The organism is Novosphingobium beihaiense, from assembly GCF_022832375.1.
GTDB lineage: Bacteria > Pseudomonadota > Alphaproteobacteria > Sphingomonadales > Sphingomonadaceae > Novosphingobium > Novosphingobium beihaiensis.
The window spans coordinates 55,004-107,028 of record NZ_JALHLG010000014.1 but is presented as its reverse complement, the minus strand read 5'-3'; the positions used below and the strand labels follow the sequence as shown (position 1 = coordinate 107,028).

At 64.0% G+C, this 52,025-nt stretch carries 67 protein-coding genes (1 of these 67 cut by a window edge); 35 read left to right on the top strand and 32 right to left on the bottom strand.

The annotated features are described in order from the left end of the window. The first annotated feature begins 142 nt into the window (after window positions 1–142). Both MTR66_RS12045 and MTR66_RS12040 read left to right on the top strand, forming a co-directional pair. Window positions 143–568 carry a group II truncated hemoglobin gene (locus tag MTR66_RS12045; RefSeq protein ID WP_243921310.1) on the top strand — a complete coding sequence of 142 codons (426 nt, stop codon included), beginning with the start codon at window positions 143–145 and terminating at the stop codon, window positions 566–568. A gap of 61 nt (window positions 569–629) precedes the next feature. Continuing rightward, entirely contained in the window at window positions 630–1,274 is a 645-nt protein-coding gene (locus MTR66_RS12040) for a YoaK family protein (protein WP_243921308.1), read from the top strand. On the opposite strand, the gene MTR66_RS12035 is transcribed toward MTR66_RS12040, so the two are convergent. From MTR66_RS12035 to MTR66_RS12015, 5 genes are all read right to left on the bottom strand, one after another. Beyond that, the gene (locus tag MTR66_RS12035) at window positions 1,258–1,539 is read right to left on the bottom strand and encodes a DUF167 domain-containing protein (RefSeq protein WP_243921305.1); all 282 of its coding nucleotides are present in this window, start codon (window positions 1,537–1,539) and stop codon (window positions 1,258–1,260) included. The two genes, MTR66_RS12040 and MTR66_RS12035, sit on opposite strands and share 17 nt — an antisense overlap. After that, window positions 1,539–2,114 (bottom strand): gamma carbonic anhydrase family protein, encoded by a 576-nt coding sequence (locus tag MTR66_RS12030; protein ID WP_243921303.1) that lies wholly within the window; start codon window positions 2,112–2,114, stop codon window positions 1,539–1,541. Before MTR66_RS12030 ends, MTR66_RS12035 begins: the two co-directional genes overlap by 1 nt. 88 nt (window positions 2,115–2,202) lie before the next feature. Then, a complete protein-coding gene (locus MTR66_RS12025; protein WP_243921300.1) occupies window positions 2,203–2,802 on the bottom strand; it encodes a GNAT family N-acetyltransferase in 600 nt (199 codons plus the stop codon). Then, window positions 2,795–3,790: a porphobilinogen synthase gene (hemB, locus tag MTR66_RS12020; protein ID WP_243921299.1), complete on the bottom strand. Its 996-nt coding sequence runs from the start codon at window positions 3,788–3,790 to the stop codon at window positions 2,795–2,797. Before hemB ends, MTR66_RS12025 begins: the two co-directional genes overlap by 8 nt. Before the next feature lie 82 nt (window positions 3,791–3,872). Then, window positions 3,873–5,546, bottom strand: coding sequence for a M23 family metallopeptidase (locus MTR66_RS12015; protein ID WP_243921297.1), 1,674 nt, complete (start codon window positions 5,544–5,546; stop codon window positions 3,873–3,875). Window positions 5,547–5,742: 196 nt separating this feature from the next. Here MTR66_RS12015 and MTR66_RS12010 point away from each other — a divergent pair, with 196 nt between their 5' ends. The 5 genes from MTR66_RS12010 (at window position 5,743) to MTR66_RS11990 (ending at window position 10,298) form a co-directional block, all read left to right on the top strand. Beyond that, entirely contained in the window at window positions 5,743–8,316 is a 2,574-nt protein-coding gene (locus tag MTR66_RS12010) for a helicase-related protein (RefSeq protein ID WP_243921408.1), read from the top strand. Then, window positions 8,316–8,609, top strand: a complete 294-nt coding sequence (locus tag MTR66_RS12005) for an RNA-binding S4 domain-containing protein (protein ID WP_243921295.1) — start codon at window positions 8,316–8,318, stop codon at window positions 8,607–8,609. The genes MTR66_RS12010 and MTR66_RS12005 overlap by 1 nt, the downstream gene beginning before the upstream one ends. Window positions 8,610–8,627: 18 nt before the next feature. Beyond that, window positions 8,628–8,966: a ferredoxin FdxA gene (gene fdxA / locus MTR66_RS12000; protein ID WP_243921293.1), complete on the top strand. Its 339-nt coding sequence runs from the start codon at window positions 8,628–8,630 to the stop codon at window positions 8,964–8,966. 366 nt (window positions 8,967–9,332) lie between these two features. Then, window positions 9,333–9,866, top strand: coding sequence for a CarD family transcriptional regulator (locus tag MTR66_RS11995; RefSeq protein WP_067735311.1), 534 nt, complete (start codon window positions 9,333–9,335; stop codon window positions 9,864–9,866). A 111-nt stretch (window positions 9,867–9,977) separates the two neighbouring features. After that, entirely contained in the window at window positions 9,978–10,298 is a 321-nt protein-coding gene (locus MTR66_RS11990) for a hypothetical protein (RefSeq protein WP_243921290.1), read from the top strand. Between the two features lie 50 nt (window positions 10,299–10,348). Here MTR66_RS11990 and MTR66_RS11985 read toward each other — a convergent pair whose 3' ends face one another. Next, window positions 10,349–11,296, bottom strand: a complete 948-nt coding sequence (locus MTR66_RS11985; RefSeq protein WP_243921288.1) for an L-threonylcarbamoyladenylate synthase — start codon at window positions 11,294–11,296, stop codon at window positions 10,349–10,351. Window positions 11,297–11,348: 52 nt separating this feature from the next. Between MTR66_RS11985 and MTR66_RS11980 the strand changes: the two genes are divergently transcribed. Continuing rightward, window positions 11,349–12,185 (top strand): DUF815 domain-containing protein, encoded by an 837-nt coding sequence (locus tag MTR66_RS11980; RefSeq protein ID WP_243921286.1) that lies wholly within the window; start codon window positions 11,349–11,351, stop codon window positions 12,183–12,185. Between the two features lie 22 nt (window positions 12,186–12,207). On the opposite strand, the gene MTR66_RS11975 is transcribed toward MTR66_RS11980, so the two are convergent. Beyond that, window positions 12,208–13,692 carry a PQQ-dependent sugar dehydrogenase gene (locus tag MTR66_RS11975; RefSeq protein ID WP_243921284.1) on the bottom strand — a complete coding sequence of 495 codons (1,485 nt, stop codon included), beginning with the start codon at window positions 13,690–13,692 and terminating at the stop codon, window positions 12,208–12,210. Between the two features lie 61 nt (window positions 13,693–13,753). Here MTR66_RS11975 and MTR66_RS11970 point away from each other — a divergent pair, with 61 nt between their 5' ends. Next, the gene (locus tag MTR66_RS11970) at window positions 13,754–14,236 is read left to right on the top strand and encodes a GAF domain-containing protein (RefSeq protein ID WP_243921282.1); all 483 of its coding nucleotides are present in this window, start codon (window positions 13,754–13,756) and stop codon (window positions 14,234–14,236) included. Between the two features lie 131 nt (window positions 14,237–14,367). Then, the gene (locus MTR66_RS11965; protein ID WP_243921280.1) at window positions 14,368–15,054 is read left to right on the top strand and encodes a glycine zipper 2TM domain-containing protein; all 687 of its coding nucleotides are present in this window, start codon (window positions 14,368–14,370) and stop codon (window positions 15,052–15,054) included. Window positions 15,055–15,104: 50 nt separating this feature from the next. Here the strand turns inward: MTR66_RS11965 and MTR66_RS11960 are convergent, their stop codons facing one another. The 5 genes from MTR66_RS11960 to hemE form a co-directional block, all read right to left on the bottom strand. Then, window positions 15,105–15,803, bottom strand: coding sequence for a YjbE family putative metal transport protein (locus MTR66_RS11960; RefSeq protein ID WP_243921278.1), 699 nt, complete (start codon window positions 15,801–15,803; stop codon window positions 15,105–15,107). 30 nt (window positions 15,804–15,833) lie between these two features. Further along, window positions 15,834–17,090 (bottom strand): transcription termination factor Rho, encoded by a 1,257-nt coding sequence (rho, locus tag MTR66_RS11955; RefSeq protein ID WP_243921276.1) that lies wholly within the window; start codon window positions 17,088–17,090, stop codon window positions 15,834–15,836. A gap of 180 nt (window positions 17,091–17,270) precedes the next feature. Next, window positions 17,271–17,606, bottom strand: coding sequence for a hypothetical protein (locus tag MTR66_RS11950; RefSeq protein ID WP_243921274.1), 336 nt, complete (start codon window positions 17,604–17,606; stop codon window positions 17,271–17,273). Window positions 17,607–17,666: 60 nt separating this feature from the next. Continuing rightward, window positions 17,667–18,110: a CopD family protein gene (locus MTR66_RS11945; protein WP_243921272.1), complete on the bottom strand. Its 444-nt coding sequence runs from the start codon at window positions 18,108–18,110 to the stop codon at window positions 17,667–17,669. 81 nt (window positions 18,111–18,191) lie between these two features. Beyond that, window positions 18,192–19,217 (bottom strand): uroporphyrinogen decarboxylase, encoded by a 1,026-nt coding sequence (gene hemE / locus MTR66_RS11940; RefSeq protein ID WP_243921270.1) that lies wholly within the window; start codon window positions 19,215–19,217, stop codon window positions 18,192–18,194. A gap of 328 nt (window positions 19,218–19,545) precedes the next feature. Between hemE and MTR66_RS11935 the strand changes: the two genes are divergently transcribed. The 10 genes from MTR66_RS11935 (at window position 19,546) to MTR66_RS11890 (ending at window position 26,027) form a co-directional block, all read left to right on the top strand. Further along, complete coding sequence (locus tag MTR66_RS11935) at window positions 19,546–20,391, top strand: pyruvate, water dikinase regulatory protein (RefSeq protein WP_243921269.1); 846 nt, start codon at window positions 19,546–19,548, stop codon at window positions 20,389–20,391. Between the two features lie 25 nt (window positions 20,392–20,416). Next, window positions 20,417–20,995, top strand: a complete 579-nt coding sequence (locus MTR66_RS11930; RefSeq protein ID WP_243921266.1) for a Maf family protein — start codon at window positions 20,417–20,419, stop codon at window positions 20,993–20,995. Beyond that, on the top strand, window positions 20,992–21,849 hold the full coding sequence (locus MTR66_RS11925) for a shikimate dehydrogenase family protein (protein ID WP_243921264.1): 858 nt from the start codon (window positions 20,992–20,994) through the stop codon (window positions 21,847–21,849). Before MTR66_RS11930 ends, MTR66_RS11925 begins: the two co-directional genes overlap by 4 nt. Beyond that, window positions 21,846–22,442: a dephospho-CoA kinase gene (gene coaE / locus MTR66_RS11920; protein ID WP_243921262.1), complete on the top strand. Its 597-nt coding sequence runs from the start codon at window positions 21,846–21,848 to the stop codon at window positions 22,440–22,442. The genes MTR66_RS11925 and coaE overlap by 4 nt, the downstream gene beginning before the upstream one ends. 50 nt (window positions 22,443–22,492) lie before the next feature. Continuing rightward, entirely contained in the window at window positions 22,493–23,182 is a 690-nt protein-coding gene (gene dnaQ / locus MTR66_RS11915; RefSeq protein ID WP_243921260.1) for a DNA polymerase III subunit epsilon, read from the top strand. Window positions 23,183–23,204: 22 nt separating this feature from the next. Next, entirely contained in the window at window positions 23,205–23,789 is a 585-nt protein-coding gene (gene hpf / locus MTR66_RS11910) for a ribosome hibernation-promoting factor, HPF/YfiA family (RefSeq protein ID WP_243921258.1), read from the top strand. A 116-nt stretch (window positions 23,790–23,905) separates the two neighbouring features. Further along, window positions 23,906–24,367, top strand: a complete 462-nt coding sequence (locus tag MTR66_RS11905) for a PTS sugar transporter subunit IIA (protein ID WP_243921256.1) — start codon at window positions 23,906–23,908, stop codon at window positions 24,365–24,367. Further along, the gene (locus MTR66_RS11900; RefSeq protein ID WP_243921254.1) at window positions 24,357–24,851 is read left to right on the top strand and encodes a PaaI family thioesterase; all 495 of its coding nucleotides are present in this window, start codon (window positions 24,357–24,359) and stop codon (window positions 24,849–24,851) included. Before MTR66_RS11905 ends, MTR66_RS11900 begins: the two co-directional genes overlap by 11 nt. 3 nt (window positions 24,852–24,854) lie before the next feature. Beyond that, window positions 24,855–25,193 (top strand): DUF1491 family protein, encoded by a 339-nt coding sequence (locus tag MTR66_RS11895; protein ID WP_243921252.1) that lies wholly within the window; start codon window positions 24,855–24,857, stop codon window positions 25,191–25,193. A 186-nt stretch (window positions 25,194–25,379) separates the two neighbouring features. Beyond that, window positions 25,380–26,027, top strand: a complete 648-nt coding sequence (locus MTR66_RS11890) for a cell wall hydrolase (protein WP_243921250.1) — start codon at window positions 25,380–25,382, stop codon at window positions 26,025–26,027. A 67-nt stretch (window positions 26,028–26,094) separates the two neighbouring features. On the opposite strand, the gene xth is transcribed toward MTR66_RS11890, so the two are convergent. The 3 genes from xth to MTR66_RS11875 all read right to left on the bottom strand — a co-directional run bounded on the left by xth (window position 26,095) and on the right by MTR66_RS11875 (window position 27,699). Next, window positions 26,095–26,871: an exodeoxyribonuclease III gene (gene xth, locus MTR66_RS11885; RefSeq protein WP_243921248.1), complete on the bottom strand. Its 777-nt coding sequence runs from the start codon at window positions 26,869–26,871 to the stop codon at window positions 26,095–26,097. Continuing rightward, a complete protein-coding gene (locus MTR66_RS11880) occupies window positions 26,868–27,200 on the bottom strand; it encodes a HesB/IscA family protein (RefSeq protein WP_243921246.1) in 333 nt (110 codons plus the stop codon). Before MTR66_RS11880 ends, xth begins: the two co-directional genes overlap by 4 nt. Window positions 27,201–27,273: 73 nt before the next feature. Then, complete coding sequence (locus MTR66_RS11875) at window positions 27,274–27,699, bottom strand: CBS domain-containing protein (protein ID WP_243921244.1); 426 nt, start codon at window positions 27,697–27,699, stop codon at window positions 27,274–27,276. Window positions 27,700–27,847: 148 nt separating this feature from the next. On the opposite strand from MTR66_RS11875, the gene MTR66_RS11870 reads away from it, so the two are divergent. Next, window positions 27,848–28,144, top strand: a complete 297-nt coding sequence (locus tag MTR66_RS11870) for a hypothetical protein (protein WP_243921243.1) — start codon at window positions 27,848–27,850, stop codon at window positions 28,142–28,144. 17 nt (window positions 28,145–28,161) lie between these two features. On the opposite strand, the gene MTR66_RS11865 is transcribed toward MTR66_RS11870, so the two are convergent. The 5 genes from MTR66_RS11865 to MTR66_RS11845 are packed head-to-tail and all read right to left on the bottom strand — an operon-like array spanning window position 28,162 to window position 31,617. Further along, window positions 28,162–28,551, bottom strand: a complete 390-nt coding sequence (locus MTR66_RS11865) for a (2Fe-2S) ferredoxin domain-containing protein (RefSeq protein ID WP_243921241.1) — start codon at window positions 28,549–28,551, stop codon at window positions 28,162–28,164. Next, window positions 28,548–28,979: an acyl-CoA thioesterase gene (locus tag MTR66_RS11860; RefSeq protein WP_243921239.1), complete on the bottom strand. Its 432-nt coding sequence runs from the start codon at window positions 28,977–28,979 to the stop codon at window positions 28,548–28,550. Before MTR66_RS11860 ends, MTR66_RS11865 begins: the two co-directional genes overlap by 4 nt. A gap of 54 nt (window positions 28,980–29,033) precedes the next feature. Continuing rightward, complete coding sequence (locus tag MTR66_RS11855; protein ID WP_243921236.1) at window positions 29,034–29,489, bottom strand: DUF2497 domain-containing protein; 456 nt, start codon at window positions 29,487–29,489, stop codon at window positions 29,034–29,036. A 53-nt stretch (window positions 29,490–29,542) separates the two neighbouring features. Beyond that, window positions 29,543–31,009 carry a TolC family outer membrane protein gene (locus MTR66_RS11850; protein WP_243921234.1) on the bottom strand — a complete coding sequence of 489 codons (1,467 nt, stop codon included), beginning with the start codon at window positions 31,007–31,009 and terminating at the stop codon, window positions 29,543–29,545. A gap of 2 nt (window positions 31,010–31,011) precedes the next feature. Next, window positions 31,012–31,617 (bottom strand): protein-L-isoaspartate O-methyltransferase family protein, encoded by a 606-nt coding sequence (locus MTR66_RS11845; protein WP_243921406.1) that lies wholly within the window; start codon window positions 31,615–31,617, stop codon window positions 31,012–31,014. Window positions 31,618–31,840: 223 nt separating this feature from the next. On the opposite strand from MTR66_RS11845, the gene MTR66_RS11840 reads away from it, so the two are divergent. From MTR66_RS11840 to MTR66_RS11830, 3 genes are all read left to right on the top strand, one after another. Next, on the top strand, window positions 31,841–33,361 hold the full coding sequence (locus MTR66_RS11840) for a fumarate hydratase (RefSeq protein WP_243921232.1): 1,521 nt from the start codon (window positions 31,841–31,843) through the stop codon (window positions 33,359–33,361). Between the two features lie 221 nt (window positions 33,362–33,582). Next, window positions 33,583–34,890: a sensor histidine kinase gene (locus MTR66_RS11835; protein WP_243921230.1), complete on the top strand. Its 1,308-nt coding sequence runs from the start codon at window positions 33,583–33,585 to the stop codon at window positions 34,888–34,890. 1 nt (window position 34,891) lies between these two features. Beyond that, window positions 34,892–35,653 (top strand): LytR/AlgR family response regulator transcription factor, encoded by a 762-nt coding sequence (locus tag MTR66_RS11830; RefSeq protein WP_243921404.1) that lies wholly within the window; start codon window positions 34,892–34,894, stop codon window positions 35,651–35,653. A 99-nt stretch (window positions 35,654–35,752) separates the two neighbouring features. On the opposite strand, the gene MTR66_RS11825 is transcribed toward MTR66_RS11830, so the two are convergent. Next, window positions 35,753–36,076: a UrcA family protein gene (locus MTR66_RS11825; RefSeq protein WP_243921228.1), complete on the bottom strand. Its 324-nt coding sequence runs from the start codon at window positions 36,074–36,076 to the stop codon at window positions 35,753–35,755. 271 nt (window positions 36,077–36,347) lie between these two features. Between MTR66_RS11825 and MTR66_RS11820 the strand changes: the two genes are divergently transcribed. Genes MTR66_RS11820 through MTR66_RS11810 form a run of 3 tightly spaced genes read left to right on the top strand, consistent with a single transcriptional unit; the run spans window position 36,348 to window position 38,413 of the window. Further along, window positions 36,348–36,617 carry a hypothetical protein gene (locus tag MTR66_RS11820; RefSeq protein WP_243921226.1) on the top strand — a complete coding sequence of 90 codons (270 nt, stop codon included), beginning with the start codon at window positions 36,348–36,350 and terminating at the stop codon, window positions 36,615–36,617. Window positions 36,618–36,657: 40 nt separating this feature from the next. Then, a complete protein-coding gene (locus MTR66_RS11815) occupies window positions 36,658–37,536 on the top strand; it encodes an acylglycerol kinase family protein (protein WP_243921224.1) in 879 nt (292 codons plus the stop codon). Continuing rightward, complete coding sequence (locus MTR66_RS11810; protein ID WP_243921223.1) at window positions 37,526–38,413, top strand: metallophosphoesterase family protein; 888 nt, start codon at window positions 37,526–37,528, stop codon at window positions 38,411–38,413. The genes MTR66_RS11815 and MTR66_RS11810 overlap by 11 nt, the downstream gene beginning before the upstream one ends. A 122-nt stretch (window positions 38,414–38,535) precedes the next feature. Here the strand turns inward: MTR66_RS11810 and MTR66_RS11805 are convergent, their stop codons facing one another. The 3 genes from MTR66_RS11805 to MTR66_RS11795 are packed head-to-tail and all read right to left on the bottom strand — an operon-like array spanning window position 38,536 to window position 40,229. Then, the gene (locus tag MTR66_RS11805; protein ID WP_243921221.1) at window positions 38,536–39,273 is read right to left on the bottom strand and encodes a GIN domain-containing protein; all 738 of its coding nucleotides are present in this window, start codon (window positions 39,271–39,273) and stop codon (window positions 38,536–38,538) included. 25 nt (window positions 39,274–39,298) lie between these two features. Continuing rightward, window positions 39,299–39,865, bottom strand: a complete 567-nt coding sequence (locus MTR66_RS11800; RefSeq protein WP_243921219.1) for a DUF1700 domain-containing protein — start codon at window positions 39,863–39,865, stop codon at window positions 39,299–39,301. Continuing rightward, window positions 39,855–40,229: a PadR family transcriptional regulator gene (locus tag MTR66_RS11795; protein ID WP_243921217.1), complete on the bottom strand. Its 375-nt coding sequence runs from the start codon at window positions 40,227–40,229 to the stop codon at window positions 39,855–39,857. Before MTR66_RS11795 ends, MTR66_RS11800 begins: the two co-directional genes overlap by 11 nt. A gap of 321 nt (window positions 40,230–40,550) precedes the next feature. Here MTR66_RS11795 and MTR66_RS11790 point away from each other — a divergent pair, with 321 nt between their 5' ends. Beyond that, a complete protein-coding gene (locus MTR66_RS11790) occupies window positions 40,551–41,243 on the top strand; it encodes a hypothetical protein (RefSeq protein ID WP_243921215.1) in 693 nt (230 codons plus the stop codon). A gap of 81 nt (window positions 41,244–41,324) precedes the next feature. On the opposite strand, the gene MTR66_RS11785 is transcribed toward MTR66_RS11790, so the two are convergent. The 5 genes from MTR66_RS11785 to MTR66_RS11765 form a co-directional block, all read right to left on the bottom strand. Beyond that, window positions 41,325–41,795: a 2TM domain-containing protein gene (locus tag MTR66_RS11785; RefSeq protein ID WP_243921213.1), complete on the bottom strand. Its 471-nt coding sequence runs from the start codon at window positions 41,793–41,795 to the stop codon at window positions 41,325–41,327. Between the two features lie 682 nt (window positions 41,796–42,477). Continuing rightward, complete coding sequence (gene rpsI, locus MTR66_RS11780) at window positions 42,478–43,008, bottom strand: 30S ribosomal protein S9 (protein WP_243921211.1); 531 nt, start codon at window positions 43,006–43,008, stop codon at window positions 42,478–42,480. Further along, complete coding sequence (gene rplM, locus MTR66_RS11775) at window positions 43,008–43,487, bottom strand: 50S ribosomal protein L13 (protein WP_243921209.1); 480 nt, start codon at window positions 43,485–43,487, stop codon at window positions 43,008–43,010. The genes rpsI and rplM overlap by 1 nt, the downstream gene beginning before the upstream one ends. Window positions 43,488–43,646: 159 nt before the next feature. Then, complete coding sequence (gene cutA, locus MTR66_RS11770) at window positions 43,647–43,988, bottom strand: divalent-cation tolerance protein CutA (protein ID WP_243921207.1); 342 nt, start codon at window positions 43,986–43,988, stop codon at window positions 43,647–43,649. A gap of 43 nt (window positions 43,989–44,031) precedes the next feature. Then, window positions 44,032–45,126 carry a COX15/CtaA family protein gene (locus MTR66_RS11765; protein WP_243921205.1) on the bottom strand — a complete coding sequence of 365 codons (1,095 nt, stop codon included), beginning with the start codon at window positions 45,124–45,126 and terminating at the stop codon, window positions 44,032–44,034. A gap of 137 nt (window positions 45,127–45,263) precedes the next feature. Between MTR66_RS11765 and MTR66_RS11760 the strand changes: the two genes are divergently transcribed. From MTR66_RS11760 to MTR66_RS11740, 5 genes are all read left to right on the top strand, one after another. After that, on the top strand, window positions 45,264–45,635 hold the full coding sequence (locus tag MTR66_RS11760; RefSeq protein WP_243921203.1) for a MerC domain-containing protein: 372 nt from the start codon (window positions 45,264–45,266) through the stop codon (window positions 45,633–45,635). A gap of 16 nt (window positions 45,636–45,651) precedes the next feature. Then, complete coding sequence (gene thiS, locus MTR66_RS11755) at window positions 45,652–45,900, top strand: sulfur carrier protein ThiS (protein ID WP_243921201.1); 249 nt, start codon at window positions 45,652–45,654, stop codon at window positions 45,898–45,900. A gap of 3 nt (window positions 45,901–45,903) precedes the next feature. Then, entirely contained in the window at window positions 45,904–46,293 is a 390-nt protein-coding gene (locus MTR66_RS11750) for a hypothetical protein (RefSeq protein ID WP_243921199.1), read from the top strand. A gap of 5 nt (window positions 46,294–46,298) precedes the next feature. Beyond that, entirely contained in the window at window positions 46,299–47,081 is a 783-nt protein-coding gene (locus MTR66_RS11745) for a bifunctional sulfur carrier protein/thiazole synthase protein (RefSeq protein ID WP_243921197.1), read from the top strand. 340 nt (window positions 47,082–47,421) lie between these two features. Beyond that, entirely contained in the window at window positions 47,422–47,949 is a 528-nt protein-coding gene (locus MTR66_RS11740; RefSeq protein WP_243921195.1) for a hypothetical protein, read from the top strand. A 134-nt stretch (window positions 47,950–48,083) separates the two neighbouring features. On the opposite strand, the gene MTR66_RS11735 is transcribed toward MTR66_RS11740, so the two are convergent. Genes MTR66_RS11735 through MTR66_RS11725 form a run of 3 tightly spaced genes read right to left on the bottom strand, consistent with a single transcriptional unit; the run spans window position 48,084 to window position 51,379 of the window. Next, complete coding sequence (locus MTR66_RS11735) at window positions 48,084–49,052, bottom strand: quinone oxidoreductase family protein (RefSeq protein ID WP_243921193.1); 969 nt, start codon at window positions 49,050–49,052, stop codon at window positions 48,084–48,086. 37 nt (window positions 49,053–49,089) lie between these two features. After that, window positions 49,090–50,676 (bottom strand): FMN-binding glutamate synthase family protein, encoded by a 1,587-nt coding sequence (locus tag MTR66_RS11730; RefSeq protein WP_243921191.1) that lies wholly within the window; start codon window positions 50,674–50,676, stop codon window positions 49,090–49,092. A 4-nt stretch (window positions 50,677–50,680) separates the two neighbouring features. Continuing rightward, window positions 50,681–51,379 (bottom strand): dienelactone hydrolase family protein, encoded by a 699-nt coding sequence (locus MTR66_RS11725; protein WP_243921189.1) that lies wholly within the window; start codon window positions 51,377–51,379, stop codon window positions 50,681–50,683. Between the two features lie 104 nt (window positions 51,380–51,483). Between MTR66_RS11725 and MTR66_RS11720 the strand changes: the two genes are divergently transcribed. Both MTR66_RS11720 and mnmE read left to right on the top strand, forming a co-directional pair. Continuing rightward, complete coding sequence (locus MTR66_RS11720) at window positions 51,484–51,762, top strand: DUF6489 family protein (protein ID WP_243921187.1); 279 nt, start codon at window positions 51,484–51,486, stop codon at window positions 51,760–51,762. A gap of 52 nt (window positions 51,763–51,814) precedes the next feature. After that, a protein-coding gene (gene mnmE / locus MTR66_RS11715) for a tRNA uridine-5-carboxymethylaminomethyl(34) synthesis GTPase MnmE (protein WP_243921185.1) crosses the window boundary here: on the top strand, window positions 51,815–52,025 show its start. It continues 1,067 nt past the right edge of the window; 211 of the gene's 1,278 nt are visible here — the first part of the coding sequence; its start codon is at window positions 51,815–51,817; its stop codon lies beyond the right edge, outside the window.

The following is a 52,025-nucleotide window of genomic DNA, read 5'->3' as shown; positions in this document are numbered from 1 at the left end:
CTTTTTTGTATGCGCGGAAACCCCGGTCCCTGCACTCCAACGAAAGGCCCCCGGTCTGGTGATTGACCGCGATCAAGGTTCCACGTGAAACGTTCCGGCTACAGCTTCAACATACGCCCCCTGTTTCCGGAGAGAGCCTGCCGTGACTGTCGAAACCGAAACCAAGCCTGCAGCAGCCAATCCCGGCGCTAATCCCAACGCCCCGTTCTACCGGCTTGGCGGCGCGCCGGTGTTTGAAGCGATCTGCAACCGCTTCTACGATCTGATGGAACAGGACCCGGCCTACACCGAGCTGCGCGCCATGCACGCGCCCGATCTCGCGCCGATGCGGGAATCGCTGCCGAAATTCCTGGCAGGCTGGGCCGGCGGCCCGCGCGACTGGTTCGAAGCCAATCCGGGCCGCTGCATGATGAGCATTCACAAGCCCTTTACGATGAGCCGGGAAACCGCCGGGCAATGGGCCGAAGCCATGCAGCGCGCGATTGCCGATGTCGCGCCCGAACCGGCCGACATGGCCAAGGCCATGGGCGAGGTTCTGGGCGACATGGCGCGCGGAATGGGGCGCTAAAACTTAGCCAGAGACCGAAAACCTGTTCCCAGAGAATCGAAAAGTGCTCTAAAGCAACGCGGTGCACAGTCTCGACCGGCCCCGCAAATTTCTCGCCGCCGCGCTTTCGGCCCTCGCAGGATATATCGACGCCGTCGGATATCTTTCGGCTGACCGGTATTTCGTCTCGTTCATGTCCGGGAACACCACGCGGTTTGGCACCGATCTGGTGACCGAGGGAAACACAGCGATCATTCCCGCCCTGCTGATTTCCGGCTTCGTGCTGGGCGTGGCCCTGGGCAATGTCGTTGCCCACCGGGCAGGCGCCTGGCGCAAACCGGCCGTGCTGACGCTGGTTACCTCACTGCTGGTGCTGGGAGCGATCTGTGCCCTGATGCAGTACGTCGCGGCCATGATGGCCTGTCTGGTGCTGGCGATGGGCGCGCTCAACAACACGCTGCGCAAGGGCGAGACACCCGTGGCGCTGACATACCTCACCGGCGCTCTGGTACGTATCGGCCAGGGGCTGGGGGGCATGATCACCCGGCAGCGGCAGGACCCGGCATGGCCGTTCATCGTCCTGTGGTTCTCGCTGGCAGCCGGAGCAGCGACGGGTGCGGCGTCTTTTCTGTCGCTCGGACCGCTAAGCCTGTGCATCGGCGCGGGCTTCTCGGCCATGCTGACTTTCGCCGGATACCGGATCGCCCGCGCTAACCTGCAACCTTGAACTGCTTCTCGCGCGAAGTTGCGCCGCGCAACAGCTCCAGCCGGGATGGCGCCAGCCCGAGGGCTGCCGCCAGCATGCCCCGCACGGCATCGTTGGCCTTGCCGTCCTGCGGCTTGGCCCGGACTTTGGCGAGAAGTTTGCCTTCGGCGATTTCCAGCGCCTCGACCCGCGCGCCGGGGGTGACACGCACCGCCAGCCGGCCCTCGCCATCGATCAGCGCCTGCACCGCCTCGCTGGCGGGAAGATCGGCCTTGGGTCTCGCCATCAGTCTTTGAGGCCCAGCGCCTCGGCGTGCATGCGGCCGTTGATCACATAGCCCTTCACGCCCGCCTGATTACCCGCAACGGCTGCCTCGTCGAGATCGCGCAGATACTTGGCCGGACGGCCCATCCAAAGCTGCCGCGCGCCGATCCGCTTGCCGGTGAGCATCGCACCTGCCGCCAGCATCCCGTCGCTTTCAATATGGCTGCCATCCATGACGATCGCCCCGAGCCCGACGAAAGCCCGGTTCTCCAGCGTGCAGCCATGCACCATCGCCATGTGCCCGATCAGCACATCGTCGCCAATGATCGTCGGGAACCCATCGGGATTGCCCGGCTTGGGACTGTCGCAATGGACGACGGTGCCATCCTGGATATTGGTGCGCGCGCCGATCACCACGCGGTGAACGTCCGCGCGGATCACGCAGTTGTACCATACGCTGGCATCGGGCCCGATCTCGACATTGCCGATAATCCGGCAGCCCGGCGCGATGAAAGCGCTCGAATGGATCTTGGGGGCCTTGCCATTGATAGCGGCCAGAGTGATATCCTGGCGCGTGATATCGGTGCGTTCGGTCATGCGTGTCTCCGGATCGGGTTGCACTCTCCATGCGCCAAAGACCAGCCCTCAGGCAAGTCGCCCCAGCCAAAACACAGCCTTGCCGAACTCAGGCACTATCTGCTGAACACTTGGTCAGCCAAATGTCGCAGCCCATCGCATAGACAATGGTATCGCACAGTGGCGGATCGAAGCGGCTGTCCACGTAGTCCAGATCCTCGCGCCGGGTCATGCCCAGCCGCTGCATAAGGCCCCAGCTTGCGGTGTTTTCGATCACCGTGATGGCATAGATCACCGGCGCGCCGAAGCGGCCGAAACCGGCATCGAGAGAAGCCAAGGCCGCTTCCTTGGCATAGCCCTGCCCCCAGGCATCCTCGCGCAGGCGCCAGCCGATCTCGAATTCGCCGGGAAAAGAAGCATCGGGCGCGTCGATCTTCTTGAGACCGCAAAACCCCAGCATCTCACCCGCGAGATTGCCCCCATCGGCTTTCCGCTCAACGATCCAGAAGGTGTGGCCATATCCGGCCTGGAATCCCATCACCCGGCTTTCGAGCGCCCCGACCTTGTCCGCATCCATGACACCGCCCAGCCAGCGCATGACGGACGGCGTATTCGTCACTTGCGCAAAGCGATCGATATCGCCCGGCGCCCATTCGCGCAGCACCAGCCGGTCTGTTTCCAGGCGGAATGGCTCAGCCGGATCAGCCATGAAGCAGCCGCGCGGCGTGCGCGGCATGGTAGGTCAGCACGCCCGAACAGCCCGCGCGCTTGAAGGCCAGCAGCGTTTCCAGCACCAGCGCGTCGCGGTCCCCCGTGCCGGCCGCCACTGCCGCCTCGATCATCGCGTATTCGCCGGAGACCTGATAGGCGAAGACCGGAACCTCGAAGGTCTCCTTCACCCGGCGCACGATATCGAGATAGGGCAGGCCCGGCTTCACCATCACGCTGTCCGCGCCTTCGTCCAGATCCATCTCGACCTCGCGCAGCGCTTCCTCGGTATTGGCCGGGTCCATCTGGTAGGTCTTCTTGTCGCTCTTCAGCAGCCCGCGCGAACCCACGGCGTCGCGGAACGGGCCGTAGAAGGCAGAGGCATACTTCGCCGCGTAGCTCATGATCTGGACATTGGTGTGCCCTTCGTCCTCCAGCGCGTCGCGGATCGCGCCGATGCGGCCGTCCATCATGTCCGACGGGGCGATGATATCCGCCCCCGCCGCCGCCTGGTTGAGCGACTGGCCAACCAGCACTTCCACCGTCTCGTCATTGAGAACGTAGCCGTCTTCGCCCAGCAGCCCGTCCTGCCCGTGGCTGGTATAGGGATCAAGCGCGACATCGGTGAGCAGGCCGATGGAATCGCCCAGCGCATCGCGGATCGCACGCAGCGCACGGCACATCAGGTTATCGGGATTGAGCGCTTCCTTGCCATCGTCGCTGCGGCGTTCGCGCTCGGTATTGGGAAACAGCGCCAGGCAGGGAATCCCAAGGTCCGCGGCTTCCCGCGCCCGCTCGACCATCAGATCGACCGACCAGCGCGACACGCCCGGCAGCGAATCGATGGGCTCCTCAATCCCTTCCCCTTCGGTAATGAAGAGCGGCCAGATCAGATCGGCCGGGGTGAGGATCGTTTCGCGGTGCATGGCACGGCTCCAGGCCGTGGCGCGCGCGCGGCGCAGGCGGGTGTGGGGAAAGGTTCCGGTCATGGCCGGGGATTGCCGGAAAAATCCCGCCGGTTCAATTGCAAGTAACGCCAGCCGGGTTGCGCCGGTCCTTCGAAACGGACTCTCAGCCGATCTGCTTCGGCTCCAGCCGGTCGATCTCGCGCCCGGCTTCGGCAGGCTCGCTTTCGGGCTGCGCCATCGGCGCCAGCGCTGCGCCCGGCTCCACCGTCAGCAGCGAGCGCAGTTCGGCCTTGAAGGCATCGCGTTCCTTGCCGGTAATCTGCGGCTTGGCCATGATGCTGAGCCCGGCCGGATTGATGGTGTGGCCATTGCGGTAGGCTTCGAAATGCAGGTGCGGACCGGTGGAAAGGCCGGTCGAACCGACATAGCCAATCACTTGCCCGGCCCGGACATGGGCGCCATTGGCCACGGCGATGCGGCTCATATGGGCATAGCCCGTGCCGAGCCCTCCGGCATGGCGCAGGCGCACATAATTGCCATGGCCGCCGTGCCGCCCGGCATAGGTGACGGTCCCGTCCGCCACGGCATAGATCGGCGATCCGTAAGCCGCTCCGAAATCGATCCCCGCGTGCATGCGCACATAACCCAGAATGGGATGGCGGCGCTTGCCGTACCGCGAGGTGATGTGGCCCGCCACTGGCTGGCCGATCGGCACGCTGCGGGGCTTACCGAGGGAAGAGGCGGCGAACATCTGCCCGTCCTTGCCCCAGCGCAGAAGCTGCAGGCGGGGTTTGCCGCCGCGCTCGATCCCGGCATAGAGCAGATCGCCCACTTCGTGCTCGCCCTTGGCCGAGCGCTTGTAGGCCACGATCATGTCATATTCGTCCGAAGCACTGATGCCGTCTTCGAGATTGATGTACTTGTCCACAGCCCGCAGATAGGACTGGATCGCGGCAACAGGCGCTCCGGCATTGCGCGCGGACCGGTAGAGGCTGGAGCCCACGGTTCCGCGAATACGCAGCGGCGTCGCATCGACCGCGATCGGATGGCGCACCAGCGCCAGCCCGCCGCCAGCGCCGCGCTCGACCGACAGATCGAGATCGAAACGTGCCCGGAAATCGAGCGAATCGAGCGCCCGGGGCGCATTCGGCACAGGGCGCCTGCCCAGCGTAATATCGAACTGCGTGCCCGAGGCGAGATCGCTGACGGGAACGGCATTGTCCACGAGTTCGGAAATGCGCGAAATGTCTTCGCCGCCCACGCCTGCGCGCCGGAGCATGCGGGCGAAGCTGTCCCCCTGCCCCAGTGTCGAGACCAGCTGAATGCTCGGGCGTTCGGGCACTTTGGCAAGCGGACGGACCAGCGGGCTGGCCCCCATGTGGCGGCCGCTATCGGCGCCAAGCGCCAGCGGCGCGATCGATTGGCTGCGGAATTCGTCGCGCTCGCGGCTGTGGACAGGCATCGCCGTGGCTGCCTCGACCGCGGAAAAGTCGGGCCACATGGCAATTGCTGCCGCGCTCAGCCCCAGCAGCGTGGCCAGTCCGCGCAGCCATTTGCGGCTGCCGATGTCACTGCCGAGATCCGGGGCAAGATCAACATGGGCACACCATGCCTCGAACCGGCGGAAACCGGCGGCCAGACGTCCTCCGGCTTTCGAATTCCGGTCCGGAGAGGCATCCGCGGCATCGTTGGCGGGCTGGAACGAGTCCGCGGCGGCCGCAGCATGTCCGGCAACGACCTGCGCATGCGACAGCGCTGCGGCGTGACCCGCGCCTTTGCCGCTATGTTCGCAATTATCGTCCAGCGCCTTGAACAAAACGCCCCCGTTTCCCGTCATACTTCGGACATTGCAACTCATGGAGCCCCGGAAAAGCATCTCCCGGAACCGAGATCCGTGACATCGATGCAGGACCTTTAGCAGACCCTGTGTCCTCTCAAGGTTAATCACCTCCTAAGACTGTGGATTTCCGCCGCCATTTTCGGTGAACCGGCCCTTGCGAGCGGCGGGCGGCAATGCCACATTCGGCCCCGTGATGGTTCCCGCCCTGCACGTCTCATCGCGGCATGACGCTCCCGGCAGGGTCAAGGCTGTGCTCGGGCCGACCAATACCGGCAAGACGCACCTCGCCATAGAACGGCTCTGCGCGCATTCGAGCGGCATGATCGGCTTTCCCCTGCGGCTGCTGGCGCGCGAGGTCTATGACCGTGTCTGCCACATCAAGGGCGAAGGCAGCGTCGCGCTGATCACCGGCGAAGAGCGCATCGAACCCAAGAACGCGCGCTATCTTCTATGCACGGCCGAGGCCATGCCGGTGATGGACCGCTCGATGGCCTTCGTTGCCATCGACGAGGCCCAGCTTGCCGCCGACCGCGAACGCGGGCACGTCTTCACCGACCGGCTCCTGCATGCCCGCGGGCGCGAGGAGACGATGATCCTCGGCTCCTCCACGCTGGAACCGATGGTAAAAGCACTGGTGCCCGAGGCCGAGATCGTCACGCGGCCGCGCTTTTCCACGCTGACTCATGCCGGAGCCAAGAAGCTCAGCCGCATTCCCCCGCGCAGCGCCATCGTCGCGTTCTCCTCCGAACAGGTCTATGCCATTGCCGAAATGCTGCGGCGCTTCCGCGGCGGCGCGGCGGTAGTGATGGGGGCATTGAGCCCGCAGACGCGCAATGCCCAGGTCGCGCTCTACCAGTCGGGCGAGGTGGACTACCTGGTGGCTACCGATGCGATCGGCATGGGGCTCAATCTCGATGTCGAACATGTCGCTTTCGCGGGCCTTTCCAAGTTCGACGGGCAGCGCCACCGGCGGCTGACGACATCGGAAATGGCGCAGATCGCCGGACGCGCAGGCCGTCACCAGAAAGATGGAACATTCGGCACGCTCACCGGCTCCGGCGGGCACGATTCCGAATTCGAGGCGGAAGAAGTCTACGCAATCGAAGAACACCGCTTCCCGCCACTCACCAAGCTGTTCTGGCGCGAACCGGAGCCGCGTTTCGACAACCTCGAAACCCTCATTGCCAATCTCGAAACCCCGCCGTTCCGCCCCGAACTGGTCCCGGCACCCCAGGCCATCGATCTTGCCGTGCTCAAGCGCCTTTCCGAGGAACAGGCCGTCGCCGAGACCGTGCGCGGCGCCGGGCAGGTCGAACGGTTCTGGGACGTCTGCCGCCTTCCCGATTTCCGCCATCAGGGCGTGGAGACCCATTCGCGCTTTGTCGCCCGACTCTGGCAGGATCTGCGCACAGGCGAGCTGGGCGCGGATTTCGTGGCCGCGCAGATCGCCCAGCTTGACCGCACCGGGGGCGATATCGACACGCTGCAGGGCCGGATTGCCGCGATCCGTTCCTGGGCCTATATCGCCCAGCGCCCGGACTGGGTGCTCGCGCGGGACGAAATGGCGGCGCGGGCCCGCGCCGTGGAGGCCCGGCTTTCCGATGCGCTTCACGGCAAACTGACCGAACGTTTCATCAATCGCAGGACCGCCGTACTCATGAAGAAACTGGGACCCGATTCAGGCCTGCTCTCCGTCCGGCTTGAGGACGAGGAAGTCCTGGTCGAGGGCGAGCACATCGGCAGCCTGCGCGGGTTTGCCTTCAAGGTCGATCCCGGCGCCCGGCTGTCGGACCGCAAGCTGCTGCTGGCCGCCGCCGAAAAGCACCTTGCCGCGCTGCTGCAGACCCGTGCCGGCACGCTGGCCGATGCCATTCACGCAGGCTCCGCCGAAATCACCATGGAAGACGGCGTGCTGACCTGGGATGGCGAGCGCATTGCCATGCTGGAAGGCGGCCGTTCGCTGCTGGCGCCGCAACTGGTGCCCGACCGCACGCTCGATGCCATTCCCGGCCCTTCGCGCAAGGCCCTTGTCGCGGCGCTGGAAGCCTGGCTGGAGAAGGCCCTTGCCCCGCTCGATCCCTTGCGCAAGCTCGATGAAGCCAGCCGCGCCGAGGATGCCGGGCCAGACTTGCGCGCACTGCTGATCACGCTGGTGGAGCGCGGCGGCATGACCGCGCGCGAGCAATCGGGCGTCGACCGGCTCGACAAACAGCGCCGCACCATGCTCGCCCGGCTCGGCGTGCGGGTGGGTGCGCTCGACTTGTTCGTGCCCGCCATGCTGCGCCCGGGACCAATCGCACTGTGGCGCCAGCTTGCCAAAGTTGCGGGCAAACAAGCGCCCGGCGGGCTGCCGGAAACCGGCATGCCGCCTGCCCTCCCCGCAACCCGGCACGGCCGCGTTCCCGGTTATCGCAACCTCGGCAAGCAACTCGTGCGCCTCGACATGGCGGAAAAGCTCTTGCGCGAAGCGCACGAGGCCCGCGGCGCCAGTGGCGAGGGCAGCCGCAAGGAAACCAGGGCGCGCGATTTCAAACTCGATCCCGCACGCGCGGTTTCGATGGGGCTGACCACCGCCAGCTATGCACGGCTTCTGCGTCTGGCCGGGTTCCAGCCCGTCATGCCGCGCCCGCTGGCCGAAGATGCGCATGGCCCGCCCGCACCGATCCGCTGGCGCTGGCGTCCGCCCCGGCGCGACACCCGGCCGGAACGCAGCACCCCTGTACCCGAAAACAGCGCCTTCGCGGCACTGGCCGGTATGGTCCGCTGATGCGGGTCGACAAGCTGCTATGGTACCTGCGGCTGGCCAAGACCCGCGCCGCCGCACAGGCGATAGCGGAAGAGGGGCATATGCGCCTCAACGGGCGGCGCATCGACCGCGCCCACCAACGGATTTCCATGGGAGACGTGCTGACAGTGCCGTCCGGCGCCGGGATACGGGTAATCGAAATCCTGGAATTGCCCGTGCGGCGCGGCCCGGCCCCGGAAGCACAAGCCTGCTACAGAGTGCTTGACGGCAACCCCGTTGATCCCATAGCAGCGGCAATCCGTAACGATGCCTGAGAGAAGGAACTCACAGCAATGACCTATGTCGTCACCGACGCCTGCATCCGGTGCAAATTCACCGACTGTGTAGAGGTCTGCCCCGTTGACTGCTTCTACGAGGGTGAAAACATGCTCGTGATCAATCCGAACGAATGCATCGACTGCGGCGTGTGCGAGCCCGAATGCCCGGCCGAAGCGATTCTGCCCGATACCGAAAGCGGTCTTGAGCAGTGGCTGGAACTCAATGCCAAGTACTCGGCCGAATGGCCCAACCTCACCTCGAAGAAGGACGCGCCGGAAGACGCCGACGATATGAAGGACGAGGAAGGCAAGTTCGAAAAGTACTTCTCGGCCGAGCCCGGCGAAGGCGACTGACCAGGCCAAGCGAAAGGCTGGAAACCGGAAATTATCACGCGTTTTGCGTTAGTTTCCCGCATTACCGGCCTGGCCTGCCAACATTGTGAAATACCGGAGTGTCCCATTCCGGTATGCCTTGAGGCGGGCAAAACGGAAACGTTTTCTCGCCTCTGGTAATTTTGTCACATCGGTGCTATATAATAGGCCAACTGCCCGAGCGCTCTGCTCGCTTGGCAGGCGTTTTCATTGCGAGGCAGGGTTCGAAAGCAAGCGGTTGGGAGAGTGATCTGACCGGGCGGCGGAGGTTTCATGCCTCCGGGTCGCACGCCCCCGGAACACCCTTCCGCAGATATTGCTCCGCCCCTGCAGCTGAAAGGACGATTCATGGCAACCAAGGCCGATGCCTTCGATGTTGGAGATTATGTCGTTTACCCCAAGCACGGTGTAGGCCGTGTGATCGAGTTGCAGAAGCAGGAAATTGCCGGGATGCAGCTCGAACTGTACGTTCTGCGTTTCGAGAAAGAGCGTATGACGCTCCGTGTTCCGATGAACAAGGTTGAATCGATCGGTATGCGCAAGCTGTCTTCGGACAAGACCCTGCGCGAAGCGCTCGATACCCTCAAGGGCAAGCCCAAGGTGAAGCGCACCATGTGGTCGCGCCGCGCCCAGGAATACGAAGCCAAGATCAATTCGGGCGATCTCGTTTCGATCGCCGAAGTGACCCGGGACTTGTTCCGCGCCGACGATCAGCCGGAACAGAGCTATTCCGAACGGCAAATCTTCGAAGCGGCTTCTTCGCGTCTGGCCCGCGAACTCGCGGCCATGGAAAAGACCGACGAGCCCGCCGCGCTCCAGAAGATCCTCGCGATCCTCAACGAGTACGCGCCCAAGTACTACGAAACCGCCGAAACTGCCTGAACGGGCACATTCGATGGTGCAGGAGGCCGCTTCCGCAAGGAGGCGGCCTTCTTGTTTATGGCCAACACTTCCTTCATCGTACCTCAATACGGTTATGAGAGTGTCTGCGTCATGAAATCACCATCCCTCCTCTCCGCCCTCGCTCTCTCCGCGCTGCCGCTGCTTTCCGGCTGCATCGGCACGGCCACCAAGCTCGCCACCGCGCCGGTCCGCATGACAGGCAAGGCCGTAGACATGGCGACAACCAGCCAGTCCGAAGCCGACGAAAAGCGCGGCCGCCAGATGCGCGAGCGCGATGAGGCACTGGCCAAGGCCCAGCGCCGCTATAACAAGCACATGCGCCAGTGCGATGATGGTGACGACCGCGCCTGCCTCAAGGCGCGCGATGACAGTGCCGATATTCAGCACTTGCGCGGCGACGGAGCTTATTGATCAAAGCCCCGGTTCGAAAGCCGCCAGACAGGCGCTTTCGAACCGGACTCTCAGGCCGCCGCGCGTTTCAGCCGGTCGTTGATCGCTTCGCCGACACCTTCGGATGGTACCGGGGCAACGGCGATGCGCGATTTCGGGGACTCCGCCCCCTGATGCAGCAAGGCATAAAGACGGGCGGCCGCTTCGATCAGATCGCCCGATGCTGATAGTGTGACATCGCCGGGCACCTCCGCGAAACCGATGTGGAATTCGTTCGCCTGCGCCGTGGCGGCGTTCAGCCGCACCGGCTTTCCCGGCGCATAGTGGCTGACAAGCTGGCCCGGCGCCTCGATCGCCTGTGACGTCACGGCGTCGCTCGGCGTGCCAAGAACGGCGCAAATCGCAGATTCGGGTATCGGGCCGGGCCGCAGAACCTGCCAGCGCCCGCCTTCGCGCAAGGCGATGATCGTCGATTCCAATCCCGCCTCGCACGAGCCGCCATCAACCACGGCATCGATCCGCCCGCCCAGAGAAGAGATCACATGCGCAGCCCCGGTCGGGCTGACGCCCCCGCTGCGGTTGGCCGAAGGGGCCGCAAGCGGCAGTCCGGCTTCGGCAATGATCGCGCGCATCACTGGATGGGCCGGACAGCGCAGTGCAATTGTCGGCAACCCGGCCGTCACCGCGGCTGCCACCGGCGCGCCGGAGCGCAGCGGCAGGACCATGGTAAGCGCGCCGGGCCAGAACGCATCGGCCATCTGCAAAGCCCGCTCATCGAACAGCGCCAGCTCCCGTGCGGCCGCCACATCCGCGATATGCACGATCAGCGGATTGAAGCTGGGCCGGCCCTTGGCGCCATAGATCGCCGCCACCGATTCATCCCGGTCGGCGCGGGCAGCCAGACCATAGACCGTCTCGGTCGGCACCGCGACAAGCCCGCCTTCGCGCAGCAGGCGCGCGGCCTCGGCGATTCCTGCCGCATCGGCGGTCAAAACGGCGGGTCGGCTGGCGTGATCCATGCCCCGCCGCTATAGCCGCGCGCGACGAATGCCAAGGAAAAGCACGCAAACGATGTCTTCCCAGCCTGATCACAGCATGCTCCTCACCCGCATCGCCGATGCGCTCGACCGGCTTGCACCGCCGCCCGCGCCTGCGTGCGACTGGCTGGCGCATCCGGCCTATGTCTGGACCGGCAGCGCGGCGCGGGCCGTCGAACGGCTCGATGCCCCGGCGCTCGATCTGCTGCGCGGGATCGATACCCAGAAGGCGCGCGTGGTCAGCAATGTCGAGCGCCTTGCCGCAGGCCATGCCGCGCATGACATGCTCCTGTGGGGATCGCGCGGCATGGGCAAGTCCGCCGTCCTGCGCGCAGCGATCCGCGCGGCGCAGCAGGCACATCCCGGCGGCATTGCGCTTGTTCAGGTCGCGCAGGAAGCGCTTTCAGGAGTGACGGCGCTGTTCGCGACACTCGGCGGAATAAACCGCCGCTTCCTTGTCTTTATCGACGATCTCGGCTTCGAGGAAGACGACGGCTCTGGCCCGCGCCTGCTGCGCTCCTGGCTGGAAGGCGGCGTCGAGGCGCGGCCCGCCAATGTGCGTCTGGCCGTGACATCCAACCGCCGGGCGATCGTGGCCCGTTCGATGTCCGAACAGAATGATCCGATCAATCCGCGCGATGTCGTCGACGACCGCCTGGCGCTGGCCGACCGCTTCGGCCTGTCGATCGGATTCCACAACTGCGATCAGGACGCCTATCTGGCCATTATCGAAGGCTATGCCCGCGAATTTGGCCTGACCTGGGAACAGAACGACGCCCTCGAATGGTCCCGCCGCCGCGGTGCCCGGTCCGGACGCGTGGCGTGGCAATATGTCAACGAATTGGCCGGGCGCGCAGGCAAGGTCATCTGACTGCCTGCCCCTGCCCTTTTCCTCAGGGCAGCAGCGTATCGGGACCGGCCTTGAAGCCCGCTTCCAGTTCACCGCCCGAATTGGGCAGGGTCGGGTCCTTGAGTTCCTTGAGCGGCTTCATGTGCTCGGTCTCGACCGGCTTGATTTCGGGCGAAGGTTCAGCGCCGGGCTTTTCGACACGCCAGATGATCCCGGCGGTATCGTCGCTGACCAGCAACGCGCCCGTCTTGTCCCAGGCCACCCAGGTCGGCCGGCCATGAGTCTTGCCGCCGTCCATCAGGAACCCGGTCAGTACCGGCTGCGGCTTCACGTCCTTGGGATTGCCGTTGGCATCGAAAGGCACGAAGACCACGTCATAGCCCACCGGCGGGCGGCGGTTCCATGATCCGTGGCGGGCAATGAACGCACCGTTCCGGAAGGCCTTGCCCAGCCGTGTGCCGCCCTTGTCGAAGGTCATGCCCAGCACGGCGGTATGCGCACCCATCGCGTATTCGGGCTTGCGGGTATATTCGATCATGTAGGTCTGCATCGGCCACTGGACACGGTCATCGAACGTGTTCTTCCAGTAGACCCAGGGCCAGCCGTACTGCACGCCGACCGGGACATTGGTGAAATAGTCCGGCACCAGGTCCGGGCCGAGCATGTCGCGCTCCTGCACCGTGGCCCACATCTCCCCCGTTTCCGGATTCCAGTCGAGCCCATTGGGATTGCGCATCCCGGCAGCGAACTGGCGGCGCTTGCCGGTATCGGTATCGACTTCCCAGATCGAGGCGCGCCCGGCCTCTTCCGCCATGCCGTTATCGGCAATGTTGGTGGCCGAACCGACCGCGACGTAGAGATGCTTGCCGTCCTGGCTGAGCAGCAGGTTGCGCATCCAGTGATTGCCGCCAGGCCACAGGTCCATCAGCTTCTTGGGCGAACCTTCCAGCTTCCGCGCGCCCGGCGTGAAGGCAAATTCCAGAATGGCGTTGTCATTCGCGATGTAGAGCGTGCCGTCACGATAGGCCATGCCCGAAGGCGAGTGCATGTCCTTGGTGCGGAAATCGAACTTCTGGTCCGCCGTACCGTCTCCATTCGAATCGCGCAGCAGCACGATCTTGTCGGGCGAGGGCTCTCCTGCGCCCACTTTATCCATCGCCCAGCCCATCAGCATGCCTGTAAGGCCCTTAGGCTTGTTTCCGGCGGGCGCATTGGTTTCGGCCACAAGGACATCGCCATTGGGCAAGGTCAGCATCGTGCGCGGATGATCCAGACCTTCGGCGAAGGGAGTCACGGCCAGCCCGTCGGCCCCCTTGGGCTTTTCACCCTTGGACCAGCCCACCGGTTTCACCAGCCTGACGCTGGGAATCCACTGCGGATCGGGCTCCACCAGTTTCGGGTCCTTGCCCGCCGTGGCATCGCTCGGCAGGTCGGAACTGTTGGAATACTGGCTCCAGGCAATTACCCCTGCGAATGCAAGGACAAGGACGAGCAGGACCAGGGCGGCCTTCTTGAGGATCGAACGCATGGACACGGAATAGGCCCGCGGCGCCTAGGCGGCAACCGCGAGTTGCGCTAACGCGCTGCCCATGTACGACTTTGCCCCCCAACACGACCTCGAAAAGCCCGAACTCTACAGCGCCCTTGCCCGCGCCGCGAACGCACTGGTGGAAGGTGAGCCCGACCCGGTGGCCAACATGGCGAACCTGGCCGCGGCGATCTGGCAATTCGTGCCGGATCTCAACTGGGCCGGATTCTACCGCGTGATCGGGGACGAACTGGTGCTGGGCCCGTTTATCGGCAAACCCGCTTGCATCCGTATTCCCTTCGGCGTGGGCGTATGCGGAACCGCAGCCGCGCTGGGAACCACGCAGGCCGTGCCCGATGTCCATGCCTTTCCCGGCCATATCGCCTGCGATGCGGACAGCCGTTCGGAACTGGTCGTGCCGGTTGTAGTGGAAGGCCGGGTAATCGCGGTCATCGATCTCGACAGCCCCACCCCGGGCCGGTTCGACGATGAGGACGCCAGGGGCATGGCGCTTGTCGCGCAGGTTGCCGCGCTTTCGATCTGACGGAACTGCGCCGATTCGGGACACGGGTTCAGGCAAAACGGCAAGACGCTTGGTTTTGTGCGGGTTCCAATGTTAAATTTCACGTTAACTAACGGGTACAACTGCCCGGTTATCGCGAAAGGGAATTCCCGATGCGTCTCTATTTCCCGGCTGCCGTGGCAGCGCTGACTCTCCTTGCCAGTCCCGCGCTTGCGCAGGACGGTCCGCCGCTGCCCGATCCGCGCACAGCTCCGCCCGCTTATCCCGGTGGCCCCCGCTACGGCGGCTTCGATCCGGCCGCCCGCGATGCCTGGCTCGCCGATTGCCGCGGCCGGGTGGCGCAGCGCGATTCCGGCGTGGGCGGCGCGGCCATTGGCGGTCTGGTGGGTGCTGCCGCCGGCAACCGCATTGCCGGCAAGCATCACCGCACAGTGGGAACCCTGGCCGGGGCTGCCGTTGGCGCGGTGGCCGGCGCAGCGATCGACAAGGCGGAGGACGCAGGCCGCAACCGCGACGAATGCGAAGCCTATCTCGACGATTACTATGCCCGCTACACTCATGGCGGCATGTATCCTGGTTACGGCGGCGGCTATGGCTATCAAGGCTACGGATATCCGCAGGGCTATTATCCCGCGCAGGGCTGCTGCATGGCCCAGCCCGTCATGATGGTCCCGGTGATGATGGTTCCGGCCGCCCAGCCCCATTGCACGGAGACGGTGGAATACGTCTACGAAGACGTTCCCGCACGCCCCAGGCCCGCCCGGCGCGTCATTCCAAAACGCACCAAGATCGTGCCGGACAAGCGCGTGAAGACCACGAAGCTGCAACCGGTGAAGTAACGGGAAAGGCCGGAGAGCACGAACTCTCCGGCCTTCTTATCGTTCAGACCTCAAAATAGCGTCGAAAGGCCAAGCTGCGGGTCGATCCAACCCTCGTAGATCATCTTGACCGCGACATAGAGGATCACCGCCAGGCCCAGATAGGCGATCCAGCGATAGCGCTCGATGTATTTGGCGATAAAATTCGCCGCCACGCCCATCAGCACCACCGACAGCAGCAAACCGACGATCAGAATCCCGGGATGCTCCCGCGCGGCGCCGGCCACGGCGAGCACGTTGTCCAGACTCATCGACACGTCGGCGACGGCGACGGCCCAGGCGGCCCCTGCAAAGCTCTTCGCCGAGCGCAGGCCGCTTTCCTCGTCGCCTTCGATCTCCGGCGATCCTGCGCTTTCACCGCCATGATGCAGTTCGCGCCAGAATTTCCAGGCCACCCACAAGAGCAGAAGCCCGCCCGCAAAAATCAGCCCGACAATGCCCAGAAGCCAGGTCACCGTGAGGGCAAAAACGATACGCAGCACCAGCGCGGCGCCGATACCGATCAGGATCACCTTCTTGCGGTCCGCCGCAGGCAGACCCGCCGCCAGCGCGCCGACGACAATCGCATTGTCCCCGGCGAGCAGCAGGTCGATCATCAGCACTTGCCCGAAAGCGGCCAGCGCCGCCGGCTGCGTGATGTTCGAGAAATCGGCGGCGATATGCTGAAGAATTTCGGCCGGACCACCCAGAGAGGCCGCGACAGCTAGCATTCCAAGGGTGATCAAACCGAAATACCCCGCTTACTGGTTCATCGTCGCGAAGAAATCTTCGTTGGTCTTGGAATCCTTCATCTTGTCGAGCAGGAATTCCATGGCATCGACCGTGCCCATCTGCATCAGGATACGGCGCAGGACCCACATCTTGGAGAGCTGATCCTTGGGAACCAGCAGCTCTTCCTTGCGGGTGCCGGACTTGCCGACATCGAGCGCCGGGAAGATGCGCTTGTCCGCCACCTTGCGGTCGAGCACGATTTCCGAGTTGCCGGTGCCCTTGAACTCTTCGAAGATCACTTCGTCCATGCGGCTGCCGGTATCGATCAGCGCGGTGGCAATGATCGAGAGCGAACCGCCTTCCTCGATATTACGCGCAGCGCCGAAGAAGCGCTTCGGGCGCTGCAGGGCGTTGGCGTCGACACCACCGGTCAGCACCTTGCCCGAACTGGGCACCACGGTGTTGTAGGCACGGCCGAGACGCGTGATCGAGTCCAGCAGGATCACCACGTCGCGCTTGTGCTCGACAAGACGCTTGGCCTTCTCGATCACCATTTCGGCGACCTGAACGTGGCGCTGCGCCGGTTCGTCGAACGTCGAGGAGATGACCTCGCCCTTCACCGAACGCTGCATATCGGTGACTTCCTCAGGGCGCTCGTCGACGAGCAGCACCAGCAGGAAGACTTCCGGATGATTGTCGGTAATGGCCTTGGCCATGTTCTGCAGCAGCACCGTCTTACCGGTACGCGGCGGCGCGACGATCAGCGCGCGCTGGCCCTTGCCCTGCGGGCTGATGAGATCGATCACGCGGGCCGACTTGTCCTTGACCGTGGGATCGAGGCTGTCGAGCTTGAGGCGCTGATCGGGATAGAGCGGCGTCAGGTTGTCGAAGTTGACGCGGTGGCGGACCACGTCGGGATCGTCGAAATTGATGCTCATGAGCTTGGTGATGGCAAAGTAGCGCTCACCGTCCTTCGGCGCGCGGATTTCGCCCTCCACCGTGTCGCCTGTGCGCAGGCCCCATTTGCGGACCTGGTTGGGCGAGACGTAGATATCGTCGGGCCCGGCGAGGTAGTTCGCCTCCGGGCTGCGCAGGAAACCGAATCCGTCGGGCAGTACCTCGATCGTGCCCTGGCCGATGATTTCCTCACCGTCCTCGGCCACTTCCTTGAGGATGCCGAACATCAGATCCTGACGGCGCATCGTGGAGGCGCCCTCGACGCCCATTTCCTCTGCCATTTCGACCAGTTCGGCCGCGTTTTTTCTTTTGAGTTCTTTCAGGTGCATTTTTTTGGATTCCGAATGGAAAAGTGGTGTCGGCCGGCGGATCGATGGGCTTGGGGAAAGCAGATCCGGGTGTGCGAAAGGGCTCGCGCCCCGTTGCCGGAACGCCCGTCAAATAAGCGCTGAGCGCGTCATGGTCAACGGATCATCTGCCGGAACGCACACAACGCGCGCCGGATCGAGTCACGGGGTGCCGGATGCGCCGTCCTCGCCCGTATCCCCGCCGGTGTCCTTTTCCGTCTTGTCTATGGATCTGCCAAGATCGTTGAGCGTCCTGCTCCTGGCAGCGAGTTCGGCATCGCAGCGTTTGGCTTCGGAGGGCATACTTTCCAGATAGCCTGGAGAATGCACGATCCGGATCATACTCTCCGTCAACGGGAATTCAGGGTCCCGCCCTTCGATCCGGCCGAGGTAGAACATGATCCCCGCGCTAACGCCCGCTTTCTCACTCGGGCCCATCTTGTCGCCGCGCGATGCCGCAAAGGCGAACACACCGATGCAGCGAAGATCCTGTTCCATAACAGGATCCACCGAAGTAAGCGCAGCAGCAGCAAGAAGAGCCATCATCGAAGCAATGCCTCAGAACGGTTTGACGACGACGAGAACCACGATCACCGCGGCCGCAAGCCCGGGAATCTCGTTGAGCATCCGCAGCTTCGTGCCGGTGAGAGGGCGTTGGCCTTTGGCCAGTTTCTTGCCGTAGCCGACCAGCCAGCCGTGATAGCCGGTCAGCCCGAGGACGAACAGCAGCTTGGCATGCAGCCAGGGCGCACTCCAGAAGTGCATGCCCGTTGCCAGCGCTACGCCGAAGACCCAGACCATGATCATCGAAGGGGTAAGAATGATCCTGCGCAGCTTCGCCTCGCGATCGATCCAGCGCGCCTCCTCAGCCGAACCGGGCTCGGCTTCCTGGTGATAGACGAAATAGCGCGGCAGCATGAACAGGCCCGCCATCCAGAAGATCACGAAGATGATGTGCCCGGCCTTCAGCCAGAGATAGGTCGTCTGCAAGATCTGCTCCATGAGGTCACCCAGTTAGCGCCTGCCCCGGCGCCGGTCAGTCCCTGTTTCGTTCGATACGTTTGGTTCGATGTTCGGTTCGATTCAGCGGTTCCAGCCCCGCACCGTTGCCAGAAGACGCTCGACATTTTCAATCGGCGTGTGCTGGCCGATGCCGTGGCCCAGGTTGAACACGTGGGGACGCCCGGCAAAGGCATCAAGCACGCGCCGTGCCTGTTCCTCCAGATCATCTCCGCCCGACAGCAGCAGCAGCGGATCGAGATTGCCCTGCACCGGCATTCCTTCCGGCAAGGCCCCTGCCGCCCAGAACGGATCGACGGTTTCGTCCACACCCACCGCATCCACACCCGTTTCGCGGGCATAAGCCGCCAGTTTCTCGCCCGAACCCTTGGGGAAACCGATCACCGGGATATCCGGGTGGCGCGCCTTCAGCGCGGACACGATCGCCGCATTGGGCGCGATCACCCACTTTTCGAACTGCGCCGGAGCAAGGCTGCCGGCCCAGGAATCGAAAAGCTGCACGGCTTCGGCCCCTGCCTCGATCTGGCCCGAGAGATAATCCACAGTGACCGAAACCACGCTTTCGATGATGGCCCCGAAGGCCTGCGGATCGCGGTAAGCCATGGCCCGGGTCTCATGCTGATCGCGGCTGCCCTCGCCCGCCACCATGTAGGTCGCAACGGTCCACGGAGACCCGGCGAAACCGAGCATGGTTTTATCCACAGCCAGCGAAGCCCGCACTTTCCGGACGGTTTCGTAGATCGGAGAAAGCCGTTCGGGCACAGCAGCGAGCCCGTCCAGCGCATGATCGACCAGTCTGGGCGTGAGCTTCGGCCCCTCGCCCGCCAGGAACTGCAGATCCTGCCCCATGGCATAAGGCACGATCAGGATATCGGAAAACAGGATGGCCCCGTCGAAGCCGAAACGGCGCACTGGCTGCAAGGTAACCTCGGCAGCAGCGTCCGTATCGTAGACAAGCGCAAGGAACCCGCCTTTCTCGGCTCTGAGTGCCCGGTACTCCGGCAGATAGCGTCCAGCCTGGCGCATGAGCCAGATCGGGCGCTTGCTCGTATTTTCGCCACGCAGCGTGTTCAGAAGGAGGCCTGGCATCGCGTTTCCGGTCCGATCAAAAAAATAATAGAAATTTTATAAAGGATTGATGGAGTCTGTTGGCCCTGTGGATATCGGGGATGAGCGCGCCTTGCCCGATTTGTCCCGCGATGAACAGGGTGAAGTGTGCACACCGACTCTGTGAAGCCGCGCGGTCAAGGAAAGGTTGTCCACCTTGTCCACAGGGTGTGGAACGGGCTCTTGGGCTGTCCATAATCCCGGCTGTGGAATCCGGGTAACGGGCAGGAAAACACCCCCGCCGGTTGTCACCGGATTACTCCCGTGGTTTATGCCGCAAGATATCCACAAGCGGTCCCGATCCCACTCTATGGCGCGATTTCATCTCCATCTCCTTTCGGATTCCACCGGCGAAACGCTGGAGATGATTGCCAAGGCGGCGCTTGCCCAGTTCGATGATTCCGACGTTTTGCGCCACTTCTGGCCGATGGTGCGCTCGCAGCAGCACCTTGACCGGATCATGGGCGAAATCGCGTCCAATCCCGGCCTCGTCTTCTATACACTGGTCAATGAGGAGACGCGCGGTCGGCTGGAGGAACGCTGCCAGGCCCTGGGCTTGCCCGCGCTGGCCGTGCTCGATGGTGTGACCGACGCGCTGGAAGCGCTGCTGGGGCAGGAAGCCAAGGGGCGCCCGGGCCGCCAGCACCGGCTCGACGATGCCTATTTCGCGCGCGTCGATGCGATCCAGTTCACCATTGCCCATGATGACGGGATTGCGTGGGAGGAATGGGAAGAGGCCGATATCGTGCTGGCCGGCGTTTCGCGCACCAGCAAGACGCCCACCAGCATCTACCTTGCCAATCGTGGCTATAAAGTCGCCAATATTCCCATCGTAGTGGAAAGCCCGCCGCCGCCCGCGCTGTACGGGTTGAAGCGGCCGATGGTGGTGGGACTGACGACGGCGCCCGAGCGGCTGATCCAGGTCCGCCGTAACCGGCTGCTCTCGCTCAGCCAGTCGCCGGACACCGACTACGTTCAGGCGGAAAAGGTGGAAAGCGAGCTGAAATATGCCCGCCGCATGTTCGCGGACAATTCCTGGCCGGTGATCGATGTCACACGCCGCTCGATCGAGGAGACCGCGGCAGCCGTCATCAACCTCTACAACGAACGCCGGGCGGCGGGCGTTCAGGGACAAGTCGGCCCTAAGCCGATCTGACCCGTTTCTTTCGGACTTTGGATTCATGATCGTTCTTGCTTCTCAAAGCGCATCGCGCCGGGCCATGCTGGAAGCCGCCGGCATTCCGTTCCGCGCGCAACCCGCTCATGTCGATGAACGCGCCATCGAACGGGCAATGGGTGAAGCGCCCCCGCAGGACATCGCGCTCGAACTGGCAAGGGCCAAGGCGCTGGCAGTCTTCGCCCCGGGCGAGATCGTGCTGGGCAGTGACTCGCTGGTCTCGTGCGGGGGGCGGCGGTTCGACAAGCCGGCCTCGCGCGATCAGGCGGCCGAACATCTGCGCTTCTTTTCGGGCAAGGTGATGGAACTGCACAGCGCGGCGGCGCTGGTGCGCGACGGCGAAGTGCTCTGGGCCGAACCGGCTCTGGCCCGGTTGCACGTGGCCTCCCTTTCCGAAGCTTTCATCGAGGCCTATCTCGAAGCCGAATGGCCCGAAGTTGCGGGCTGTGTGGGCGTATTCCGCATCGAAGGGCGCGGTGTGCAACTGTTCGAGCGGATCGAGGGTGATTACTTCACAATCCTTGGCATGCCGTTGCTGATGGTGCAGGCGGCTTTGCGCAAGATGGGAGTGATGCCGCAGTGAGCACGCCATATGCCGAAGTGATCGGCGATCCGATCGCGCAGTCGAAGAGTCCGGCGATTCATGGCTTCTGGCTGAAAAAGCTGGGCCTTGCCGGACGCTACGATCATTGTCTGGTCACACTGGAAGGTCTGGATGCCTATCTGGCGGAGCGCCGCGCCGATCCGGACTGGCGGGGGTGCAATGTCACCATGCCGCACAAGCTTGCGATCGTTCCCCTGCTCGACCGGCTCGATCCGCTGGCCGCGCGGATCGGTGCCGTGAATACGGTAGTGCGCGAAGCCGATGGCACGCTGACCGGCTATAATACCGACGCGCCGGGATTCCTCGAACCGCTGCGGGACGAACTGGGCAAGACGCACTTGTTCCGCATGGCCCGGGTGCTGGGAACCGGCGGCGCGGCCCGCGCGATCGTGGCGGCGCTGGCGCAGGAGAAGTTCGTGATCGTGCTGGCGGGCCGCGATCCTGCCAAGGCGCGGGCGATGCTCGACGAGCTGGCACCCGGCACCGATCACCATGCCATCGATCTTGCCCATTTCAGCGATCCCACCGATTTTGCCTTCGACGATCGCGAGGGCTGTTTCGACCTGATCGTCAATGCCAGCCCGCTTGGCATGACCGGGCAGCCGCCACTGGCGTTCGATTTCAGCCATGCCCCGCCCGGCAGCGTGGTCTATGACATTGTCACCAGCCCGCTTGATACCGCGTTCCTGCAGGCCGCGCGGGAAGCCGGGTTCGCGGCGGTCGATGGCCTGTCGATGCTGATCGGGCAGGCCGACGCGGCTTTCGCGCATTTCTTCGGCCGGAACCCGCCGCGCGAACATGACGCGGCATTGCGTGAGCTGATTCTGTCATGAGCGGCCAGAAAATCGTCGGCCTCACCGGCTCGATCGGCATGGGCAAATCGACGGTGGCGGGCATGCTGCGCGATCTGGGCGTGCCGGTGTTCGATGCCGATGCCGCCGTACACGAATTGCAGGGGCCGGATGGTGCTCTGCTCCCGGATATCGAAGCGGCTTTTCCCGGCACCACGGGGCCTGAGGGAGTCGATCGGCAGAAACTGGGCGCGGCAGTTTTCGGCCATACCGCGGAACTCGCGCGACTCGAGGGAATCGTCCATCCGGCGGTTGCGGACATGCGGCGTGCGTTTCTGCGGGAAAACGCGGACGCGCCGCTCATCGTTTTCGACATCCCACTGCTGTACGAAAAGGGTGGTCATGAAGGGCTGGATGCCGTGGCGGTGGTTTCTGCTCCGGCACAGGCCCAGCGCGAACGCGTGCTGGCCCGGCCCGGCATGACGGTGGAAAAATTCGAACGGATTCTGGCACTTCAGGTGCCCGATGCGGAAAAGCGCGCACGCGCCGATTTCGTTATCGATACCGGCGCATCGCTGGAAGAGACCCGCCATCAGGTGGCCGGTATCGTGAAGGCGTTGGAACGAGCAGAATAATCGCCCGCAGGCCCTTGCGCAGGGGGCGATGCAGGCAGATATGGGTAGAGATGCGAGAGATCATATTCGATACCGAAACGACCGGTTTCGACCCCAAGAACGGGGACCGTATGGTGGAAATCGGCTGCATCGAAATGGTCAACCGGGTTGAGACCGGCCGGACCTATCACGCCTATTTCAATCCCGAACGTTCCATGCCGGCCGAGGCCGAGGCAGTGCACGGATTGTCCGATGCCTTCCTGGCCGATAAGCCGCTGTTTTCCGAATGCGCGCAGGAGTTTCTCGATTTCATCGAGGACAGCCCGATGGTGGCGCATAACGCGGGATTCGACTTCAACTTCATCAACGCCGAGCTGAGGCTGTGCGGGCTGCCCGAAGTCAGCCGCGACCGCATGGTCGATACCGTCGCGCTGGCCAAGGTCCGCCACCCCGGCGCCAAGCTTTCGCTCGATGCCTTGTGCAGCCGTTATGGCATCGACCGCAGCCACCGCACCAAGCACGGCGCCCTGCTTGACTCCGAACTGCTGGCGCAGGTCTATGTCGAATTGCGCGGCGGCCGCCAGATTGGTTTGGAGCTGGTTGCGGAAAACACCGAAATCGTGACGGAAATCAAAGTCTTCAACAAAAAGGACCGTATTTTCCGTCAGGCGCGTCCCCACGCGCCCACTGAAGAGGAACGGGTCGCTCATGCAGAGTTCCTCAAGTCGGTCGATACCCCGCTCTGGGGTGATACAGAATAACTAGTACGAGGAGAATTCGCTCATGGACATTCGCGTCTCCGGTCATCAGGTCGACACTGGTGAAGCCCTCAAGATCCACGCCAGCGAGCGACTGACGGCGATCATAGACAAGTATTTCAGCAAGGCCCTGTCCTCGCATGTAACGTTCGGGCGCGCGCCCGCGGGGGCTTTCCGCTGCGACATCATCATGCATGTCATGCAGAATCTGGTGCTCAAGGGCACTGGCATGGCGCAGGACGCGCATCTTGCGCTCGATCAGGCCGCCGAGAAGATCGACAAGCAGCTGCGCCGTTACAAGCGGCGGCTCAAGGACCGTCACGAGCAGACGGCCCATGCCCTTGCGGTGGAAGATTCCGCCTATGAGGAAGCCGCTTACACGATCTTCGAAGAGACGCCTTCGGAGCATGCCGACGAGATCGATACCGATGCCCCGGTCGTCATTGCCGAAACGCGTGTCGACGTGCCTGAGGCCACGGTTTCGGATGCCGTGATGATGCTGGACTTGCGCAATACCACCGCGCTTTTCTTCAAAAACGCTGGCACCGGGCGGCATAATATGGTTTACCGCCGCGGCGACGGTTCGATCGGCTGGGTCGAGCCGCACTGATGCCCTTGGCGGCATGACATTCTTCTGAATGGAAGGAGAGAGAAACCCCCGGTTTTGCCGGGGGTTGGGGGCATGCATCAATTGGAAACCAGTCTCAGCCTAGAATTAGATTCGAAATGAGTGGTCTTTTTACACTGTTGCCCGAAGCCGTGATCACGGCGAACGCGGACAGCAAGGACATCATTCTGGGGCAGCTCGCAACGCTGTTTTCCGAGGTCTATGATCTGGACCGCGATAAGGTCCTGGAACGCATTGCCGAGCGCGAAGAGCTTGGCAGTACCGGCTTCGGGCGCCGGATTGCGATTCCGCATGCCCGCATTTCCGGTCTTGGCCGTCCGGTTGCCGCTTTCATACGTCTCGAATCGCCGGTCGAATTCGATTCCGCCGATGGCATGCCGGTCGATCTCGTGTTCGGCCTGCTTTCGCCAGAGGGGGCCGGGGCCACGCATCTCCACGCGCTCGCGGCGATTTCGCGCATGATGCGCGACGAACGCATGCACGAGGCGCTGGTGGCGGCGCCCGGGGCCGAGGCGCTCTATAGCCTGCTGTGCAACGTCATCGATCGCGATGCCGCCTGAACTGCCACGGGGCGCCGTGCCGGAGGAGGGCGGGGCCAGCTTGCACTGGCGCGCGCTGGAAGGGCTCTATGCTTCCGCGCCGGTCAATCACAAATTCCGTTCATCGCTGGAAATCCCGGGCGAAGGGCTTTCGCGTATCACTTTCGTGGTGGAGCCGGACTGTTTCCATGCGGCCGGGGCGGCGCACGGGACGATCTATTTCAAGATGCTGGATGATGCCGCGTTCTATGCGGCCAATACGCTGGTGACCGACCGGTTCCTGCTCACTACGTCGTTCAACCTGCACCTGAGCAAGCCGATCAAGGGCGGCACGGTCGTGGCCGAAGGCCGCTGGGTCAGCGGCCGCCGCCGGGTACTGGTGGCCGAATCCCGGCTGGTAGATGAGGAAGGCGACGAGGTCGGGCGCGGCACCGGCACGTTCATGCGCTCGCGCATCGCTCTTTCGGGTCTGCCCGGATATGCTGCACCGGCGGATGCAGCCTGAACCATGGACGCGCGGCTGCCGGCCCATCTTGAAGTCGCGGGTCTGATCCGGGCGGTGGAAATTGCCGGCGGGTTTGCATTGGTGGTTAACAAGGGCGAGCGCGACGCCGGGACGATCATGGTGGTGATCACGGAAAAAGGTGAAAACTCACGAGCTTATGAGCGCATGCCGGAGATGGATGGCACCCGCCAGTGGCGTTGCGTTAAGAAGCAAGATGCTGAAAATAAAAACGAATTTTCGGAGTACTTGAGCCGCCGGAGCGGGCAGGACCAAGACCTCTGGATCGTGGAGCTGGATGTCGCACAAGGCGAACGGTTCATCGGGCTTGTTAAAGATTCCTAGTTGACTTGCATGATTTGCAAGCTAAGGGCGCCTTCGCAGACGCGCAGGCGGCATGGGAAGCATTTCGGTTTTCCGGCTAGCACGCAGACGGGGGGCTGTCGGCAGGCCCGGACGTGATCATGATGCCCCCAGGGGTTTCGCGTTCCAGCCTGTGACGGACGGTTCACCGCATTAGACCAAGACATAATGAGCAGGAAGGTTCAGTGGGCAAGCGCAATGGCGCTGGCCGCTACGGCATTCGCCGCTTTAATTGGCGCCCAGGGTTCGGGCGCGGCCGCATCGGACATGGTTCCCGCGCCGGCCGAACAGAAACCCGCCGTGACATTCGTTTCCAAGCCTGTGGTTCAGGCCGTCGCCTCTGAAGATGGCGTTGAAACGGATGGCGTGCCTGCCGAACAGGCCGGTACCGAGATTTCCGATGCTGTTTCGCTGGCCCAGCTTGTGACGGAGCAGGCGATGCCGCAGAAGCTGGACCGCCAGATGCGCTGCCTGGCGGGCGCGATCTATTTCGAAGCCCGCGGCGAAACGCTGGAAGGCCAGCTTGCCGTTGGCCGCGTGATCGTGAACCGCGCCGCTTCGGACCGTTTTCCGGACAGCTATTGCGGCGTGGTTCTCCAGCGTTCGCAGTTCTCGTTCGTGCGTGGCCGCGCGATTCCTGCCGTGCGCAAGCATTCGCAAGGCTGGCGCCGCGCCGTGGCGATCGCCCAGATCGCGCGCAACGGCAGCTGGAAGAGCCCGGCCAAGGGCGCGCTTTTCTTCCACGCCGCGCGCGTATCGCCGAACTGGCACCTGACCCGTGTCGGCCGGATCGACAACCACATCTTCTATCGCTGATAAGATGCGGCGTTGAGAAAAGGGGCCGGGACTCGCAGTCCCCGGCCCCTTTTTCGTGCCTGCCGCTTCAGTCCTTGAGCTGGACCCAGATGGGGGCGTGATCGCTGGCCTTTTCCCGGCCGCGATGGGCCTTGTCGACGCCGCAGGCGGCAAGCCGGTCCGCCAGTTCGGGCGAGAGCAGGGCGTGATCGATGCGAAAGCCGTGATCGCGCTGCCAGGCGCCTGCCTGATAGTCCCAATAAGTCCAGATGCCGCCACGCGGGTTGTGCGTAGCGATCGCGTCGGTCCAGCCATCACCCAGCAGACGGAAGTAGGCATCGCGGGATTCGGGCTGCATCAGCGCATCGGCGGCCATCGCGGGGGGCGACCAGACATCCTGATCGGTGGGAATGACGTTGAAATCGCCGGTGACGATGGCGGGCACTTCCTCCGCCCGGATCGCGGCCATGCGATCGCGCAGCCGCTTCATCCAGCGCAGCTTGTAATCGAACTTGGGGCCGGGCACCGGATTGCCGTTGGGCAGGTAGATGCAGGCCACGCGCAGCCCGAAGACATCGGCTTCGAGATAGCGCGAGTGATCGTCCTCGGGCTCTCCATCAAGCCCGCGCTGCACTTCCACCGGCTGTTCGCCATCGGCCAGGATGGCGACGCCGTTGAAGCTCTTCTGGCCGTGCCAGAGGCCCTTGTAGCCCAGCTTCTCGAACTCCGCGATCGGGAAGCCTTCGTCCTGAGACTTGATCTCCTGCAGGCAGGCGACCGCGGGCCGGGTTTCCTCCAGCCATTCCAGCAGACGGGGCAGGCGCGCCTTGACGCCGTTGATATTGAACGAGGCGACTTTCTTCACACCGAGAAGCTCGTCCCGCAGCCGCACCCGGCCGCCGCGTTCGGATTCTCGACCCGGAAGGCCGAGCCGCCGAGCGAGTCGACGAAATCGACCACGCAGCCGTTGACGAGATCCAGACTGACCGGATCCACCACCAGCCGCACGCCATCGGTCTCGGCAATCAGGTCGTCCGCATCCGGGGCATCGGCCAGGCCGAACTTGTACTGAAACCCGGAGCATCCGCCGCCTTCGACCGACAGGCGCAGGATCGCGGGCTTCCCCTGCTTTTCGGCAATCGCCGCGACGCGCGCCGCAGCGGATGGGCTGAGTGTGAGGTCTGGCTGGTCCATATCCGGGATGTAGGCACCCCTGCCCCGCGCGGCAAGGCGGGAGCAGGTCTGCGGTGCGCTATTGCCTGCCGGTTTACACCGTCTGGATATAGTCGCGCATGGCGGCCGCTTCGGTCTCGATCTTGTCGATCCGGTATTTCACAAGATCGCCGATCGACACGAAAGCGATCATCCGGCCGCTTTCCACGACGGGCAGGTGGCGGATCCGCCGCCGCGTCATCAGCGAAAGCGCCGCCATCACCGACGTTTCCGGATCGACCGTGACGGCCGGAGCGGTCATGACTTCGCCCACCAGCTTTTCCAGCATGTCCGGCCCGAACTCGCGCAGGCGGTAGATGACGTCGCGTTCGGAAAAGATTCCGGCGATCGCGCCGTTTTCCATCACCGGCAGGGCGCCGATGCGGCGTTCGGCGAGCATCGCCGCAGCCTCGCGCACGGGGGTGGAGACATCGCAGGTAAGAACGGCTTCGCGGCCCTCGATAAGGCGCCCAATGGTCATTGTCGGACTCTCCCTGTTTTGTTTGAACCCGTTCCGTCAGGAGCAGGCTGGCAAAGAGTACCACAGGGGGCGGATATCCGCTACTTCGGGCAGGGCAGGCGATGCGGGCTCTTGCGGGGCAGCGGCAAAGCCCTCACATGGGCAGGCGATGATCCCCCCCTCTCCCCTTGAAGATCCCGAGAAGGCCGCGCACGCCTGGGCGCGCTATCTGCGCATCATGCGCTGGATGATGCTGGCGACGGTGGGGCTGGTGGCCGTGGCGGTGATCGTGCTCTACCGGTCCAACGGGATGATCTCGATCCACTTCTACATTGCGGCCGCGCTGGGCATCGGTTTCACGATGCTGCTCGCTTCGGCGCTGATGGGGCTGGTCTTCCTGTCAAGCGGCACCGGGCATGACGAGTGCATTGTCGATCCGCTCGAAGACGAGGATTCGCTGGGTTAGGGCCCTGAGGCCGGGCGTCAGTCCTCTTTGGGCCGCAGCCGGTATTCCTCGACAGGTTTTCCGCCGATCAGATGTTCCTGAATGATCCGTTCCAGCACCTCTTCGGTGCAGGAATGATACCAGACGCCATCCGGCCAGACGACGGCGACCGGACCGGCAAAGCAGATGCGCAGGCAATCGGCCTTGGTGCGCGCGACGCCGCCGCCGTGCTCTGTCTTGGGCCCATCCAGCCCAAGCTGCTTGAGGCGCTTTTTCAGGTACTTCCAGGCGGCCTGTCCTTTCTCCGGCGAACAGCATTCGCCTTTCTGCGGTTCGGCGCAGATGAAGATGTGGCGCGCAATCCCGTTGCCTCCGGCTTTGGAAAGCGCCGCACGGGCCTGTTCGATTTCGCGGCCGGACCCGGTCATGGCCGCAGCATCCAGGGTTCGGCCGCCGCGGTGAAGGCTTCGGGCAGGGGGCTTGGGCCGTCCGGGCCGACGGTGACGATGATGGTGCGGGCAAACGCCAGAAGCTTGCCGCCCTGAGTCACTGTCTGAACGATCTGCTGGCTGGTCCGCCCGACGCGTTCGAGCGCGGAGCCGATCTCGATCGGATCAGGATAATTGCCTTCGCCCAGATATTCGATTGCGATGCTGGCCACCATCGTGGCCGTGCCCGGCACCATCTTGCTGTAGCCGGTGCGGCGGCCGAAACGCACGCGGGCGTCTTCGAGCATGCCCGCCATGGCGACATTGTTGACGTGCATGTTGACGTCGAGATCGCCGAATCGCGGATCGATCGTGCAGGTAAACGGATAGCGCGCGATATCGAGCAGCGCGGGATCGGGTTTGGCCATGACAGGCGAGGTAGGGTGGGCGGACCGGCAGGTCCAGCCCGGAAATTGGATTCGTCAGCCCTTCTTGCCGACGATCCGCGCGATTTCGTCAGCCACCAGCCGCTCCACCATCGGCGGCAGGTTCTTGTCCAGCCATTCGGCAAGGGCCGGGCGCAGCAGTTCGCGGGTGAGCGCTTCGAGCGAGGTTTCGCCCGAACGGACGATCTGCGGGGGCACGCCGGGTTCGGACAGCATGGCCAGTGCAGCCAGCGATTCGCGCATGGAATCGCGCACCTGATCACCGATCAGCCCGGGCTCGGCGCTGTCTTCAAGGGTGCCGTCTTCGACTTGTGCCGTCTCGTTCAGTTCGAGCACGTCGTCACCGGTGTCTTCCGGGGCATCTTCTTCGGCCACGCCCGCAGTGGCGCGGCGCTGGCGTTCGATGCGTGCGCCGGTGCGGTTGTCGCGGGCAATGACCTGCTTGATCGACTGGAGAATCTCCTCGACCGAAGGCTCACTGTTCTGACGCATTCCCACTACCCCTTACGTGGCCCGCAACCGGGCGCAGAAACCCAGCCTCCGAATCAAGGCGTTGCCTGCTGCTCCGGAATTTCTCCATCCTGCACCGGCGTGTCAACGGTGCGGGTCGATTTCGCCTCGGGCGCGCGATCGTCGTCCCAGTCGAAGATCTTGCCGCGCACCCGTTTGTAGTTGACGGCGGGATCGTAGAGGATGTCGCTGTCGAGGTTGAGGTCGCGCGCTTCGGCCTTGCCCATGGCGGCCAGCAGGTTGAAGCCCGCGACGTAGGCATTGCGCCGCGCCGTCACCAGCCGGACCTGGGCGTTCAGCGATTCCTGCTCGGCATTGAGGATGTCGAGGATGGTGCGGTTGCCTACCGAGTTTTCCGCGCGCACGCCTTCGAGGCTGAGCGCTGCGGCATCGACCGCCACTTTCGATGAGCGGATCACGTCGTTCGCTGCGATCCACGAGCTGTAGGCGGAGCGGACTTGCGCGATCACGCTGCGTTCGGACGCGATCTCGTTTTCCAGGGCGGCCGAGGCCGAGGCCTGCGCCTGACGGCGCTGCGCCGCGGGCAATCCGCCCTGAAAGATGGGCAGCGTGATCCTGGCTCCGGCCTGCGCGGTTTTCTCGATCTGCGCGAACTGTGCCGAGCTGGGGCCGCCCAGCGTATCGAGGTAGTTGTTGTAACTGCCCGAACTGTAGAGCGAGATGCGCGGCAGGCGGTTTGCACCGGCCACGTCGATGTCTTTTTCGGCCGCCTTGGTTTGCTCGCGCGCGGCCAGAAGGTCTGGATTGTTGTCCAGCGCGATCTGGACAGCTTCTTCCGGCGTTGCCGGAAGATTGGGCAGCGGCGGCGGGGCCTGCAGCGATTGCGGGGCCTTGCCGATAAGCTGGATATAGGTTTCGCGCGCTGCGGCCAGATTGGCTTCGGCGGCGCGGGCATCGCTCTGCGCGACGGCAAGGCGGGACTGCGACTGCGCCACGTCGGTGCGGGTAACGTCGCCGATTTCGAAACGGTCGCTGGTGGCTTGGAGGTTGACCTTGAGAACGTCCACGTTCTTGCGGTTCAGGCCAACGATCGCCTCGTTCTGGATCACGTCCATATAGGCGGCGGTGACCGAGGCGAAGATCTGGCTTTCGGTGCCGCGCAGGCTGGCCTGGCCGGCCTCGACCCGGAATTTCGCCGCCTTGACCCGGTTCTTGACCGAACCGCCCGAATAGATCGGCACGCCGAGATCCACCCCGGCTGAAATCGCGCGGTGGGGGCTGGTGAAGGAGTTGGGGCTGCGCTTCACGAACTCGGTGTAGGACGCGTCGCTGTTGACGCTCGGCAGGCCCGCCGCCCGGGCGATCGGCACGTTCTCGTCCACGCCGCGCTGCTGGGCGCGGGCAGCCTGGAGCGAGGGATTCGTCTGATAGGCGGCGATAAGGGCCTCACGCAGCGTATCTGCGCGAGCGGGCACTGCGGCCGTGGCGGCGAGCAAGGCAGCACTGGCCAGCAACCCGGCCCGACCTGCGAACCGGGTCACGATCAGAAGCTCCAGCGTTTCGGGGCCGCGAATTCGGGAAGGGCGGGAATGCCCAGTTCGGCCAGCGGCAGCAGCGACACCGCGCCCGCCGTCTTGCAGCCGGTGGCGAGGCGGCTGATGCCGCGTACCACCAGGCCGGTGACGATGCGGCCGCCTTCGGCCAGCTGCGCGCCGAGTGCTTCGGGCAGTTCCTCGATCGCGCCATCGACGATGATCAGCGAGTAGCCGCCTTCGCCGGTCATGCCCGCGGCGGCCGAGGGATCGACGGCATCAAGAGAACCGGCCAGCGGACGCAGCAGCGTAGCGAGATAGCCTTCGCCGTCACCCACGAGCAGAACCTTGTCGGTCTTGGCGGGAGCGGCTTCGGCCAGCATCTTGCCATGGACGAGCGGGGCGGCGAGGAAGCGGCCGTTCGCGAGCGGGATGGACCGGTCGATATAGGCGGCATCGTGCAGCGCGGCGGGGATATAGTCTTCGCGCGGCACGGCAGCCATGGCTTCGAGCACCCAGGGTTCGTTGACGCCGCTGGTGCGCAGCTGGCTGACGATCATGGCGTGGCGGGCGGCGGACGTGCCGGTGGCGGCGGACCGGTCCTCGGTCAAGGTCATCTGGTGCAGTTCCCTCATGCAGATGCGGCTAACACGCGCAGGGCGCATCGAAATTCCGCAACGACGGCAGATATGCGGGCCTTCTAGGCGAAGGTGCCTGCGAGGCCAAGCGCTTTGACGATACCCTCGTCGATCCCTGCATGCTCTTTGACGATAGACCGCGCCCGGCCTATGGGGACGGCGCAAAATTTACGTGATCCGCCTAACCGGGAGCGCATTGTCCATGGCCGAAATGGTGACCATCCGCGAAGACGACCTGATCGAAAGTGTCGCCGACGCTCTGCAATATATCAGCTACTACCATCCGATGGATTACATCCGCGCCCTGGGCGAGGCCTACGAGGCCGAGCAGGGGCCGGCGGCGAAAGACGCGATCGCGCAGATCCTCACCAACAGCCGCATGTGCGCCGAAGGGCACCGCCCGATCTGTCAGGACACCGGCATCGTCAACGTCTTCATCGAATGGGGGCAGAACTGCCGTCTGGAATCGGACCGCTCCTTGCAGGAAGTGGTCGATGAAGGCGTGCGCCGGGCTTACGGCAACAAGGAGAACAAGCTGCGCGCCTCGGTGCTGGCCGATCCCGCTTTCACCCGCCGCAACACCAAGGACAACACGCCTTCGGTGCTCTCGGTGAGCATGGTGCCGGGCAGCAAGGTTTCGGTCGATGTCGCGGCCAAGGGCGGCGGCTCGGAAGCCAAGTCCAAGTTCAAGATGATGAATCCCAGCGATTCGATCGTCGACTGGGTGCTCGAAATGCTGCCGCAGATGGGCGCCGGCTGGTGCCCGCCGGGCATGCTGGGCATCGGCATCGGCGGCACCGCTGAGCACTGCGTTAAGCTTGCCAAGCAGAGCCTGATGGACCCGATCGACATGGGGCAGCTCAAGGCCCGCGGCCCGCAGAACGATATCGAGGCGCTGCGCATCGAGATTTTCGACAAGGTCAATGCCATGGGTATCGGCGCGCAGGGGCTGGGCGGGCTTTCGACCATCCTCGACGTCAAGATCCTCGACTGGCCGTGCCACGCGGCGAACAAGCCGATCGCGATGATCCCGAACTGCGCGGCGACCCGCCATGCGCATTTCACGCTCGACGGTTCGGGCCCCAAGTATCTCGAAAAGCCCGACCTCAACGCCTGGCCCCAGGTGGAATGGAAACCGAGCAAGGAAGCGATCCGCGTCGATCTCGACACGCTGACCGCCGCCGACGTGCAGAGCTGGAAGCAGGGCGACCGGCTGCTGCTCAACGGCAAGATGCTCACCGGCCGTGATGCCGCGCACAAGCGCATTCAGGACATGCTGGCCAAGGGTGAGGAACTGCCGGTCGAGTTCAAGAACCGCATCATCTACTACGTCGGCCCGGTCGATCCGGTGCGGGACGAGATCGTCGGCCCGGCGGGTCCGACCACCGCGACGCGCATGGACAAGTTCATGGACATGATGCTGGAGCAGGGCCTGCTCGCCTGCGTCGGCAAGGCCGAGCGCGGCCCGGCGGCTACCGAGTCCATCGCCAAGCACAAGTCCGCGTACCTGATGGCCGTGGGCGGCGCTGCCTATCTTGTCGCGCGCGCGATCAAGGAAGCCAAAGTCGTCGGCTTCGAGGATCTGGGCATGGAAGCGATCTACGAATTCACGGTTCAGGACATGCCGGTGACGGTGGCGGTCGATTCCGAAGGCAAGAACGTCCACCAGCTCGCGCCGCTGGTCTGGCAGGACAAGATCGCCAGGGAACACCTGCTCGCCTGAGGGCGTTCGTTTTGCGTGCCGCCGAATGGCGGCATGCGCGCGGCCCCGGCCCGCGCCCCCACCCGGCCTCCCATTCAGGATACACTTCCTTGGGAGGCCGGGTGGGAGCGCAGGCCGGTGCCGAACTCTTTGTCCTGATCGGCGCCTGATCGACGAAGGACATATGCGCGCCGACCGGAAGGCTGGCGCGCCGTCCGGCTTTCGCGCTAAGCGGGGCCCTTATGACCGAAGTTGACGACACGCCGCGCGTTCCCGCGCGTCTGGTGCTCCTGTCGCTGGCCGCGCTGTGGGCCTGCTATTTCATGGTGGCGACGCTGCGCGGGGCCTTCATGGGCTTCGATTTCGTCTGGCCGATCATCTCGCGGCGGCTGACGATCTGCATTCTTTCCATGCTCGTCATGGCGGCGGTCTGGCCGCTGCTGCAACTGCTGGACCGCAAGTCGGGCCCGGTTCGCCTCGCCGTGGTGCTGGTGGGCGCGTTGCCGCTTTCGCTGCTGCTCAGCATCATCAACGATACCATCTTTTCCGACATCGAAGTGACCCAAGCCTATGGTGAGGGCGATGCCGAGACGATCAAGGCTGGCAACGTCCGCATATCGCGGGACGAAGTGGGCAATATTCTGGTCGATCTGCCGAAAGTGCCGCCAGCGCCGCCCGTTCCGCCCGAGCCCACGGAGGGCGCGGATGAAGACGGGGGGGCGGACGCTGCAGAAGTGCCGGATGTCCCGGAAAAGCCGTCCAAAGGATCCGCCATCACGATCCACACCGGATCCATGTTGGGTCACAGCTATGCCCGCTGGGCTGCCATCGCCGAGAATTCGTTCGGCCGCTACTTTCTCGTGCTGGCCTGGGCCGCGCTCTATTTCGCTCTGGCCAAGGCGGAAGAGGCCCGCGCGGCCGAACGGCGCGAAGGCGAATACCGGCGCGCGGCGGAGGCGGCGGAGCTGCGCAGCTTGCGCTATCAGGTCAATCCGCATTTCCTGTTCAACACGCTCAATTCGCTTTCCGCGCTGGTGATGACCGGGCGCAAGGAAGATGCCGAGGAAATGATCCAGACGCTTTCAACGTTCTACCGCCGCACGCTTTCGGGCGATCCAACCAACGATTTGCGGCTGGTGGACGAGATCGAATTGCAGAAACTCTATTTCGCGATCGAGGCGGTGCGCTTCCCCAATCGATTGCTGACACGAATCGATATTGACCCCGAAGCGGTTGATGCGATGGTGCCGGGCATGATCCTGCAACCGCTTGTCGAAAATTCGGTGAAATACGCTGTCGCGGCGACCCAGCGGCCCGTGACGGTGACAATCAAGGCCGCACGCGAAGGCGGGCAGCTGGTGATCACGGTGGGTGACGATGGGCCGGGAACGGATCATAACAAGACCGAAGGATGCGGCATCGGCCTGAACAATGTGCGCGACCGCTTGCGTGCGCGCTTTGGCGCGGCCGGGACTCTGACGACCGGCAAGCGTCCCGAAGGCGGTTTCGAATCGGTACTGCGCATGCCGCTGGAGCGGGGCCGTGTCTGATATGCCAGCATCCGGTATCCCGGCAGAAGCCGGACAGGAAACCAGCCCCTTGCGTACGCTGATCGTGGATGACGAACCGCTCGCGGTGGAGCGCATGCAGGTGATCTGTGCGCGAATCGATGGCGTGACCGTTGTCGGCACCGCCAGCGATGGCGAAGCGGCGCTGCGGCTGGCCGGAGCGCTGTCTCCCGATCTGCTCCTGCTCGATCTGACAATGCCCGGAATCGACGGGCTGACCGTCGCCCGGCAGCTTTCCGGGCAGGCCGATCCGCCTGCGGTGATCTTCGTGACCGCGCATGACGAATTCGCCGTCGAGGCCTTCGATCTCGATGCCATCGATTATGTGCTCAAGCCCGTTGCGCCCGACCGGCTGGAGCGGGCCGTCCGCCGCGTCGTTTCGCGGCGGGGCGAGCGCACCGAGGCGCCGGGCCAGTGGCTGGCGGAATTCTGGGTGCCGCACCGTTCGGAACTGGTGCGCGTGCCTGCGGGTGATGTTCAGCGTATCGATGCCGAGCGCGACTATGTGCGGCTGCATGTGAACGGACAGAGTTTTCTGCTGTTGCAGACGATTACGGGGCTGGAGGAGCGGCTCGACCCGCAGCAGTTCATCCGCATCCACCGCAGCTGTATCGTGCGCCGTGACTATGTGTCCGGGCTCAAGCACGAAGGGCTGGGGGTCTGGTCGGTGGAAACCGCCGATGGAGAGACCCTGCGGATCGGCCGCACCTATCTTCCGGCCGTAAAAAAAATGGCAGGCCGCTAGGGCCCGCCAGGTTTTTTCCGGGTTTATTTTTATGGGACCAGGGTGATCCGGTGAAGAAGGGCGCCCGCGCCGGAGCGCGGGCTGTCTGTTTTTGGGGGGTCAGCCGCCCAGGCGGGTGCTCGACGTGGCGTTGTCGATAGCGCTAGCCATCACCTCCTTGGCGCGCTCAGTTGCCTGCTTGTAGCAGACCCGTGACTGGGTGCTGGGGATACGGGTGCCGGTGGCGGTCCTGTCCATTCCACAAGCGTTGCGGGCGGCGACATCAAGACGGCGTTCGAGCTTGCGCTGACCCTTGGCGGTGGTCAGGTCGAGATCGCTGTATTCGACGCGGACCTTGCTGGTTTCACCGGCGAATGCGGGAGCGGTGGCGGCGGTGAGCGCCAGGCCGGCAACGGCGGCGGCGATCATGGTGTTCTTGAACATCGTATTCCTCCTCTGGGGAGCCGCGCTGGGGGGCGTTTCCGGCTCGATGAGTGTGTTGTGCACCGCTTGGCGGGGCCTTTCATGCGAAGGTCGATTGCGGGCTTCCGGTACTCGACAAAGTGCAGGCCGCGAGGACGAACGACATCTGTAGTCGACGAACGGCATGATGCAGTGTTGCGCACAGGATGGCATGGAAGACTGATTCGTGCGCAGCCCGGCTGATTCGCGGGGACTTCTGGCCAGTGAGCGTTCCGCGGAGTAGAAGGGGGCAATGCTGCCACTGCTCGTCGTATTTTGTCTGGGCGTTTTTAATTTCGCCGCACACAAAGCCATGCTGGAAAGCGGGCATCCGATGCTGGCCCAGGTGCCCTGGCTGTTTCAGCCGCTTGGCGGACGATTGAGCCTTATTGTCGAGTTCGTCATGCTGCTGGGCGCCATGATCATGGCGGCGGCCGGATCGGCGGGATGGACCTGGGTTTACCTGCTCTATTCCACGCTTAATGGCCTTGCCGCCTGGCTGATGGCCAGTGGGAGAGTCTAGCGTTGCGGGAACACCGCAGGCCGTGGCCGGTTGTTCTTGCATGGGCATTCAAGACGAAAAGCGCCTTAAAACGGTCTGGCTGGTGTGCAACGAGGCTAGTGGAAGCAACGGCCAGGCGGCCACGGGAGCGGTGAAGTCCGCGCTGGACGATGCCGGGTTCATCCTGGGCCGCACCATTTCGTTTCCCGAAGAATCCCTGCCTGGCCCGGACGATCTTGATGCGGCCGGTGTTGGCATGCTGGCCGTGTTCACCGGCGACGGTTCCATCCATGCGGCGGTTGAACGGCTGGCGGGATGGCACGGCGCGGTTCTGGTCTTGCCGGGCGGCACCATGAACATGCTCTCCAAGCGCATGCATGGCGATGTGGACGCACCGGAGATCATTTCCCGCCTTGCCGGAACGCCGTTGCGGCGGGTGCGCCCGACCGTCATCCGCACGCGCCACGGCATGGGCCTGACCGGCGTGCTGGCCGGACCCGGCACAATCTGGAACGAAGTGCGCGAGGCTCTGCGCGCGGCCGATGTGCTGGAGCTTGTCGCCACCACGCGCGAGGCGATCAGCCATTCGGCCAATGGACCCAAAGTGGTTTGCGAACAGGTCGACTGCGGGCGCGAGGAAGGCTATGCCGCCGTCACTGTGACACCGCACGACGATGGCCTTGAAGCGAACGGCTACTATGCCGAATCGCTCGGCGACTACGCCGGGCAGGGGATTGCCTTGCTCAACCGCAACTTCCGCGATGGCCCGCATGACGAACTGGGGCGCCATGGGCAAGTGCGGCTGGTCTGCCCGGACGGTGCGCCGATGGGGCTGCTGATCGATGGTGAGCCCTTCGATGGCGGCTCCGCGGAACTGTTCGAACCGGCGCTGTGCGAAGTCGATCTGGTGACGACGAGGCCCCGGCCCGATGCACGGTAAGGTGGCTTCGATGTATCACGGCCCGCTCAAGCTGTTTCAGCTCAGCGATATCCACTTCGGCCTGGAAGACACGCGCGCGCTGGCCTGGGCGAAAGCATGCATTGCCCGCGAAAAGCCGGATGCCGTCGTCATCACCGGCGATCTGACGATGCGCGCGCGCTATAGCGAGTTTGACGCCGCCAGTGCGTGGATCAAGGCGCTCGGCGTTCCGGTGACAGTGGAAGTCGGCAATCACGACATTCCCTATTTCAACCTCTACCAGCGCTTTTTCGCACCATACAAGCGGTTCCGGGCCATCGAGCAGATGGTCGAGAGCGAACTCGATCTGCCGGGCCTTGCCATCGTGCCGCTGCGCACGACGACGCGGGCGCAATACCAGCGCTTTCCCTGGTCGAACGGCTGGGTGACGGACAAGGCGCTGGCCGAATGCCTCGCTGCGATCGACGCGCACCCCGAAGGCACCCGGATCCTCGTGGCCGCCCACCACCCGCTGACCGAACGGCGCGAGCGCGACGGCAAGCTGCTGACGATCAACGGCACCAGAACGATGGAAGCGCTCGCCGGGCGCAAGGTCATCGGCGTGCTGTCTGGCCATATCCACGATCCCTTTGATCTGACGGCTGAAACTCCGGCAGGGCCGCTGCGGATGATCGGCGCGGGCACGCTGTCGCGGCGCATCCGGTCCACCCCGCCGAGCTTCAACGAGATCGTGATCGACGGCGGCGGGCTGCATGTGACCGCGCGCAATCTGGAACATGTGGCGACTCAGGACATGCAGATCCGCGATGTGCCCGAAAACGCGCTGCCACCGCGCGATCCGGACGAGCCGGTCTCGCCGGTGGGCACGGTGCCGCGTGCCGATCCGCCGGTGAATTAACCCGATGGGGCCGGGCAGGGCTCTTCCAGACAAGACAAAGGCCGCGCCGCCGGAGGGCAGCGCGGCCTTCTTTGCGGGACCGCCGGGGCAGGGGACACTGAACCTGCGGCGGTTCTCCTCCCTTACAGGTCGACGGTCGTTACGTTCTTCGCATCGTCGCCGTAGTCGTGATCGATCGAGCCGAGGCCGTTGATCCGGCTGTGCAACGTCCGCGGTTTGCGGACGAGCGTGGCGTGTCCGGCACCGTTGATCTCTATATCGACAACGCCGGTGGCCCCGATCGAGAGATTGCCGACGCCGTCCATGCGCACCGTGGCGTCTTCGACGGCCAGTTTCCTGAGGCTGATATTGCTGGCGCCCTCGGTTTTGACGGAGATTTTGCGAACCGCGCCATCGGCCTTGAGATTCACGGCACCTTCCGCCGTGAGCGCGAACTGATCCTGCTTCAGACCGGTCAGCGTCACGTCGCCCGGGGCATCAAGGTCGAGGCCGGTGATTTCGGGGGCCGTGATCTTCACTTTCAGACCATGGCGCATGTTGACACTGCCGGGAACCGAGAGGTGGCCGTCCTTCCAGACCAGGCGGTCTACCACACTGGCAGGGCCAGAGACGATCATCTGTGCCTTTTCCCCCCGGGTGAAGGTCATTTCGACCGGGATTTCCATGGCGATCCGGCTTCCTGATACGACCGTGAAATCCCGGCTTTTGCGGGGGCCATGATCTTCATCATCGCCGAAGGACCAGTTCCATTCATGCTCGCCATCCCAGGTGGTCTTGCCACCCGTGAACCAGGCTGCACTGAAAGCGACGATCGACAGGATGGCGCCGCTGACGAATACGATGAGCAGTTTCCTGAGCATCTTGTGTTTCCTTTCTTTCGCCGCGTCAGTTTTCAGGGTGGATGGCGGGTTCGATCACGCGGTAGTGCAGGCGGCCGAACCACATCAGGGCATTGACGATCCAGATGCTGATCAGCGTCAGCAAGGCGCCGGCTGCGACCGAACCGCTCATCAGCCCCAGGCCGCCCAGAATGGCGACCAGCCAGCCGCCGGGGAAGCCGGTGAAGGGGCCTGCGATCAGTACGAAACCACCGGCGATGAAGCAGGCGACAGCGGCGACGAACAGGCCGAAGATCACACCGATGATGGGCAGTAGGATCGGCAGAAGTATGAGAATGTCGATCGTTGCCAGCCCCATGAAGGCCGCAATCGCGCCAATGGCGGATGACGGCGAACGGCTGGATTCCCAATTGCGGAATCCCGCCTCAAAACGCAGTTCGCGCGCCAGCCGGGCCGGATTGCCGAGCGCCTCGGCGACCTCCTCTTCGCTGCGCCCCTCGGCAAGACCGGCTTCGAAATGGGCTTCGTAGTCGGCAGTGATCTCTTCGATATCGGCCTGGGGCATGCCTTTAAGCCCCGCCTTCAGGCGCCGGATGAATTCGTTACGCGTCATGGCTGGGTTCCCCTTCCTCGTCGGCGTTCGCGGCCGGGGCGGAGGCGGCGCCGCCGATCAGGCCATCGACGGCAGCGGTGAAACCGCGCCATTCCTCGACCTGAGCGGCGAGCCGCGTGCGGCCCGTTTCGGTAATGCGGTAATATTTGCGCGGCGGGCCAGAGGGCGATTCCTCAAGGTACGTCGTCACGAGCCCGTCGGACTGCATGCGGCGCATGAGAGGGTAGATCGTCCCTTCGCCCATATCGACCGCGTCGGCCATGCGGCTGGCGATCTCATAGGCGTAGCTGTCACCGCGCGACAGGAGCGCGAGAACGCAAAGGCCCAGCACTCCTTTCTTCAACTGGATTTCGATTTCAGACATCGAATCATCTCCTGCGGATGAGGAGTGTATATTGCATGGTAGTGTATAATGCAAGGTACCAATTAAACGGATGTACCGTCGTAGTGAAAGATACCGTTCAAAGCATGGTATCGGGGCGTGCCTGGGGCTGGATTCGGGACGAAAACACAAAGCGTTATGGGGTGAAGGGCTTTTGGCGGACGGGCCGCCAGGTGCGGACGCCGTCACTAAGGGCGGCGGCTGGATCCCATGTGCTCTGGAGAGGTGAGGGAGGCGGCTTCCGGCGGCGTCTGATTTCCAGCTCCCCGATGTGGAGCCAGTCTGATCGTGAGGGGTGAAACGATGCGCCGGCACCTGATTGTTTGCGGTCTTGTCCTGCAGAGCGTGCCGTTTGGGGCTCATGCAGCGGAAACGAAGGCCCTGCGCAATGACGTTGCGCTGCTTATGCCGGGGACGCTCGAATGGTCGATGTCGGACCGGACCGCAGTCGATCGCGCGAAATCCAAGGGGTTGGTGACGGACAACGATGATGCCGGACTGGGCGTGCAGTTCCTGTCCCTGCGATCGAAGCGGATGGCAACTGCAACGCTCGGTCCGGACCGCATGAAAATGCATGTGCGCGAACTGCGGATTGGGGGATGGCATGATCTTGGTGCGGGGGCCGTTCTGAAAATCCATGCCCTGGCTGGCGTAACGAGCCGGTTCGATCGCGAATCGCCGGTGTCCATACGCAAGACCCGGAGCAGCAACATGGCGGTGGAAGCGGCCATCGAATACTCCGGAGGCTGGCAGTTTAGAGGCGGCTGGTTCGCACAAGGGGGCTGGGGTGGGCACTCGCTTGCGGGAGACGCGGCGCGGATGTCGAACGGCGAGCCCGCGGCGGCTAAAGGTGTGCGTTTCGCGGTGCAAATGCCGTCTGCCAGAGGCGGACCGGCGGTGAGTATCGAGGCGGCGGCCGGGACCAAAGCGGTGTCCGGAGGCGCGCCGCTGGCCCATCGTGACGAAATTTCGCTGAAACTCGCCGCCGCGTTCTGAGCGGCGCTGCTCCGGGACACGCTGAAAGCCGTTCAACGAAAAGGGGGCGCGGTTTCCCGTGACCCCTGTTGCAGCGATGGCTTAGAGCCTGCGCCCAAGCCGCCGCTCCACCGCCTGCTTCTCCCATTCCGGGCCGAACCAGCGGATGATGTCGAAAACGCGCAGCGCCTTCCAGACCAGGACCAGGCCCCAGATCGCGGCGGGATAGAGGACGAAGAGATGGCGCGGGTTGTACGTCAGGTTGAACACGGCGAGCGCGCCGATCACGAGGAGGTAGATCGTCACGCTGTAGAAGAACCGCTTCACATCGCGCACATGGCTGAAGGCGAGGGCGACTTCGATCTGTTCGGGGGTTTTGGCAATATCACGCACGGCTTGTTCCTGTAGTTCGGAGAAATCGACATCGAACGCAGCGCCCAATGCCTTGAACGATTCGAGGCTGGCCTGCTGGCCCCGTTCGATGCGCTGGATCGTGCGGACATTGAGGCCCGAAAGGTCTGCCAGCTCCTGCTGGCTCCATCCGTGTTTGAGGCGCATCTGTTGAACAATCACTGTGTTAAACCTCCATCGTTCGCCGTTCGGAATACCGGGCGGGTTGCCACCGCGACACGTCAGCTGCGCGACAGTCGCCGTCACGGACCCGGCATTTACCCGGCAGGAACCCGACAATGCCGGATTTATGCGGTGCGGGGATAGCGCAAATGCGCTTGTCAGCCAGATACGGCTGGACGCCCGCTGGCGAATGCAGGGTAACGCCGGAAGAGAAAGACACGGCAGGCGGTGCGGCCGGCGTGTGAAGGGCCCGGCGCGACGGGCGTGGCTGGCGCTTCATCCATGCGAATGGCGGTGAGGGAAACGCGCGAAATCTCACCAATCCGGCCCTGGCGGGCAAGGCGCCGGCGGGACGGGCTCGCTCCCCTGCCGCCAACCCCTGGGACTGGCCCGGGGCAAAGACCTCGCCGCGGTGTGCAGGCGGCCCTGTCTGCGGGGCGCCAGCCGCTTTGTGCAAGTGACATGTGAGCGAAGGCCTATCACTCCAGTGCACCCGCCTGTAGAGCGGTTGATAACCTATATGGTTATATTTGTCAAGGTGACGGGGACTTGTGGTGCTGGCGATGTTCGCGCCGGGAAGCCGGTGCGTGCGATGCGCATTTCGCGCTCCCGCACGTTGCCCAACGAAAAAGGGCCGCGGTTTCCCGCGACCCCTTTTGTAAGCCGTAAGCTCTGAAAGCGATTAACGCTTCGAGAACTGGAAGCTGCGGCGTGCCTTGGCGCGGCCGTACTTCTTACGCTCGACCACGCGGCTGTCGCGGGTAAGGAAGCCGGCGGCCTTGACGGCGGCGCGCAGGGCCGGCTCGTACTTGGAGAGAGCCTGCGAGATGCCGTGCTTCACAGCACCGGCCTGACCCGAGAGACCGCCGCCGCGGACAGTGGCGACAACGTCGTACTGCTCTTCACGGCCGCCAACCACGAAGGGCTGGTTGATCACGAGGCGCAGCGTCGGGCGGGCGAAGTAGACTTCCTGGTCGCGGCCGTTGACAGTGACCTTGCCGGTGCCCGGCTTGATCCACACGCGGGCCACGGCGTCCTTGCGGCGGCCGGTGGCATAGGCGCGGCCCTGAGCGTCGAGCTCCTGCTCGCGCAGCGGGGCGTTGGAGACGGGAGCGGCAGTGATGGTTTCACCTTCGCCTTCGGCGGCGTCAGCGACAGTGCCGGCGATGTCCTTGAGGTCGGACAGGCTCGAAACGGTATCGGTGTCGGACATTACGCACCCACCTTGTTCTTGCGGTTCATGGAAGCGACGTCGAGCGGCTGGGGCTGGGTGCCGCCGTGCGGGTGCTCGGTGCCGCCATAGACATGCAGCGCGCGCATCTGGGCGCGGCCGAGCGGACCACGGGGGATCATGCGCTCAACGGCCTTTTCCAGGACGCGTTCGGGGAAGCGGCCGGCGAGAACCTTGTCCGCGGTCACTTCCTTGATGCCGCCGGCATAGCCGGTGTGCTTGTAGTAGGTGTGCTGCTTCAGCTTGTTGCCGGTGAACTTGACCTTCTCGGCGTTGATGATGACGACATGGTCGCCGCAATCAACGTGCGGGGTGAAGCTCGGCTTGTGCTTGCCGCGCAGCAGGTCGGCAACGATGACCGCGAGGCGGCCAACTACCAGACCTTCGGCATCGATCAGATGCCACTTTTTTTCCACCTCGGCCGGCTTGATCGACCGGGTGACCTTTGTGAGCGCCTTCATGGCTGGTCTATCCCTTGTATATGGGCCCAATGTTTCGTGCGCCCAGAAGGAATCGCCGGTAATCGCGAATCTTCCGCTGCGCGGGAAGGCGGCCAAATCGTCGAAACCGGGCTGTAAGTCAAGCAGACTGCGGGATTGCAGGGAGGTAAAATAATACCGTCAGAGTTTCGTGCCTGTGGCGGCGAGCCAGGCGAGCGTGCCTGGCGGGGCGGTATCGCAGTGCCAGCCGAGCACGGCCGGTTCCTCGTAGGGATGCAGTTCTGCGAGGCGCTGTACAGCTTTTTCCAGCAAATCCGCGTTTGTTTTCAGCAGGGTGCCACTTTCGCGGGCCGTGTCCATCCCGCCGTTCCAGACGAACATCGATGTCATGGCGGGCAGCACGTTGCCGCAGGCGATCAGCCCTTCGCCGAGCAGCACGCGAATTGCCGCCAGCGCCGCGTCCTCATCGGGGAAGGGGCACCAGATCAGTGCCGCACCGCTGCCGCCGGACGTTTCGCCCATGTCTCGCTCCCTGTTTCGCTCCCTGTTTCGCTCCTTGTGCCGCTCAGGGGCCGCTCAGGATGTTCACCGGGTCACGGCGGCCCAGGCAGTGGGCGCCCCACACGGTCGCGGCAACGAGCAGGGCGCCGCACAGCTGGTGGGCCACCGCCAGCCACAGCGCCACGCCCGACCAGATGGTGCAGATGCCCAGAATTACCTGCATGCCGAAAGCGCAGTGAATGGCGACCGAGGCCATACGCTGGCGCCGGGCGCGCAAGCGGCGGCCCATGACGACGAGGATTGCCACGACCACCCAGGCCCACCAGCGGTGGATGAAGTTGGTGAGGTAGGGATCGCTGAACAAGGCATGGGCGATCCCGGCAGCCCATTCGACACCTTCGGGGAACAGGCGGCCCTGCATCAGCGGCCAGGCATCGAGGTTGAACCATCCGGCCCCCGCGACATATCCCGCGCGCAGGCCCGCGACCATGGCGCCCATGAAGAGCTGGAAGATCAGCGCGGCCAGCACGAACAGGGCGAAACGGGTCAGCCGTGCAGGCGGTTCACCCTGACGCAGCCCCTTGAGATCGAGCGCGGTCCAGACAAGGCCGCCGAGCGTCGTCAGCGCGATCAGCAGGTGCGCGGCGAGACGGAAATGGCTGACCCGGTCGGCCGCTTCGGGCGTCAGGCCGGATGAGACCATCCACCAGCCCACCGCGCCTTGCAGCCCGCCCAGCGCCAGCAGCGCCGCCAGGCGGGGCTTGTAGCCCAGCGGGATCGTGCGCTTGTACCAGAACCACGCGAGCGGCAGGGCAAAAGCGAGCCCGATCAGCCGTGCCAGCAGGCGGTGGGCCCATTCCCAGAAATAGATGAACTTGTACTGGGCCAGCGTCATTCCGGCCGGGCCATTGATATCGAGATATTGCGGGATCTTCTTGTAGTCCGCGAACTCGGCCTGCCACTGGGCTTCGGACAAGGGCGGAATCGCCCCGGTGATCGGTTTCCAGTGCGTGATCGACAGGCCAGACTCCGTGAGCCGGGTAATTCCGCCGATAGCGACGATCACGACCACGAGTGCGGCCACGAACAGCAGCCAGCGCACCATGGGGGCAATATCATCGGACGTGCCGATGAGGGGGCGGCCGTCTGCAACTCTCATGTTTTCTCGACTCTCATGGCGTTATTCCCTGCGATTTCACAGCGCTTTACGCAAGGGGGCGCAACGCGGGGCGGTGTGCAGCGTTACGATGCGGGACGCCTCTTGATTGATGATACAACATCACATACATGGTCCGCATGCGCAGAACACTTCTAGCGATTCGTAACCGGCTTGACGGTGCAGGCATTATCCTGAGCGGGCTTTGCATGGTGCATTGCGTGCTGGGCGCCGTGCTCGTGGGTGTTCTGGGGCTGGGCGGCGGTGCTCTGCTTTCTCCGGCGATTCATAGGGTTGGGCTGGTCCTGGCGCTTGCCATCGGTCTTGTCTCGCTTGGTTTCGGCGTAATGCGCCATGGCCGCGCCGGACCGTTGGTGGTGGGCGGAATCGGACTGGCGCTGATGGGCACGGCCATCATGGCCGGGCACGGGCTGCCGGAAGCGCTGCTGACGATCGCGGGTGTGTCGCTGGTGGCTTTTGCACACATTCGGAACTTGCACGCCGCCTGCTGAACGCTATCTGCGGGGGATGGCACAGGAAACTTTCGGGGAATCTTCCGGAGAAACCTCTGGCGGCATCCGCCTTACCGTCAATGGCGAACCGCGCCGCATCGCGTCCGGGGCCGCCATAGCCGATCTCGTTTCCAGTCTGGGGCTCGATCCCAAGAAGGTCGCGGTCGAGCACAATGCCGAAATCGCGCCTCGCTCGATGCTGGCCGAAATCGTGCTGGCCGATGGCGATGTGCTGGAAATCGTCCACTTCGTGGGCGGCGGCTGAACCATGCTGCAGGCCTACAACTGCCGGGCGCAAGGCCCTGCGGAGGAACTCGGCCCGGTCGATCTGGCGGGGGCGCTGGCGCAGGTCGATGCGCACTGGGCTTTTGCCGACGAAGACTGCGAGACCGAGGAAGAGGCCGTGGCGAAGTCCATGTTCGGCTTCTACCGGGACGACGAGGACTTCATCGAAATCAATATCATTTCGTCCGATTTTATCACCGTGCGCCATGAACCGGAGCGGGACGGCTACATAGGCCAGATCTTCGGCCGCCGTGAATGGCTGATTCACCTGCACACGCGCGAGGAACTGGACGCCATCGTCACCGCTTATTTCACCAGTACCCAAGCGGGCTATGAAGCCATGCAGCGCTATCCCAACGAGGCAATACAATGAATGACATGACCAAGATTGGCGCCGACACCTGGACTGTCGCCGGACGGACCTTCACGTCGCGCCTGATCGTGGGCACGGGCAAGTACAAGGATTTCGAGCAGAACGCGGCGGCGGTGGAAGCTTCGGGTGCGGAAATCGTCACGGTGGCGGTGCGCCGGGTCAATATCTCGGACCCCAAGGCGCCGATGCTGACCGATTATATCGATCCGAAGAAGATCACCTACCTGCCCAATACCGCGGGCTGCTTCACCGCCGACGATGCCATCCGCACGCTGCGCCTGGCACGCGAGGCGGGCGGCTGGGATCTGGTCAAGCTGGAAGTGCTGGGCGAGGCGCGCACGCTCTATCCCGACATGCGCGAGACGCTGAAGGCCTGCGAAGTGCTGGCGAAGGAAGGCTTCGCGCCGATGGTCTATTGCGTGGATGATCCGATCGCGGCGAAGCAGCTTGAGGAAGCGGGCGCGGTGGCGATCATGCCGCTGGGCGCGCCGATCGGTTCGGGCCTAGGCATCCAGAACAAGGTAACGGTGCGTCTGATCGTCGAGGGCGCGAATGTGCCGGTGCTGGTCGACGCTGGTGTCGGCACGGCCTCCGAAGCGGCTGTGGCGATGGAGCTGGGCTGCGATGGAGTGCTGATGAACACTGCGATCGCGGAAGCGAAAGACCCGATTCGCATGGCCCGCGCGATGAAGCTCGGCGTGGAAGCCGGGCGCGAGGCCTATCTTGCAGGCCGCATGGCGACGCGGCGCTATGCCGATCCGTCGAGTCCGCTGGCCGGCCTGATCTGAGGACCGGCTGTGAAAGGCGCGAAAGCGCTTTTCACAGCGCGACTCGAAGCTTTTGCTGAGGGTGGTAAAGAGAGCGGTGATTAATGTTACCGCACTCATTTGCACGCCGCGGATTTTTTCTGCGCACTATTGTAAATTCTTTTACCCGCCGATTCTTCAAAAGGCCTCTGAAACCCTAGGATTTCAAGGGTTAACGAAAGTATTGCCAATCGATTACTGCCCTAGTGGCGCACAAACGTTTGCATAGTTAACGACTTCGTAACTGCCCGGATGGTTAATTGTGATTCGTGAAGGGGGTTTCCTTCAAGTCACAGCAGGAAGGTCACGGGGGGTTACGAGCATGGCCTATGCGGGAACGGCAACTCTGACGATTAGCGAGCTGCGCGAATTCGCCAGCTTTACGGCTTGCGAACAGCGCTACATCCGCCGCAGCCTCGACATCGGGCTTGGCAGGCAGGATGCTTTCAAGCTCTGGGCCCGCGACGATGAGGAAGCCTCGTCGATCCGCGGCCAGTACGTGGCCTATCAGGACCTCAAGGCGCTGCGCACGATGCGGCCCGACGATATCGGTTTTGAGGATATCGAAGCCTTCATGGGCAAGCTGGTGCGCATGGCCGCCTTCGATCTGGCGCAGGACAAGCTCAGCACGTTTTCCGCATTCCGCTTTCTCTACGAGCGTCTGCTCGGGGCCTGGGTCCGTCCCTGGCTGCCGGGGGCCTTCTGCGGCGCCGCCGCGCTGCCGCAGATCCGGCCCGGCCGCCGCAAGGAATTGCTCCATTCGATCAGCGAAGCCGCCGCTACGGCGCCGGGCTGGTCGGAACGCGAGCCGAGCTTCTATCCCGAATTCATCGAGAAGGAAGCCGCCTGAGATTTCCGCAGGGTCCGGCTATCCGGGGTGGTGCCGGATCTTGCGGAATGCCACCTGGCCGATGCCAGGTATGGGGCTAAAATGGGGCTAAGAACGGGGGACGCGCTGGTTGGGGGACCGGCGCGTTTCGCGTTTCAGGGCAGCAGGACCGTTGAGCCTGTGGTCTCCCGGTTTTCCAGCGCCTGGTGTGCCTGTGCCGCTTCTTCCAGCCGCCAGCTCTGGCCGATGCGCGTCTGCAGCACCCCGCTGGCGATGCGGCTGAACAGCTTTTCCGCGCTGGCCGCCAGCGCTTCGGGCGTGGCGATATAGTCGGCCAGGGTAGGGCGGGTGGCAAAGAGCGAGCCGCCGCGCATCAGATCCAGCAATGAAATGGGCGGCACTGCGCCCGAGGCATTGCCGTAACTCACCATCATCCCGCGCCGCCGCAGGCATGCGAGCGAGGCGTCCCACGAGGCCGCGCCCACGCCGTCGTAGACGACATGGCACATGGCGCCGCCGGTGATGGCGCGCACCTGTTCGGGCAGATCCTTCAGATCGCAGGACAGCGTGTGTTCGCCGGGGACTTGCGCGGCCTTTTCCGGCGAGCCAGCATGGGCAATCACCGTCACCCCCTTGTCGAGCAGCCAGGGCACCAGCAGAGAGCCGACACCGCCCGCCGCCGCATGGACCAGCGCCACATGCCCGGCCGCTGCGGGAAAGGTATCCTCGGCCAGATAGCAGGCGGTCAGCCCTTTCAGCATCACCGCCGCCGCCGTTTCGGGCGCGATACCTTCCGGAATGCGCATCGCCTTGTCCGCCGCAATCAGCCGGTGCGAGGCATAGGCGCCGCCGTTCTGCGTCGTCCCCACGCGCTCGCCCACGGCAAGGCCGCTGACGCCTTCGCCAAGCGCCACGATCCGCCCCACGCTTTCCGAACCGAGCACGATCGGCAGCGCATCGGGATAGAGTCCCTTGCGGAAATAGGTGTCGATGAAGTTGAGGCCCACCGCCTCGGTCTCGATCAGCACTTGGCCGGGGCCGGGGGAGGGGACGGCGAAGTCCTCCCGCTCGATCACTTCGGGCCCGCCGTGGGCCTTGACGATCATCCGGTATCCCTGGGTCATGAAGGCTGTTTCCTTGGTCTTGAAGCTTGTGGGGGATTCACGTCACGCGCCGGAAGGTATCCGCGCGTGCCACATTCCAGGCATGGGCGTACTGGGTCGAGCCCGGATCGGCCAGCAACTGGCCCGGCTGCAGGAAGCGGTACACTTCGTCGAGCGGCCCGGCCTTGGCGCTGTCCATGCGCTGATACATGTCGTGCTGGTTGAGGCCCCAGGGGCTGCTGTATCCCATGGCGACGACGATCTCGCGCAGCGCGTGCAGCGTTTCCTTCTGGAAACGGGCGACGCGTTCCGCCTTGTCATCGACCACAAGGCCCTTCTGGCGCCAGGGCACTTGCGTGGCGACGCCGGTGGGGCATTCGCCGGTATGGCACTTCATCGACTGCACGCAGCCCAGCGAGAACATGAAAGCCCGCGCGGCATTGCACCAGTCGGCGCCGAGCGCGAAAGCGCGGGCCATCCCGGCGCCCGAATGGATCTTGCCCGAAGCACCCAGCCGGATGCGATCCTTGAGATTGGCGCCGACGAGGGCATTGCGCATCAGGATCAGCCCCTCACGCAGCGGCATGCCGACATTGTCGGTCAGCTCCTGCGGCGCGGCGCCGGTGCCGCCCTCGGCCCCATCGACGACGATGAAATCCGGGGTGATGCCGGTTTCGAGCATGGCTTTGACGATCGCCATGACTTCGTGCGGCTGGCCGACGCAGAGCTTGAATCCGGCAGGCTTGCCGCCCGACAGCTCGCGCAGCTGCGCCACCCATTCGAGCAGCCCGGCCGGCGTCGAAAAGGTGGAGTGGGCAGGGGGCGATATGCAGCTTTCGCCGACATCGACCTTGCGCGCTTCGGCGATTTCGGGCGTCACCTTGGTGCCGGGGAGCATGCCGCCGTGGCCGGGCTTGGCGCCCTGGCTCAGCTTGATCTCGACCATCTTCACCTGATCGTCCTGCGCCTGCTCGGCGAAGAGGTCCGGGTTGAAGCGGCCGTCCTTGTGGCGGCAGCCGAAATAGCCGCTGCCCAGCTCCCAGATCAGGTCGCCGCCGTGCTTGCGGTGATAGCGGCTGATCGAGCCCTCGCCGGTATCATGCGCGAAGCCGCCCAGCGCGGCGCCCTTGTTCAGCGCCTCGATCGCATTGGCCGAAAGCGAGCCGAAGCTCATGGCAGAGATGTTGAGCAGGGCGCTGTCATAGGGCTTGGTGCAAGCCTCACCGCCCACGCGCACGTGCCAGCTCTCGGGCGCCTGTTCGTTGGGGGCGATCGAATGGCCGAGCCACTCGTACTCGTCCGAATAGACGTCGAGTTCGGTACCCATCGGGTGGGTGGAGATATCGCCTTTGGCACGGGCATAGACGAGGCTTCGCTCGTCGATCGTGAAAGGGCGGCCTTCGCGATCGCTCTCGACGATATAGGCGCGCAGGTAGGGCCGAAGGTCCTCGAACAGCCATCGCATGCGTGCGATCAGCGGATAGTTGCGCCGCAGGGCATGGCTGCCCTGGAAGAAGTCCCAAAGCGTCAGCAGCAGCACGGGGATGACGAGGACCAATGCCCAGCGCAGTGGATGGATCAGCCAGCAGGCAGCCGTGATCGCCACGGCCACCAGCGGTACGGCATAGCGCGGTGCGAGCGCCACGGGCCTAGCCGACGTGCTCCGCGAAGAAGGCTTCGGTCCGGCTGTCGGCCAGCGCGGCGCCGGCTTCATCGCGGCGTGATCCGATCTCGGCGGCAAAGCCGTGGTCGAGCCCTTCGTAATCGTAGAGCGTCACACGCGGATGATCGTCGAGCCCTTCGTGCATCGCCTTCTGCGCTTCGGGCGGAACGAAGCCGTCTGCCGTCGGCACATGAAGCATGAGCGGCTTGGCGATGGCGTGCTTCTCGTTCAGCATCTGGTCGATGGAGACGCCGTAGTAGCCGACCGAGGCATCGATATCGGTGCGCGCGGCAACCATGTAGGCGACCTTGCCGCCCATGCAGTATCCCACGAGGCCGACCTTGGGCACGCCCTGTTCGCGGCGGATCCAGTGGATCACCGCTTCGATATCGCGGATACCCAGATCGAAATCATGCTTCATCATGAATTCGATGGCCTGCTGGAATTCCTCGGGCTTGTCGGCATCGAGCTCCACGCCCGGCTTCTGGCGCCAGAACGAATCCGGCGCGACGGCGAGATAGCCCTTGGCCGCCCAGCCATCCGCTTTCTTGCGGATGCCGGTATCGACGCCGAAAATCTCCTGCTGCACGATGATTGCCCCGCGCGGCGTGCCTTCGGGCTTTGCCACATAGGCCGGGATCATGCCGTCGCCATCGAGAGTGGGGATTTCGGTGTTGGTGGCCATGAGACTCTCTCCTGAATTCGCGGTTTTCGTGTGATAGGCTCTTGCAATGGACTTTGTGAAGCGCATGTGTCAGCTATGATGCAGAAATCCAAGGAGGGGCCCCGATGAAGGTCAATGTCGAGGTTGAATGTTCGCCGGAGGAGGCGCGCCGCTTCCTGGGCCTGCCCGATGTGACCAAGGCCAACGAGGTCTACGTCGAGGCACTCACCAATGCGATGCAGGGCGCGGGCAGTTTCGATCAGTTGCAGGAACTGACCAAGCAGATCGCCCCCATGGGCGAGTTCGGGTTGAAGATGTTCCAGAAGTTCCTTGAAAGCGGCGTGGCCATGGCCATGAGCGGAACGGGCGGTCCATCGGGCAGCAAGCCCAAGAAGGACGGCTGAGGGCTTTCGCCGGGGGCCCCACGGCGGCCATTCCGGAACAAGTTCAGAGTTTATGACGGATACGATCTTCGCGCTTTCGAGCGGCTCGCCGCCCGCTGCCATTGCGGTTGTCCGGGTGAGCGGGCCTCGGGCGGGCACCGCGCTGGCTGCTCTGGCAGGTGATCTGCCGCCGCCGCGTATGGCCAGCTACAGGACCTTGCGTGTTTCACGTGGAACAGTCCTCGATCAGGCGCTGGTGCTTTGGTTCCCCGGACCGCGCACAG

Excerpts from the sequence above, each read along its gene's own strand:
- MTR66_RS12035 (WP_243921305.1), bottom strand. The coding sequence starts at position 1,539 with ATGGCGAGACCCAAGGCCGATCTTCCCGCCAGCGAGGCGGTGCAGGCG.
- MTR66_RS12030 (WP_243921303.1), bottom strand. The coding sequence starts at position 2,114 with ATGACCGAACGCACCGATATCACGCGCCAGGATATCACTCTGGCCGCT.
- MTR66_RS12025 (WP_243921300.1), bottom strand. The coding sequence starts at position 2,802 with ATGGCTGATCCGGCTGAGCCATTCCGCCTGGAAACAGACCGGCTGGTG.
- hemB (WP_243921299.1), bottom strand. The coding sequence starts at position 3,790 with ATGACCGGAACCTTTCCCCACACCCGCCTGCGCCGCGCGCGCGCCACG.
- MTR66_RS12015 (WP_243921297.1), bottom strand. The coding sequence starts at position 5,546 with ATGACGGGAAACGGGGGCGTTTTGTTCAAGGCGCTGGACGATAATTGC.
- MTR66_RS12010 (WP_243921408.1), top strand. The coding sequence starts at position 5,743 with ATGGTTCCCGCCCTGCACGTCTCATCGCGGCATGACGCTCCCGGCAGG.
- MTR66_RS12005 (WP_243921295.1), top strand. The coding sequence starts at position 8,316 with ATGCGGGTCGACAAGCTGCTATGGTACCTGCGGCTGGCCAAGACCCGC.
- fdxA (WP_243921293.1), top strand. The coding sequence starts at position 8,628 with ATGACCTATGTCGTCACCGACGCCTGCATCCGGTGCAAATTCACCGAC.
- MTR66_RS11995 (WP_067735311.1), top strand. The coding sequence starts at position 9,333 with ATGGCAACCAAGGCCGATGCCTTCGATGTTGGAGATTATGTCGTTTAC.
- MTR66_RS11990 (WP_243921290.1), top strand. The coding sequence starts at position 9,978 with ATGAAATCACCATCCCTCCTCTCCGCCCTCGCTCTCTCCGCGCTGCCG.
- MTR66_RS11985 (WP_243921288.1), bottom strand. The coding sequence starts at position 11,296 with ATGGATCACGCCAGCCGACCCGCCGTTTTGACCGCCGATGCGGCAGGA.
- MTR66_RS11980 (WP_243921286.1), top strand. The coding sequence starts at position 11,349 with ATGTCTTCCCAGCCTGATCACAGCATGCTCCTCACCCGCATCGCCGAT.
- MTR66_RS11975 (WP_243921284.1), bottom strand. The coding sequence starts at position 13,692 with ATGCGTTCGATCCTCAAGAAGGCCGCCCTGGTCCTGCTCGTCCTTGTC.
- MTR66_RS11970 (WP_243921282.1), top strand. The coding sequence starts at position 13,754 with ATGTACGACTTTGCCCCCCAACACGACCTCGAAAAGCCCGAACTCTAC.
- MTR66_RS11965 (WP_243921280.1), top strand. The coding sequence starts at position 14,368 with ATGCGTCTCTATTTCCCGGCTGCCGTGGCAGCGCTGACTCTCCTTGCC.
- MTR66_RS11960 (WP_243921278.1), bottom strand. The coding sequence starts at position 15,803 with ATGCTAGCTGTCGCGGCCTCTCTGGGTGGTCCGGCCGAAATTCTTCAG.
- rho (WP_243921276.1), bottom strand. The coding sequence starts at position 17,090 with ATGCACCTGAAAGAACTCAAAAGAAAAAACGCGGCCGAACTGGTCGAA.
- MTR66_RS11950 (WP_243921274.1), bottom strand. The coding sequence starts at position 17,606 with ATGGAACAGGATCTTCGCTGCATCGGTGTGTTCGCCTTTGCGGCATCG.
- MTR66_RS11945 (WP_243921272.1), bottom strand. The coding sequence starts at position 18,110 with ATGGAGCAGATCTTGCAGACGACCTATCTCTGGCTGAAGGCCGGGCAC.
- hemE (WP_243921270.1), bottom strand. The coding sequence starts at position 19,217 with ATGCCAGGCCTCCTTCTGAACACGCTGCGTGGCGAAAATACGAGCAAG.
- MTR66_RS11935 (WP_243921269.1), top strand. The coding sequence starts at position 19,546 with ATGGCGCGATTTCATCTCCATCTCCTTTCGGATTCCACCGGCGAAACG.
- MTR66_RS11930 (WP_243921266.1), top strand. The coding sequence starts at position 20,417 with ATGATCGTTCTTGCTTCTCAAAGCGCATCGCGCCGGGCCATGCTGGAA.
- coaE (WP_243921262.1), top strand. The coding sequence starts at position 21,846 with ATGAGCGGCCAGAAAATCGTCGGCCTCACCGGCTCGATCGGCATGGGC.
- dnaQ (WP_243921260.1), top strand. The coding sequence starts at position 22,493 with ATGCGAGAGATCATATTCGATACCGAAACGACCGGTTTCGACCCCAAG.
- hpf (WP_243921258.1), top strand. The coding sequence starts at position 23,205 with ATGGACATTCGCGTCTCCGGTCATCAGGTCGACACTGGTGAAGCCCTC.
- MTR66_RS11905 (WP_243921256.1), top strand. The coding sequence starts at position 23,906 with ATGAGTGGTCTTTTTACACTGTTGCCCGAAGCCGTGATCACGGCGAAC.
- MTR66_RS11900 (WP_243921254.1), top strand. The coding sequence starts at position 24,357 with ATGCCGCCTGAACTGCCACGGGGCGCCGTGCCGGAGGAGGGCGGGGCC.
- MTR66_RS11895 (WP_243921252.1), top strand. The coding sequence starts at position 24,855 with ATGGACGCGCGGCTGCCGGCCCATCTTGAAGTCGCGGGTCTGATCCGG.
- MTR66_RS11890 (WP_243921250.1), top strand. The coding sequence starts at position 25,380 with ATGAGCAGGAAGGTTCAGTGGGCAAGCGCAATGGCGCTGGCCGCTACG.
- MTR66_RS11880 (WP_243921246.1), bottom strand. The coding sequence starts at position 27,200 with ATGGACCAGCCAGACCTCACACTCAGCCCATCCGCTGCGGCGCGCGTC.
- MTR66_RS11875 (WP_243921244.1), bottom strand. The coding sequence starts at position 27,699 with ATGACCATTGGGCGCCTTATCGAGGGCCGCGAAGCCGTTCTTACCTGC.
- MTR66_RS11870 (WP_243921243.1), top strand. The coding sequence starts at position 27,848 with ATGATCCCCCCCTCTCCCCTTGAAGATCCCGAGAAGGCCGCGCACGCC.
- MTR66_RS11865 (WP_243921241.1), bottom strand. The coding sequence starts at position 28,551 with ATGACCGGGTCCGGCCGCGAAATCGAACAGGCCCGTGCGGCGCTTTCC.
- MTR66_RS11860 (WP_243921239.1), bottom strand. The coding sequence starts at position 28,979 with ATGGCCAAACCCGATCCCGCGCTGCTCGATATCGCGCGCTATCCGTTT.
- MTR66_RS11855 (WP_243921236.1), bottom strand. The coding sequence starts at position 29,489 with ATGCGTCAGAACAGTGAGCCTTCGGTCGAGGAGATTCTCCAGTCGATC.
- MTR66_RS11845 (WP_243921406.1), bottom strand. The coding sequence starts at position 31,617 with ATGACCTTGACCGAGGACCGGTCCGCCGCCACCGGCACGTCCGCCGCC.
- MTR66_RS11840 (WP_243921232.1), top strand. The coding sequence starts at position 31,841 with ATGGCCGAAATGGTGACCATCCGCGAAGACGACCTGATCGAAAGTGTC.
- MTR66_RS11835 (WP_243921230.1), top strand. The coding sequence starts at position 33,583 with ATGACCGAAGTTGACGACACGCCGCGCGTTCCCGCGCGTCTGGTGCTC.
- MTR66_RS11830 (WP_243921404.1), top strand. The coding sequence starts at position 34,892 with ATGCCAGCATCCGGTATCCCGGCAGAAGCCGGACAGGAAACCAGCCCC.
- MTR66_RS11825 (WP_243921228.1), bottom strand. The coding sequence starts at position 36,076 with ATGTTCAAGAACACCATGATCGCCGCCGCCGTTGCCGGCCTGGCGCTC.
- MTR66_RS11820 (WP_243921226.1), top strand. The coding sequence starts at position 36,348 with ATGCTGCCACTGCTCGTCGTATTTTGTCTGGGCGTTTTTAATTTCGCC.
- MTR66_RS11815 (WP_243921224.1), top strand. The coding sequence starts at position 36,658 with ATGGGCATTCAAGACGAAAAGCGCCTTAAAACGGTCTGGCTGGTGTGC.
- MTR66_RS11810 (WP_243921223.1), top strand. The coding sequence starts at position 37,526 with ATGCACGGTAAGGTGGCTTCGATGTATCACGGCCCGCTCAAGCTGTTT.
- MTR66_RS11805 (WP_243921221.1), bottom strand. The coding sequence starts at position 39,273 with ATGCTCAGGAAACTGCTCATCGTATTCGTCAGCGGCGCCATCCTGTCG.
- MTR66_RS11800 (WP_243921219.1), bottom strand. The coding sequence starts at position 39,865 with ATGACGCGTAACGAATTCATCCGGCGCCTGAAGGCGGGGCTTAAAGGC.
- MTR66_RS11795 (WP_243921217.1), bottom strand. The coding sequence starts at position 40,229 with ATGTCTGAAATCGAAATCCAGTTGAAGAAAGGAGTGCTGGGCCTTTGC.
- MTR66_RS11790 (WP_243921215.1), top strand. The coding sequence starts at position 40,551 with ATGCGCCGGCACCTGATTGTTTGCGGTCTTGTCCTGCAGAGCGTGCCG.
- rpsI (WP_243921211.1), bottom strand. The coding sequence starts at position 43,008 with ATGTCCGACACCGATACCGTTTCGAGCCTGTCCGACCTCAAGGACATC.
- rplM (WP_243921209.1), bottom strand. The coding sequence starts at position 43,487 with ATGAAGGCGCTCACAAAGGTCACCCGGTCGATCAAGCCGGCCGAGGTG.
- cutA (WP_243921207.1), bottom strand. The coding sequence starts at position 43,988 with ATGGGCGAAACGTCCGGCGGCAGCGGTGCGGCACTGATCTGGTGCCCC.
- MTR66_RS11765 (WP_243921205.1), bottom strand. The coding sequence starts at position 45,126 with ATGAGAGTTGCAGACGGCCGCCCCCTCATCGGCACGTCCGATGATATT.
- MTR66_RS11760 (WP_243921203.1), top strand. The coding sequence starts at position 45,264 with ATGCGCAGAACACTTCTAGCGATTCGTAACCGGCTTGACGGTGCAGGC.
- thiS (WP_243921201.1), top strand. The coding sequence starts at position 45,652 with ATGGCACAGGAAACTTTCGGGGAATCTTCCGGAGAAACCTCTGGCGGC.
- MTR66_RS11750 (WP_243921199.1), top strand. The coding sequence starts at position 45,904 with ATGCTGCAGGCCTACAACTGCCGGGCGCAAGGCCCTGCGGAGGAACTC.
- MTR66_RS11745 (WP_243921197.1), top strand. The coding sequence starts at position 46,299 with ATGACCAAGATTGGCGCCGACACCTGGACTGTCGCCGGACGGACCTTC.
- MTR66_RS11740 (WP_243921195.1), top strand. The coding sequence starts at position 47,422 with ATGGCCTATGCGGGAACGGCAACTCTGACGATTAGCGAGCTGCGCGAA.
- MTR66_RS11735 (WP_243921193.1), bottom strand. The coding sequence starts at position 49,052 with ATGACCCAGGGATACCGGATGATCGTCAAGGCCCACGGCGGGCCCGAA.
- MTR66_RS11725 (WP_243921189.1), bottom strand. The coding sequence starts at position 51,379 with ATGGCCACCAACACCGAAATCCCCACTCTCGATGGCGACGGCATGATC.
- MTR66_RS11720 (WP_243921187.1), top strand. The coding sequence starts at position 51,484 with ATGAAGGTCAATGTCGAGGTTGAATGTTCGCCGGAGGAGGCGCGCCGC.